Genomic DNA, 57281 nt, shown 5'->3' with positions numbered 1-57281 from the left:
ACCGTCGGCGAGAACCAGGATGGCTGGGGTGTGTGCTGTCATAGTCATTATTCCTTGTGATCGTGTATCCGTGCCGTTAGCTGGACTGAGTGGTGGAGTCGAAGGACACACGTCTGCGCAGCAGAGTGGCGTGTACTCGAGTATTCAGGGTCATGCCCTCGTAAGGGGTGTTTTCCGCCGTGGAGGCCAAGTCCTCACCGACGACCTCCCACTCAGAATCCTCAGTAACCAGGATGGGGTTGCCCGGCTCGCCCACAGCGATCGGGCGGCCGTGGTCTGCCCGGCGGGTGATTTCAGCGGGGCGCTCGCTCATCACCTTGGCCACGAAACGCCAGTCCGCCAGGCCGGGGCGGACAAAGAGGTCGGCGATGATGGCAAGGGAAGTCTCCAGGCCAAGCATTCCGGGCTTGGCGTGATCAATTGCGACGACGTCGATCGTTCCGTCGAGAAGCGCCTGACGCAGTGCCAGAGTGTCGGACTCCTCGCGCAGCGGGGGGTTGACGCGGTAGACGCCGTCGAAGGTCTCCAGCTTGGAGTCGGTGAGGATGAGGTGGTGCGGGGTGACTTCCGCGGTGACGTTGATCCCCTGCTTCTTGCCCCACTCGATTGGTCATCGCGGTACAGGGTGATGTCGAGGGAACCAACGGGGATCTTGACCCCGGAAAACTCCTCGATCTTGTGGCTCAGTCGATGAGCTAAAAGCACTCCCCCGGAGGGAATGCCGAGAAGCACAACGCGCTGTGTGGGCTTAGTGTCCACCGCGGTCTTCTCGATGATCTGGTGCGCGATTCGCGCGACCGTGCGTGCCACATCGTCTGGCCCCAGCAATTGGGTAGACGTAACACGCACACCGTCGTCGTTCATCGTGACCTCCTTCCCCGCCTCTCTGTGCGGTCCTTAAAGGTGTCTCGATACTTAAACTTAAGTGTCAGCAGGTCAGTGTAGCAGCTCTTCGCCGGCCACGTCAGCGCTTCAACCCAACTAGGGTGGCGCTATGGCACTGACAACTAGGCACCTCGTTCCAGCTGACCTAGCCCGCGTGTGGGAATGGCACACCCGAGACGGTGCGCTCACGCGCCTGACTCCCCCGTTTTTGCCCATGAAGCCAATCCGCCAGGCGGAGTCGCTCAAGGATGGCGTCACGGAGTTTTCCCTGCCCGGCGGGTTGACCTGGGTTGCCCGCCACCTCCCGGAGGACTACGAGGAGCAGGTGCGTTTTGCCGACACCTGCGAGAACGCTCCTCTGCGCCAGATCACCGAGTGGACGCACACGCACACCTTTATCTCGCACGGAGACCAGACCGAGATCGTGGACCACGTGGACACCCGCGCGCCTGCCGGGCTGATCACACCGGCGTTTGCCTACCGCCAACGCCAGCTCATCAATGACCTCGCGTTCCTGAACCGGGTGGCGGGGCTAAATACCTCCGCCCTGACTATCGCGGTCACAGGCGCTGGCGGAACGGTGGGACGCAAGCTGTGCGCTCAGCTGCGCACTGCAGGCCACACCGTCATCGAACTCACCCGTTCCAACCCTGGCAAGGGCCAGCGCCTGTGGGACCCCGAGGATCCCGCACACGACCTGCTCGACGGCGTGGATGTCCTGGTTCACCTGGCCGGCGAGCCCATCTTCGGCCGCTTCAACGACGAGCACAAGGCCAAGATCTACTCCTCGCGCATCGGACCCACCCGCCGCCTGGCCCAGCTGGTCGGCCGCGTCGACTCCGTCAAGGCCATGGTCAGCGCATCGGCCATCGGGTTTTACGGGGCGGATCGCGGGGACGAGCTACTCACCGAGTCCTCGCCACGCGGCGACGGCTTCCTCGCCGACGTGGTCACCGAGTGGGAAGGCGCCACCCAGGCGGCCGTGGAGGCAGGCAAGCGCGTGGTCACCGTGCGCACCGGGCTCGTGCTTGCCGGCGACGGCGGCCTGTTGCCGCTCTTCCGCGCCCTCGTTTCCACCGGCTTGGGCGGCCCGCTCGGCGATGGCCAGGGCTGGATGTCCTGGATCTCCAGCGACGACCTCGGCGACATCTACACCACCGCCGTCCTCGACGACTCCTTGTCCGGCCCCGTCAACGCCGTCGCCCCGAACCCCGTGCGCAACGCCGAATTCACCAGCGCCGTGGGCACCCAGCTGCACAGGCCCACCAAGCTACCCGTGCCCTCATTCGGGCCCGCCATTCTGCTCGGCCAAGAAGGCGCCAAGGAGCTCGCCCTGGCCAATCAGAAGGTGGATGCAGGCGTATTGTCCCGCCGCGGGCACACTTTCAGATACTCGCTTATCGACGATTGCCTTGCCCACGAATTGGGCAAAGAACAGCTCATGGATTCTGACCAATAGACGAGCAAGTAGGCTGAATTACCTCAACGCCAAAAGCCCGGCCACGTTGTGGACGCCGGGCAGAAAGGGGCCCCGAAACGATGACCTCTCCACAGGGCGAGCACAGCCCGCCACCGGATACTGACGTCGAGCCGGTCACCCTCGATAGGGTCTGCGACATCCTGCTCAACGACGGTATCGAGTACAGCACCGAGGAGGTCGAGGACACCTCGGGGAACCCCCGCACCGTTGTGCGTACCGGCTACCAGAATGCGGCAATCGCCTTCGCGCTCGAAGAGGAACGCCTGGTATGCGATTCCCTATGGCGTGGGCAAGTCCCACTGGATAGCGCCGCTCCATTGATGGCTGCGGTGAACCAGTGGAACGAGACTCAGTTCACCCCGACCCTGCGATTCTTTGAACAGCAAGGCTCCCACCTGGTGGTCAGCGCCTACCGCCAGATTCGCAGCGCGGAGGGCCTTAGCCGAAACCAGCTGGGCGCCTTTAGCTTAAGCTCCCTGGAGGCAACCGCAGCAGCGTTCTCCTTCATCGAAGAGCAGTTCCCCGCGCTGGTTTCGTGGAGGTACACCCCGTGATTTCTCAAGTAACCATCGACCGGGTCGTCAGCGCAATGAAGGCGCACGGGATCGAGCTGACCATCCACGAGGAGGCGCCCTCGGCGAGCGCCAATCTCAACGGCTTTCCCGTGACCATCGCGTGTATTGGTTCGGTGGTCATCGTGCGCACCGACTCGCTCACGGACACGCCCACCTCTGCCGGAGACGCGCGCCTCTACCTGGCGGCCAATCACCTCAACGGCATCCAGATGGAGGCCTCGGTGGCGATTGTGGACCTAGCCGAAACGTTGGTCGTGCGCACCGAGCACGAGATCTTCTGCGCCGCGGGAATGACCGATGAGCAGCTGTCCGCTGCGCTGAAAACCGCCGTTGACGGCGTCTTGGGCCTGCAAGACGCCATGGTTGTCACGGCCGAAGAGATGGGCAAACTCGCGTCGTCGACAAGCGAGAATTAGCGACAGTTAATCCATCGACTCCAGCGTGGCGAGCTCGGCCTTCGGGTCAAAGTCTGGCGTGGGGTACTGCGGGTCGATGGTGCGCAGGGCATCGACGACGAGGTGCTTGACCACCGCACGCGCGTAGTCCTTATTGTCGCCCGGGATGCAATACCAGGGCGCGGTTTCGGTGGAGGTGCGCTCCAAAGCGATCTGGTAAGCGTCCATGTACTCGTCCCACTCGGCGCGCGCATTGAGGTCGGAGGGGTCGAACTTCCAGAGCTTCTCCGGGTTCTGAAGGCGATCGCGCAGGTTCTCCTTCTGGAAGTCCTTGGAGATATGCAGCATCACCTTGATCAACATGATGTTACGTTCGGCCAGCTGTTGCTCAAACTCGACGATGGCGCCGTAGCGACGCTCGATCTCTTCTGCCGGAGCGAGAGCGTCGACCTTTTGCACCAGGACGTCCTCGTAGTGCGAACGGTCGAAGCAGACCACCTCGCCCGGCTTGGGCAGGGCACGCTCGACGCGCCAAAGGAAGTCGTGGGCTGCCTCCTCCTCGGTGGGGCGGCCGAAAGGCTGGACTCGGTAGCCGAGCGGGCTCATCGGATCCAGCAGGCGCTTGATCAGACCGCCCTTACCCGAGGTGTCCATCCCCTGAGCGATGATGAGCAGGGAATTTTGCTTCTCAGCGTGGAGCTTCTCCTGCAGCACACCAATTTCTTCATCGTGTTGGACGAGTTCCTTCTTCAGATCCTTGTCGCTACCGGAGAAACCTGGCGTTGCGGTGGGGTCGACGTCGGAAAGGCGAAACCCGTCGCCAACACGAAAGCGACGGGCATCTTCGATTCTGATTTTTGAGGACATGCGTCCCTAGTCTACTGATTCCTCAGTATCCTCTTCGTCGATGTCCGGAACCACGTTCATCGGGTTATCCGCGGACTGCGCCTGAGCGATGTCATCCAAAACAGCGTGAATGTACGGCGCTGCCGCGTGAGTGGAGTATTGAGTAGCAATTTCCACGCCATCGACCACGCTGATCGGCGCGTCGACCTCTGGGTTATAGGTAATCTCCCAGGCCATGACGCGCAGAATTGCGCGATCGACGGCAGGAAGTCGCGTGAGCTCCCAATCCTCAGAGAGGTAGCGGGCAATGGTCTCATCGAGCTCGTCGAGACGCTCAGCCGTACCCCGCACGAGTTCACGGGTGTAGTCAGCGACGGGGGCGACCGCGTTATCGATGTTGCGTGCCAGCTCCACACGCTCGTCCACGATCGCTACCGGATCCTCATCACGGGCCTCAGCCTCGAAGATGATGTCTACAGCACGGCGCCGAGCCTTGTACCTCGACCCGTGACGGCGGTAGTTGATTTCGCTTGTGCTCACAGTTGGGCGTTCTACTCTTTCCCGATCGGAATTACTGGGATACGCGGGACAGGTACTCGCCCGTGCGGGTGTCAACCTTGACCACGTTGCCGGTCTCCATGAACAGCGGAACCTGAATCTCCGCACCGGTCTCCAGGGTGGCAGGCTTGGTGCCGCCGGAGGAACGGTCACCCTGCAGACCAGGCTCAGTGTGAGAGATGGCCAGGTCCACGGAGATCGGCAGCTCGGCGAAGAGTGCCTCGCCCTCGTGGAAGGAGACCTGAACGCGCATGTTCTCCAGGAGGAACGCTGCGGCGTCGCCGAACTTGTCGGCCGGCAGCTCGAACTGCTCGAAGGTCTTATCGTCCATGACCACGTAGGAGGTGCCGTCGTTGTACAGGTAGGTCATGTCACGGCGATCGACCGTAGCGGTCTCAACCTTCACACCCGCGTTCCACGTCTTGTCCACGGTCTTGCCGGAGACAACGTCCTTGAGCTTGGTGCGCACAAAGGCCGGACCCTTGCCCGGCTTGACGTGCTGGAACTCGATGATCTGCTGCAGCTTGCCATCGACCTTAAGCACAAGACCGTTTTTGAAGTCAGCGGTGGTTGCCACGAAGACACTCCTTGTTAATGGTGGGCGTAAAACGAGGCTAGTCTACACGATGAGCAGGTCTTTACTGACTGGGGTGATCACTCGGGGATCCCCGGACGTAATGACCAATGTGTCCTCGATGCGCACTCCGCCTACATCAGGGATGTAAATACCCGGTTCAATGGTCAAAGTCATGCCCTCGCGCAGTGTTCCCTCAGCTCCCCGGGCGGCAAATGGCGCCTCGTGAACATCAAGCCCGATGCCGTGACCGGTGGAGTGCGTGAAGTACTCGCCAAACCCCGCCTCTGCAATGATGTCGCGGCAAGTCGCATCGACCTCCGCCAAAGACATACCCGCCCGAGCTGCCTCCACGCCGGCTAGCTGAGCGCGCAGCACAGTCTCGTAGATCTTTCGCTCGGTCTCACCGACCTTCCCAACGATGACGGTGCGGGTCATGTCGGAGTTGTATCCCGCGCTATGCGCACCGAAATCAATGGTGACCAGATCACCCTCGACGATCTCACGGTCGCTCGCCGAGTGGTGGGGTTTCGCGGAATTGGGGCCGGAGGCCACGATGGTGTCAAAGCTCACACGCTCGGATCCATTCAGGCGCATGCGGTACTCAAGATCGGCTGCAACCTCGCGTTCGGTGCGGCCTGCGCGGATGCCGTTGTCTGCTACGAGCGCTTCAAAGGCATCGACCGCGATGGCGGCAACCCGTTCGAGCTCAGCCAATTCCTGTTCGTCCTTGACCTCGCGGATGGGCTCGATCAGCTTCTCTACGGGCACGAGAGTCACGTTCTCACCGGCGACGGACTTGAGGTTGTCGAACTCTGCCAGGCTCAGGTGAGACGCCTCGACGCCAACGCGAGCGGTGTCCTCCACGCGCTTGAGCAGGGCAGCAGCCGACGGCCGATCGATGATGGCCTCGATGTCCGGTACTTCCTGAGCAATCTGCGTGGTGTAGCGACCATCAGTGCAAATCTGAGCCGACCGATCCTTACCGATCAGAAGGGCGGCATTGGAACCGCTAAATCCGGAGAAGTATCGAATGTTCTCCAGATGCGTCAGGAGCAGATAATCCAGGCGCTGGGCAGCAATCTCGTTGCCCAAGCGACGTCGACGGTCCTCAAATCGAGTATCAGCAAAAGTCATGGCTCTCATAGTAGTGAGGGCCAAAACCACTGTGGTTATTTTTGAGTCACCACGAATTCCACGGCTGCTTGGTAACCAAAGATCCCCAGTCCGGCAATAACTCCTCGGGCGATGGGCGACAGGTACGAGTGCGCGCGGAAAGCCTCCCGGGCGTGCACATTGGATATGTGCACTTCAACAAACCCTGCACCCTCTGCCACCTCGGCCAAGGCATCACGCAACGCCACCGACGTGTGGGTAAACCCCCCGGGGTTGATCACCACCGGCCAACCCCTATCGGCTGCACGGTGCACCGCGTCGATGAGCTCACCCTCGTGGTTCGACTGCACACACTCCACGTCCCAGCCATGCGCAGCTGCTGTGGCTTCACAGAGCTTTTCGACGTCGTGCAAACTCGTCGTGCCATAGATCTCCGGCTGCCGCTTTCCCAAGCGATTGAGGTTGGGCCCATTGAGGATCATTACGGTTGGCATCGCGCTATTCCTTTCTCGCGGACACGAGCGCATCGTAGGCACTGCGCAGTTCATCCACGGTCGCATCTTCGATGCGGCAAGTACGGCCCACGTGCTGATCCAGTGCCACGAACCGAATCTGGGAGCCGCGATTCTTCTTGTCCCGGCTCATGCCCGCACGTAGCTCCTCGAAGGATCCGTCCTGATAGGTCGTGGGAAGCCCAATGGATTCCAGGATGCTGCGATGCCTGGCTACCAAGTCTTCGTCGATAAGCCCCCTGATCCGGGAAAGCTCCGCAATGAAGATCATGCCCACAGCCACAGCGTCACCGTGGCGCCAGCGATAGGCCTCTTGGCGCTCGACCGCATGCCCAAACGTGTGCCCGTAGTTCAAAATCTCGCGGAGACCAGACTCCTTGAGGTCGGCGGCCACGACGCTGGCCTTGACTTTGATGGAGCGCTCGACAAGCGAGGAGATGGTGCCCAGATCCTCCAGGCATGCCTCCGGGTGAGACTCGTATGTTTCTAGAATCGACTCGTCTGCAATGAATCCCGTCTTGATCACTTCCGCCGAACCCGCGATCAAGTCGCGGCGGGGAAGAGTAGCCAGGTAGTCGACGTCGATGAACACGCCGGCCGGCTCATGGAAAGCCCCCACCAGATTCTTGCCGGCTGCCGTGTTGATTCCTGTCTTTCCCCCCACCGCGGCATCCACCATTGCCAGCAAAGTGGTGGGCACGTGCAGTACCTTGATTCCCCGCATCCAGGACGCAGCTACAAAACCCGCAACATCAGTAGCGGCGCCGCCGCCGAGAGACACGATGAGGTCACGGCGACCGACAGCCCATTCCCCTAGCTGATCCCAGAGCCTTCCCGCTACCTCCAAGGTCTTGCCGTCCTCCCCATCGGCAGTGGCGGCGAGGTGAACCTTCGGGCATACCCGAGAAATCGCCGTTGCCAAATCCTCAGCCTGCTTCGACAGCGCCGGCTGGTGAATGATCACCGTTTGGGCGGGAGCAAGCTCAGACACCCGGCGAGCGACGTCGTCGCCAAGTTGCTGACCAATAGTCACGGTGTAGGGTTGCGGGCCGTTTACTGCCACGGTGGTGGTCATAGCTGGGTGTCCTTTGCCTATCTGTGGGAAATGGTCAGGCGGAATAGGTTGGTGCTACAGGGACTCGAGGAAGTTGAGAATGTCAGCAACCAAACCCGCAGGTGGCTTCCGGTCGCTCACGACCCGGAAATCCGCGACCTCGCGATAAAATTCCTCGCGCTCCTGGAGTATCTGGCGGTAGCGGTCGTAGGGGTCCGCGGCCTGCAGAACCGGTCGAGAGTCATTTCCGCTGGTGCGTCGCACCCCCTCCTCGACGGTGATATCGATCCACACCACAGTCTGGTCTGCCAGTAACTCCCGTACAGCTGGGGTCACCACTGCTCCCCCGCCGAGGCTTACCACGCCGTGGGTGTTGAGTGCCTCAGCGACCTTCTTCGCTTCGAGCCGGCGAAAGTCAGGCTCCCCAAGGGATTCAAACACCTCTCCACAAGGGATCCCCCGTTCTTCTTCGATCAGGGCATCGGAATCCACCAGGGGAACATTCAACGCGCGGGACAGGCGCCTGCCGATCGTGGATTTCCCGGCGCCGGGTGGCCCCACCAGTACGACCTTTGGCTTCGTACCACAGGCAGGAGCCGGTGCATTTTCCAAAGTTTCCGTCATGGCCTCCATCACTCTCCGAAGCTCAAGCGCTGCTCGACATATTGAGAATACGCCTGAACATTTCGCCGGGTTTCTTCCAGAGAATCTCCACCAAACTTTTCCAAAGCCGCGCGGGCCAGAACCAGTGCCACCATGGCCTCAGCCACGACGCCGGCGGCCGGCACAGCGCACACATCAGAGCGCTGGTGGATACCCGTTGCCGGCTTCCCGCTCGCCATATCCACGGTCTTGAGGGCCCGCGGAACAGTCGAAATGGGCTTCATCGCCGCGCGAACTCGCAGCTGCTGGCCATTGGTCATTCCGCCTTCCAGGCCACCGGCGCGGTTGGACAAGCGCTGCAATTTGCCGTCTTCGCGCACCATCTCATCATGCGCTTCAGATCCACGGCGACGTGCTTCCTCAAAACCGTCACCGATCTCCACGCCCTTGATGGCCTGAATCCCCATGAGTGCTGCCGCTAGCTGGGCATCCAGCCGATCATCACCGGAGATGTGCGAGCCCAGGCCAATCGGGAGTCCATCGACAACAACCTCGACGATCCCGCCGAGTGTGTCACCGGCCTTCTTGGCCGCCTCAATCTCGGTGATCATCGACTCACCCGCTGCGGTATCGAACGCCCGGGTAGGGTGGGCGTCGATACGCTCCAGATCCGCTGCACTGGGGGCCGGCCCCTCATAGGGCTGCGATGCCCCGATAGAAACGACGTGGGAGATGACCTCTACCCCGAACAGCTCCCGCAGGATCGAACGTGCCACGGTTCCAGCGGCGACGCGCGCGGCGGTTTCGCGGGCGGACGAGCGCTCGAGGATCGGACGAGCCTCCTCATGGCTGTACTTGACCATGCCGGCAAAGTCGGCATGTCCAGGCCGGGGACGCGTGAGCTTGGCGCCTCGGCCGGACTCCATGGCCTTCACGACCTCGGGATCGTCCATGTTTAAGGGATCGGCCGACATGATGGTGGTCCACTTGGGCCATTCCGTGTTGCCGATCATGATGGCGACCGGACTGCCGATAGTCTTGCCATGACGCACGCCGCCCACCAGCGTCAGCTCATCAGCTTCGAACTTCATGCGAGCACCGCGTCCATACCCGAGGCGACGGCGGGCGAGCTGGAACGCGATGTCTTCACGCGTAACGGGCACCCCCGCGGGGACATGTTCGATCATGGCCACGAGTGCTTGACCGTGAGATTCACCGGCAGTAGTCCAACGAAGCATAAGTGCAGTATCGCACGAGCCAATGTCCCTGCCGGCATTGCGTGGCAAGATAATTTCATTGTCGCCACGCCTGCAATGAGTGGGTTTAACTCAACCCGCTGACATCCAGCTGGATTCCGGCCTCGTTAGCTACGGCGGGAAGAGAGTTCTCAACAATCTTCAGCGAGTCATCGGGGTCCAGGGCAAAGATCACCGAGCCCGGCACCGTATTGCCCGCTGCGCGAGGCCCATCCAGGATTTCGTAGGAGACTTTCACGGACGTCTCATCGATCTGCTGGACGTCGAGAACCCGCTCCTGCATTAGTGGTGGCGGAGAATTGATGGGTCGGCCTTGGTGGAAAAACACCACGCCCTGGCGCTGAGAATTGCCCGAACCGCTCCCACCGGCAATTACCGACCAGCTGAGGTCCGCGCACGGTAGGAAGTGCTCATCCACGACGCTAAAGGTAAAATCGATGCCCTCCGCCTGATAGATCGGCAGTGCGGGTACCTCAAGCAGTGGATTACTGGCGGATGTTGCGCACTCCCCTGGTCCTTGTGCGCGCTGGCTTGAGGGTAAGGGCTCACTGGCTGAGGCCGGAGTACTTACTGGCTTGGCGCCAGACGTCGTTGACTCCACCGCGCTCTCTTCTGGGACCGGAGTCAGCTCAACAGCAGGCCTCGAGGACGTTGTGCACCCTGCCGTTGCCAGGCATGCGAGGACAGTTACTCCAACCAAGCCGCAATTTCTCGCCTTCATAACGCACATTCTTTCAGGAATGCACGTTCCAGAGCATGACAATTGCAGTGGCCAGAAGCATAGATGGGCCGTGGGGCCCATGCCCTTTGTGTAGCAAAAGGCCTAGGCTAGTTACGCTGGCCAGCACAATTGCCCCTAGAACGGCCCACATGCCACCGATCGCGCTCATTAGAGCGCCCAGGGATACGGAAAGCTTCAAGTCACCCCCGCCAATGCCGTCAAGGGTCAACCCGACTACGAGGTAGAGAACTGGCCAGACCAATGACCACAGCAAAGTAGGCACATCCCACAACCCGAGGCAGACTACCGAGGCAATTGCCGGCGGCAAGGTCAGGCCGTTGGGCAGCCGCTTAAAGGTAGCGTCGAATAGCGCTAGGTAAATGGCCCAGATGGAAAGAATGATCAGCCCCATGGGCCGAGACTTTAGGAAAGGGCGTCGTGCAAGGCGGCGAACATTTCCACACGCGGTGCCTGGTGGCCAGTAAACCACTCGAATTGTGGAAAGGCCTGGTGCGCGAGCATCACGTGTCCACCGACTGTGCTAAGGCCTCGCTGCTGTGCTGCTTGAATCAGAGGGGTTGGCCAGGGATCGTAAATCACGTCCAGGACCGCGGTGCGTGCGAGCTGATCCGCGTGCTGCTTCGCCGCGGACGCCGGGACAGTGGAAATAAGCACACACGCCGACTCGGTGAGCTCAGCCAGGTCTGCCGCAAAGTCTTCGAAGTGAAGGGTCACACCGAGTTCCCCAGCCAACTCCTCAAACTCCGCGGAGCGATCGGAACGATTGATGACCACGATGTCGCGAACCCCCCGCTGGGCCAGGGCCCACACGGCCGGCCGAGCGGTTCCGCCTGCGCCTACCACCACGGCGTGCCCGTGCCACTCGGTATCCAGCTGACCAAGAGCGCCTTCCACACCGAGGCAGTCCGTGTTGTCAGCAAGCCACCCCTCGTCCTGGCGCACCAGGGTGTTGGCGCTGCCGATAATACGGGCTCGGTCGGTGGCGCGGGCGGCAAAGTCCAACGCCTCGAACTTACCGGGCATGGTGACAGAGAATCCGCGAAAGCTTTCATCGGCCTGTTCAACGGTTCGTGCCAGGCTGCCGGCGGGAGTGTCGATGCGTACATATTCCCAGTTTCTCCACCCCAGCGCACGGTAACCGGCGTTATGCAAAACGGGCGAAAGGGAATGCGCAATCGGTGAGCCGAGGACGGCAGCCCGCCGGGTGATCTGTGCGTTCATTAGCGCTGCGAGTCGAGGACGCCGGATTCTTGCGACTTTTTGACGTCCTCTAGGTGCTGCTCGAACGTGTCGTTGAACACCGTGGTGCCGTCCTTATCGACGGTCACGAAGAAGAGCCAGTTGCCCTCCGCAGGGTTCTCCATAGCCTGGATGGCCTCATCGCTAGGAGCTGCGATGGGAGTTTCCGGCAGACCGTCCTGCGCGTAGGTGTTCCACGGGGTCTTCTGAGCCCGGTCCTCATCAGTCGTTGCGACCTCGGTCTCCTCGAGCCCGTAGTTCACGGTCGAATCAAACTCGAGACGCATCGGGGCCTTCAGGCGGTTAAGAATGACACGCGCCACCTTGTCGAACTCTCCCGCCGGGGCCTCACGCTCCACCAGAGAGGCGGCCGTCAGCAGCTCATACGGAGTCAAATTCATGGCCTGGGCACGTTCCACGATTCCGGTGTCGTTGTAGCGCTTGGTCGTGCGCGAAACCAGATCCGTCAGGATCTCCTGCGCATCCATCGAGGGATCGACCACGTACTGTCCGGGGGCAATCAAGCCTTCCAGCCGCTTGGGATCATCACCGCGGCTGCGCACCGCGTCCAGCGCCCATTCCGGAGCGCCCAGGTCCGCTGGGTCGGTGGTTGCGGCTACGCGCTGCAGATCCTCCGCCTGAACACAGGAGTTCTCGTCTCCTCCTGAGCAAGACACGCTGGAGATCTGGGAATAGATTCCCGGACGCGTCTGTCCTCCAACCACGTGGACATCCATCAGTGTGGCGCCACCATGCACGTCCAGCATCTCGACGCGGGACGCCGGATCCGTCAGGGCCTCCACTGCGGTCGCAGCGCTCATCTTCTGCTCAAGCCGATAGAAACCTGGCTGCACGGCACTGGCCTTGGGGTTATTGGCCGCGGCTGTTTGGAAGGCCGAATCCGTGGCCACGATGTCACGCTCTTCCAGCTCCGGGCCCAGCTGGGATAGAGCGGTTCCCTCCGGAATTTCCACTAGCTCCTGCGTTCCGTTGCCTGTTCCCTTGTAGTCACCGTTTGCCACAGAATCGCCTCCTGCCAACCGCACCCCGATGTAGGCAATGGTGCCGATGAGCAGAACGAGAGAAGCAACGAGAACCGCAAGCCCCCGCTGACGCCGCTTGACATACACCGGGTCCATCCGACGCCCTGCAAAACCGCGAGAGTGCTGGTTCCGGGGTGCTCGGTACGGCCGGGGACGATGTGAGTTGCTCATCGTGTGCGATGGTCCTTTGTAATTGGTTACTAGGTCTCGGTCGCGCAGAGCGCGTTAGGGATTGTGCTTGTCGACGACCCGTTGTCGTCCATCGAGCCACGCCTGCAATATCTCCACCGCCGCAGCTTGGTCAATGACCTTTCGACCAGCTTTTTCGCTCACACCAGATGCGCGCAAGGCGGCGGTCGCAGAAACAGTAGTCAGCCGCTCGTCAGCCATGCGCACTGGACAAGGAGATCCTGCACGCTTCAAACGACGCTGAACACGGAAAGCAATCTCTCGCGCGTGCTTCACGCTCTGCGATCCGTGTCCTTGCAGGGTCCGAGGCAAGCCGACAACGACTTCGACGACCCCGTATTCCTGTATGAGCTCAAGAATCCGATCGACGTCTGAGCCGTCAGGCCCTCGGAATCCAGAGTCGCGGGCGATGGTTTCCACCGGTGTTGCCATGACTGCCGAGGAGTCAGATACCGCAACCCCGATACGCACCGTGCCCACGTCAACGCCCAGACGACGCCCGGGTCCGGGGTCGTTTACTCCGGGAGTATCTGGTGTTGGCTGAGTAGGCACGAGGGGGTGGTCATCCTTCCTTTTGATCACAGTCCGCCGGTGAGATACGACATGCGATACACAACCGGGAAGTACCGGCTGTGACCTCTTTGTTACCTTACAGGCTCGCCAGGGTGTCGCGCACCGCCGCAATGCCCGTGTCGATGCCAGCAGCATCCGAGCCGGATCCCTGCGCCATATCGGGCTTACCGCCGCCACGGCCTCCCACGTAGGAACCGAAGGTACCCACCAGGTCACCGGACTTCACGCCCTCAGAAACAGCTTGGTGCGTTGCGGCAACCACGAACGGCACCTTCGAGCCGTCCTTGCCCACCAGGACGATCACGGCCTTGCGGTCGTTCATTCGGCCACGGATGTCGCTAGCCAGGGAGCGCAGATCCTTGGCGCCGACACCGTCGAGAGTGACGGCCACGAGCTCGAATGATCCAATTTGCTCGGCATTGCCGACGAGCTCCGCCGTGCGGTTGGTCAGTTGCGCCTGTCTCAACTGAGAAATTTCCTTCTCCGCTGCCTTCAGGCGCTCGGTCAGCGCTGCAATGCGATCCGGGATTTCGTCGCTCTTAGCCTTGAGGCTCGAAGCCACGCCACTGACCAGGGCGGCTTCCTTGGAGTAGAAGCGGAACGCATCCAGACCGGAGTAGGCCTCGATACGACGCGCGCCGGAACCAACCGAAGACTCGCCCAGTACGGCCACCGGGCCGATCTGTGCGGAGCTCGACACGTGCGTACCACCACAAAGCTCCATGGAGAACGGGCCCCCGATCTCGACAACGCGAACGTTATCGCCGTAGTTCTCTCCGAACAGAGCCATAGCGCCCATTGCGCGGGCCTTCTCTAGAGAGGTTTCGGTTGTGTTGACTGCCCAGTCGTTGTCTACAGCCTCGTTGGTGATCGCAGCGATCTCCGCCAGCTGAGCCTCGGTGAGCTGATCGGTGTAGTTGAAGTCGAAGCGCAGGTATCCGGGGCGGTTCAGAGAGCCTGCCTGCACAGCCGTGGGGCCCAGCACCTGGCGCAGAGCTGCGTGGATCAAGTGCGTGGCGCTGTGCGCCTGGCGAGCGCCATGGCGCCAAGCATGGTCAACCTCAGCGGTGACCTTGTTTCCCAGCTCGAGGCCACCAGATACCACGGTTCCCTTGTGCAGCGAGACGCGCTTGCCCACCTTCTGCACATCCTCGATCTCGACGATCGTATCGCCTGCGACGAGACGGCCACGGTCGCCCATCTGGCCACCGGACTCCGCGTACATCGGGGTGGCGTCCAGGATGACCTCCACCTGTTCGCCGGCCTGCACCGAGGTCACAGACTCCCCGCCTGCTACCAGGCCGATGACGGTGGACTCACCTGTAAGGTCGGTGTATCCGAAGAACTCGGTGGGGTGCTCGTCTACCCAGCCGCGGTAGATGGACTCGTCAACATGGCCGTGCTTCTTGGCCTTGTTGTCAGCCTTCGCGCGGGCCCGCTGGGCTTCCATCTCTGCATTAAAGGCATCCATGTCCACCTCGAGGCCGGCCTCGCGGGCCATCTCCAAAGTGAGGTCGATCGGGAAGCCGTAGGTGTCATGCAGTTCGAAGGCACGGGAACCGTCGACAAGCGTCGTCCCCGATTCCTTTGCTCCGGACGCCACGCGATCGAACAGTTCGGTGCCGGACTCCAGCGTCTTCAAGAAGGCACGCTCCTCGGCGACCGCCACGCGGACAATGCGCTCGCGGTTGTCTGCGATCTCCGGGAAGGACGGAGTCATCGAGTCCATGATGGAGTTCATCAGGCGCTCGAGGGTCGCACCCTGTGCACCGAGCAGGCGTGCGGAACGAATAATGCGACGCAACAGACGACGAAGGATGTAACCGCGGCCCTCGTTGGACGGGGTGACGCCATCGAGAATCAGCATCATGCCGGTGCGCGAGTGGTCGGCGATCACACGGAAGCGGACATCGGCTTCCTGGCCCTGGCCGTACTGAGCACCGGTTACAGCCTCAGCCGCGTCGATGACCGGACGCAGCAGGTCGGTTTCATAAACGTTGTCCACGCCCTGCAAAATGCATGCGACTCGCTCGATGCCCAAGCCGGTATCGATGTTCTTCTGTGGCAGTTCGCCGACAAGGTCGAAGTTGCCCTTCTTGTCGCCCGGGCCACGCTCGAACTCCATGAAGACCAGGTTCCAGATCTCCATGTAGCGGTTATCGTCGGCGGCCGGGCCTCCCTCAGCACCGTACTCGGGGCCGCGGTCATAATAGATCTCGGAGCACGGACCACACGGGCCGGGAATGCCCATGGACCAGTAGTTATCCTCCATACCCATGCGTTGGATGCGCTCTGCAGGAACTCCGATCTTGTTTTCCCAGATATCTGCAGCCTCGTCGTCGTCGAGGTAAACAGTTACCCACAGTCGCTCAGGCTCCAGGCCCAGTCCACCGTCGTCGACCGAGTTGGTCAACAGCGTCCAGGCGTGGGTAATAGCGCCTTCCTTGAAGTACTGGCCGAAAGAGAAGTTGCCGGCCATCTGGAAGAAGGTGTTGTGACGAGTGGTCACGCCCACTTCCTCGATATCGAGGGTGCGCACACACTTCTGGATCGAGGTCGCGGTACCCGACTCGAAGGGCGGGGTCTGCTGTCCCAGGAAGTAGGGCTTGAACGGCACCATTCCGGCGTTGACGAAGAGCAACGTGGGATCGTCAAGAATCAACGACGCGCTGGGCACCGGGGTGTGACCTGCCCGAACAAAGTGTTGGGTGAAACGTTCCCGGATGTCATGAGTCTGCACTGAGAATCGATCCTTTTCCTAATAACTAGCTTTTTGATAGGTGCTTGTGGTCCCGTGTCTTAGACGCCATTACTCTACCCCTGCCCCCGGACAATCCTGCGCAGCCGTCCCAGGTAATCCTTGATCCGGCCTTCTGCGCCATGCCCCGTGGGTTCGTAGTAGACGCGGTCCTCTAACTCTGCGGGTAGATACTGCTGGGTTAACACCCCACGCGGATCGTCGTGCGGGTACTGATACCCCACGGCGTTCCCCATGGCCTTAGCGCCCTCGTAGTGACCATCTCGGAGATGCGCTGGCACCGTGCCGATCTTGCCCGCATGAACGTCCTGCTGTGCACGGGTGATCGCCTGAATCACTGAGGCGGACTTAGGCGCAGTGGCCAGGTGGATCGTTGCTTGGGCAAGAGTCAGTCGGCCCTCCGGCATACCGATCAGCTGCACCGCTTGGGCAGCAGCTACTGCCGTTTGCAATGCAGTCGGATCAGCCATCCCAATGTCCTCGGACGCATGAATGACCAACCGCCGCGCAATGAATCGGGGATCCTCCCCTGCCTCAATCATGCGTGCCAGGTAATGCAGAGCGGCGTCGACGTCGCTACCGCGAATCGACTTAATAAAGGCGCTTACGACGTCGTAGTGCTGATCGCCATCGCGGTCATACCGTACGACTGCGCGGGCGACGTTCTCCCGGATCGTATCCAGGGTGATGTCTTGGCCTGGAGCAACCGCCTCGGCAGCAGACTCCAAGTAAGTCAGGGAACGCCGTGCATCCCCGCCGGCAAGATTGACCAGCTGGTCCAGGGCCTCCTCGGTGATGCCGACCTTTCCTGCGAGCCCGCGCTCATCCTCCAAGGCCCGAGTAATCACCGTTTTCAGTTCCTCTGGCGACAAGGACTCCAGTTTGAGCAACAAGGAGCGAGACAGCAGCGGAGAAACCACCGAAAACGACGGGTTCTCGGTGGTAGCTGCGACAAGCATGACCGTTCGGTTCTCCACTGCTCCCAAGAGGGCGTCCTGCTGAGTCTTGGAAAACCGGTGGACCTCGTCAATAAACAGTACGGTTCGCTGCCCCTGTATGAGGTCTCTGCGGGCCTGGTCAATGACTTCTCGAACCTGCTTAACGCCCGAATTCAGAGCAGATAGAGCAACGAAGTTCTGTCCCATAGAGGCCGCTATGAGCGAGGCAATCGTGGTCTTTCCAGTCCCCGGCGGACCGTAGAGAATGATGGACGCTTCCCCGGAGCCCTCAATGAGGCGTCGAAGTGGAGTGCCTGGACCCAACAGATGTTGCTGGCCAGAGACTTCATCTAGGGTGCGCGGGCGCATCCGGGCAGCCAGGGGTGCAGAGGCGGACACCGCAAAAAACGCGGTGCCGCGATCTCCGGCACTTGTGCCCTCCGGAGACGAGGATTGCTCAAACAGTGCGTCCTGGGACATAGCTTTCAGGCTAGCGGTGCGGGGTATGCACGCGTGCAGCCACCTGGCGGGCAAACTCCGCCACGACGGCATGTTCCGGCTCGCCACCGTGTGAGGCGAAGCGCTCTAGAGCTTCGAACGTCTCGTAGATATCTTGACGGATGAAGGTCTCCTCGCGGTTAAAAGCCGACCCCTTAGCGGGTTCCAGCAAGCGTGGTTTTACCGAGACCTCACCATCGAACTCAACGTCTTCGCTCGTGCTTTGCTGAGAGGCAACCAGCGCGGTAGCTAAGGACCCGTAGTGCATCATCGCCACGCACGACATGGCCCAGCCTACGAGGGCAGTGAGCACACTGGCATGCAGGTGCTCTTCGTCGACGGCACGTGGCCACACGTGCTGAGTCTCATTGGTCCACGCCCGCAGAAACACCTGCACATCCTCGTCATCGATACGGGCACCGCCTACGTACTGCGGAAACCCCCCGATAACGCAGGCCAGGTCGAAGGCGACGTCGCGGAAACCGGCCCATTCGTAATCCAGGAAGTCCATCCGCTCAGACACCACGACATTGTCTGGCGACAGGTCGAAAGGCGTGAAAGCCAGAAAACGAGTGGACTTGAGCCGGGCCACCGCATCTGCAACCAGACTCTTGACCTCCACTGGCACGTCCACACCGGCATCACTAATGAGCTGCAATCCCAAAGCGATGGCCGGCCCGAGGCTGCGGTCACGCACGTCGTGGCTCTGCGCGGCCTCCGGATGCGACTTGATCATGCGAGCCAAGAGGCTATTAAACCCCTTTTCCTTGCCTGCGGTTGCTGCATGCATACGACCCAACGCCAGCCCAAGATGGCGTAGGTGAACGCGTCGTGAAGCCTCACCTTCCGACTCCAACAACTCCGACAACGTCGAGTGATCCCCCACATCGGACAGGACAATGAGTCGCTTCTCGACGTCCTGTGCCAACAAATAAGGCCCCGGCCGCGTCTCGTCTGCCATCGCAGTAGTGAACTGATAGGCAGCGATCTCCCTGATCAACGCAGCGACATCGAGCGCGTCCTCTGACTCCGGAATGTGCTTGATCACCACAGTCCGTTCCGTCAGAAACGGCTGTGCCGGGACTTTGGCACGCAACACAATCGCGTTGCCGGAACCGCGCAGTTGCTGCACGTCAGTGAGGCGTTGAGCTCCGCCAAACCGCCGGGTGAGCAGCTCCTGGGCATGGGAGACGATTTCGTCGTGATCAAGCACGGGCGTCAAGTGGTCCTCGCGGTCTCGACAGTTCTTTTCGCAGCCTAGGACTCGTTCTTCGGAGCCGGCTTCTCCGCCTTTTCTGCCTTCTTCGGCTTGGCGTCGATTCCGGTTTCGCGACGCTGAGCAGCAGTAATCGGCGCAGGTGCGTCGGTCAGCGGGTCGACTCCGCCACCGGACTTGGGGAACGCGATGACGTCACGGATGGATTCGAATCCACCCAGCAGGGACACGATGCGGTCCCAACCGAAAGCGATGCCGCCGTGCGGAGGCGCACCGAATGCGAAAGCGTCGAGCAGGAAGCCAAACTTCTCCTGGGCTTCCTCAGCCGTAATGCCCATGACGTCAAAAACGCGTTCCTGCACGTCGCGCTCGTGGATACGGATGGATCCACCGCCAATTTCGTTGCCGTTGCAGACGATGTCGTAAGCATAAGACAGCGCCTCGCCCGGGTTCTGGTCGAAGGAATCCTTCCACTCCGGGGTGGGCGAGGTGAATGCGTGGTGAACAGCGGTCCAGGCAGAGTGCCCCAGAGCCACGTCACCAGAGGCAGTGGCGTCGGCGGCGGGCTCGAACATCGGAGCGTCGACAACCCAGGTGAAGGCCCAGTCGCCGTCCTTGATCAGGCCGAGCTTCGAAGCGATCTCGCCACGGGCTGCGCCCAGGAGAGCACGCGAGCTCTTCGCGTCACCAGCGGCGAAGAAGATGCAGTCACCCGGCTTAGCGCCCACGTGCTCGGCAATGCCGGCCCGCTCCTGCTCAGTGATGTTCTTAGCGACGGGTCCGGAGAGCTCTCCGTCCTCGCCCACGAGAATGTAGGCAAGCCCCTTTGCACCGCGCTGCTTGGCCCAGTCCTGCCAGGCGTCCAGCTGGCGGCGCGGCTGGGACGCACCGCCCTCCATGACAACCGCACCGACGTAGTCGTTCTGGAACACGCGGAAGGTGGTGTCCTGGAAGAAGTCCTTGCACTCGACGATTTCGATGCCGAAGCGCAGATCCGGCTTGTCCGAACCATAACGCTTCATGGCCTCGGCATAGGTCATGCGCGGAATCGGCGTGGAGATCTCGTAGCCGATCAGCTTCCACAGCTCAACGAGGATCTCCTCCGCGAGCGCAATGATGTCTTCCTGGTCAGCGAAGCTCATCTCAATGTCCAGCTGGGTGAACTCCGGCTGACGATCAGCACGGAAGTCCTCATCTCGGTAGCAGCGAGCGATCTGGTAGTAACGCTCCATGCCGGCAACCATCAGCAGCTGCTTGAACAGCTGCGGGGACTGCGGCAGTGCATAGAAGCTACCGGGCTTGAGGCGAGCCGGTACCAGGAAGTCGCGGGCACCCTCAGGAGTTGCGCGGGTCAGCGTGGGGGTCTCGATCTCGGTGAACTCGTGCTGATCCAATACTGCACGGGCAGCCCGGTTTGCCGCAGAGCGCAGACGCAGTGCCTTGGCCTGCTTATCGCGGCGAATATCCAGGTAACGGTACTTCAGACGGGTCTCTTCACCGACCTCGTTAGAAGATCCATCCTCAACCTGGAACGGCAGCGCTGCGGAGGTGTTGAGCACATCCAGCTCGGTGACGTTGACCTCGATCTCACCGGACGGGAGGTTTGGGTTCTCAGAGCCCTCCGGGCGCGGCTCTACGACGCCCGTCACCTTCACGCAGTACTCGCTGCGCAGGTCGTGGGCGCGCTCTGCGACCTCGGAGTCGCGGAACACTACCTGGGCGTAGCCCGAACGATCACGCAGATCAATGAAGATCACGCCTCCGTGGTCACGGCGGCGTGCCACCCATCCGGTAAGAGTGACGGTTTGGCCAGCGGTATCTTTGCGGAGTTCTCCCGCGAGGTGGGTACGCAGCACGGTAGTGTGACGTCCTTCCTTGGTCGTGTGCGGTGGGCACGTAGATCCGAAAATCTTGCCTTCTCGCTGAAGTCACACGAGGTGCAAGCCGGGGCTACTTTAGAGGTCTTTAGACTACTACGCTCTCCCGGCGCTCGGGACTACCTGGTGCCGGGAGATGCACTAAATGGTCAATTCTGGGTGCAGATCCTTGTGCATGATTACCCGGTGGTACCAGGCGGCGATTGCTGACACCACCCAGCTGATCACCAACACGCATGCTAGGAAGACAATTCCCTGCCACACGCGCGGATCTTGGCTCAGGTCCGATCCCACGATCATGTGCCGGAAGATGTTGACGGTGTGCGCGATCGGATCCATCGGGTGAATCGCCTGCAGGAACTTCGGCTGCGTTTCGACGGGATATAGTCCGCCCGAAGCCACGAGCTGCAACGCCATAATTGCCATACACACCACTCGACCAGCGCTCGCGCCCAACGCCGCATTGATCGCCTGCGTCATTGCAACAAAGACGGCCGAGGCTCCCATAAGGGCAACCAGCAACCCGACCGGGTGTACCGGATGAAAGCCGATGATGGTCATCAACACCACCCACACAGTGACGGCTTGGGCCTGCCCCACTAAAAGGCCTGGCAAGTAATGCGCGGCCACCATGCGTGCCGGGGTAAGGCCCGAATCGATAACTCGGCGGCGGGTGGGGTGCAGAACCATGAACATAGTGGTTGCACCAACGAAAAGTGCCAGCGAGAAGAAGAAGGGGCCGAGTCCCTCGCCGAATCGCTGGAGGCCGTCGCGCACCAGGACTCGTTCCACCGGCTGAGCAGCAGCGTGCGCTGCGGCCTTTTCTCTATCTCCTTCGAAGTTCGGAACGCTGCCGCGTTTCTCGTTGAGTTTGAGGCTCAACTCCCCTGCCCCGGAGTCGAGGTCCACTAGTCCGCTACGCAGTGCCGACGTTCCCACTGTGAGCTGCTGAGACCCGGCCACCAGCTGGCTGGTTCCATCGGCCAACCGCTGGCTTCCCAGCATCAACTGGTGTGAACCGTCTTCCAAGCGAACTAGGCCGGCGGCCAGCTCCGCTGCTCCAGCCGCGGCCCTATCTACTCCAGAGCGGTATGGGGCATTCGGGTCGCCGAGTTGCCGGGCAATCTCGGCCGCTCCCGCATTCAGTTGGTTGAGCTGGTCGGTGATCTGGCCGCCGGTGGCATTGCGCACGTCCTGCACAGCCTTGTCCACTTGGTCTGCTTCCGCATTCAGGCCAGCCTGACGCAGCATGGTGGAAACGTTGATCAGAGGGGCCAATGCTTGCTCTCGTGCTGCTGCCGCGTCATTCACCGGGCGAACAAGAGTATTCACGCCCCCGCTGACGCGACCAGCCCCGTCGCCCAAGCGGTCGGTGGCGGCTTGGAGCTGCGCCAAGCCGTCGGCAAGCGATTGCGCTCCATCCTGAGCGGAGGCGGTGCCTTCATGCAGCCTTTGCGCGCCATCAGCCAACTGATGGGCGCCATTGTCTGCCTGGGAAACTCCGTCTTCTAGCTTGCGAGCACCGTCGTCGAGACGCGCGCCCCCATCGCGGGCCTGGTGAGTACCATCGGCCAATTTTCCGGCGCCGTCTCCTGCGCGGTTGAGCCCCTCACCAATAGTGCTAAACCCAACCAGCAGCCGGTCCGCGATCTTCTCACCCACCTGGACGTCGACTGCATCCACCAGGACCTGAGTGGCCTGGTTGCCAAGCACGGTAGCGATCATGCCGTTGGCATTATTCATTGCCACGTTCATGGTGGCAGAGCGCGGGTGGTCGTCGTTAAGGCTGACGGTTGCCGCCGAGAAATCACGGGGCAGCTCAATGACGACGTAGTAATCGCCTTGTTCCAACCCTCTCCGCGCTTCTTGCGCAGAAACCTCGGTGACCTTTAACTGATCGTTGTCTACGATGCGCTGAGCAACCTGATCTCCGGCGTCGACGTGCTTGCCGTCGGGCCCTTGCGCGCCTTCATCGGAGTTCACCAGCGCGATGGGCAGGTTATTGATGTGCCCCACTGGATCGAGATAAGACCAGGTGAATAGACCACCGAAGATCAGCGGAAGCAGAATCACCACCGCCAGGCTGAGCGGAGGCAAGGTGCCTCGCAGAAAGCGCTTCAGCTCCGAACCCGGGTACAAGATGTTCATTGGCTATACCTCCACAACGTGGTCGGCCAAGTGGGCGTAGTGGCTGTTGACTCCAAAGGCCATCACCGGTAGGGATCGGCTCACCTTTTGCAGGTCTCTCAGAAAATCCTCGACCAAGTCCAGCGATCGCAGCTGATCGATGTCATCGACAACCAGGAAGGCTGCCTTTGGGCGTGCAATCAGCCCCAGAAGGACGCGCAACCGGAGCCTTTGTGCTGGCGGCAAATCTCCCACCAACTCTGTTTGATCCAGTTCTAACCCCAGTGGTTCCAACCACGGACGCACCAATGAGGACGCAGTGATGTCTCGCGGAGCTATCCGGTACCACGGCTGAGCCCAGGCGACTTGCTCCCGCACGACAGTGCGGACAGTGACCAGGCGCTCCAATGAGTCAATCTCCCTGGCGCCCGCCAAGGCTGCACAACGAAAGAGGTTACGAGTGCGCGGGTTTCCGTCCAGGGCAATAGAACCGCTGACGGGACGACGCCTTCCTGCGAGCGTCATCGCCAAGGCGGTTTGGCCCTGTTCACGCTGCCCCAGTATCAGGTTCAACCCCTCGGAAAGTTCACAGTTGAGGGGGGAGGCCACGGGATGGGCTACAAGCTCGTGAGCCCGCAAAGTGATTGTCATGTTCCAGCTTTGCTATCCGGCAATAGGGATTTTTATGCGGGCTCACTATACGCCCGGACATTTGTACTGCATACCCGCCACACGGCAGCTGCTCATGGTTAGATCAGAGGCATGACTTTTAAGAACGATGCGCCAGTTGGTGGGCGCGCTACTCGCGGCGGCTCCGGGGCCATGATCGGTGCAGGTGGCGGCATTGGCGGCCTGTTACTCGTCGGCCTTTTCCTTCTCCTCGGAGGCAATCCCAGCGACCTCGATCAGGTGACAGGCGGTCAGCAGCCCGGTCAGGGCGCACCGGAATCCACGCTCGCAGAGTGCAAGACGATCGAAGACGCCAACAACAACCCCGAGTGCCGCGTTGACGCTACAGCACAGTCCGTGGACAAAGTGTGGATGGAACAACTCCCGCAGCAGGCTGGCATCGAGTACACCAAGCCAGGCATTAAGGTTTTTTCCTCCGCCACCACGTCTGGTTGCGGCCGGGCCTCCGGAGCTACCGGCCCGTTCTACTGCCCGCAGGATGAATCGGCTTACTTCGACGTCTCCTTCTTCCAGCAGCTGGAAAAGCTTGGTGGTTCAGATGCCCCGCTGGCCCAGATGTATATCGTCGCCCATGAGATGGGCCACCACATTCAGAATCTCGAGGGAACCCTGGGCCTGAGCAACTACAACGATCCGGGTGAGGATTCGGCGGCAGTGGCCATTGAGCTGCAGGCGGACTGCTATGCCGGTTTCTGGGCCCACTACGCAGACAAGGGAGAACACGCCTCCCTTGAGACCATCACCAAGGAGCAGCTGGCAACCGCCATCGACACCGCCCGCGCGGTTGGTGACGACAACATCCAGGAGCGTACTCAGGGTGAGGTCAATCCCGACCAGTTCACCCACGGTTCCTCCGAGGAGCGCCAGCAGGCCTTCCTCAACGGGTACAACAGCGGAAAGATGTCGCAGTGCGACACGCTTGATCGCGGCGTCTACAAGTCCTAAGCCCCAGACCTTTTTGGCCGGGGCTCGGCCTTTAACCTTTTTGTTGACACGTCACCATCAACTGCTACACTAGCCTCATGCAGTTTGGAATCTTTAGCATCGGCGACGTCACTACCGACCCCACCACCGGCAAAACACCCACTGAAGCGGAGCGCATCCAGTCCATGACTGCGATTGCACTAAAGGCCGAAGAGGTTGGCCTCGATGTCTTTGCCACCGGCGAGCATCACAATCCGCCATTCGTACCTTCCTCCCCCACCACCCACCTCGGCTACATCGCTGCACAGACGAAAAACCTGCAGCTTTCCACAGCGACGACGCTGATTACCACCAACGATCCTCTGAAGATCGCCGAAGACTTCGCCTTCCTGCAGCACCTCTCTGGCGGGCGCGTCGACCTGATGATGGGACGCGGCAACACCGGACCGGTATACCCATGGTTTGGCAAAGATATTCGCCAGGGAATCCCCCTTGCCATCGAGAACTACCACCTGCTTCGCCGCCTATGGCGCGAGCGCGTAGTCAATTGGGAGGGTAAGTTCCGTACTCCATTGACCGGGTACTCCTCTACCCCATTCCCCCTCGACGAGGTCCCGCCCTTCGTATGGCACGGCTCCATCCGCTCCGTACAGATCGCAGAACAGGCCGCCTTCTACGGCGACGGGTTCTTCCACAACAACATCTTCTGGAACAAGGAGCACACCGCCAAGATGGTGGGTATCTACCGTCGCCGCTTCGAGCAATACGGCCACGGTCGTGCGGATCAAGCGATCGTCGGCCTAGGCGGGCAGTTCTATGTAGCCGAGACGGAGGAACAGGCTAAGCGCGAGTTCCGTCCCTACTTCGATAACGCACCGGTGTACGGCCACGGACCAAGCCTGGAAGAGTTCACCGAGATGACTCCGCTAACTGTCGGCACCGTGGAGCAAGTCATTGAGCGCACGATGCAGTTCGCGGATTGGGTCGGCGATTACCAGCGGCAGCTCTTCCTCATCGACCACGCCGGTCTCCCCCTCGAGACGGTTCTCAACCAGATCGAAATCCTTGGCACCCAGATCGTCCCTGAACTGCGCCGCCGCATGGAGGCTCGTCGTCCCGAGCACGTGCCCTCAGATCCGCCCACTCACGCGAGCCTGTCAGCAGACCGCTCCCACCCGCATTTCCAGGTCTCTCCTGGCAGCGATTCGCAAGCCTAAGACTTTTCAAGGAGCAGCATGACGCGTCAGTTAGTAGTCATATCGGCAGGTCTCTCGGTTCCCTCCACCACTCGACAGATAGCCGACCGCATCGCGGAGTCAGTCACCACCGCCGTCACTGCCCGGGGTGAATCGCTCGACGTGAGAGTCATCGAGGTACGCGAACTTGCCAACGACCTTGCCCAGGCCTTTTCCACCGGTATCTCCTCCGCCAAGCTCGACGAGGTGAAGCGGCACATTTCGGCAGCTGATGGGCTTATTGCCGTCACCCCGGTGTTCAAGGCAAGCTACACCGGCCTGTTCAAGATGCTTATCGACGTCCTCGACCAGGACGCCCTCAACGACATGCCAGTGCTCATAGCCGCGACTGCTGGAACGGCCCGCCATTCGCTGGTGACCGAACACGCCCTCCGGCCGCTGTTTAGCTACATGCACGCCGTGGTGGTGCCAACCTCCGTATTCGCAGCCACCGATGACTTCGGCGCAGCAGAAGGTAGCGACATCGTCGAGCGTATCCGACGCGCCGCCGGGGAACTCGCGTCCCTGATGGTCAATTCAGCGGGGTATGCCCCTGGATTCGGGGGTGCAACGGTGGGTGCTCACCGTACAAGAACTGCTGGTGTTGATCCTGATGAGAACATCACGCCGTTTACGGAGTTATTAAAAGAGTTCGGCGGTTAAATCGTCGTTACACTGGTGGCGATTGCGCGCAGGAACGCCTGCGCCACGACTTTTCAGAGCCCCCCAACGTGAGTGAGGTGTAGTCAGCCCATGACCATCAGTGCAGTTGACCTATTCAGCGTGGGCATTGGTCCGTCGTCCTCGCACACCGTCGGACCCATGCGAGCTTCCGAAGCATTCATCGAATCGCTGCCTCACAAGCCCGCCACCGTGCGTATTGAGCTGCGCGGGTCTCTGGCCGCCACCGGCCGCGGCCACGGCACTGACCGCGCAGCCATTCTCGGTCTCGTCGGTTGGACACCCACCACCGTTACCGCTGACATCGAGCCAACGCTGGGAACGCAGATACCGGCATCCGGCAACATATCCGGGCCAACAGGCGAGGTGGCTTATCTCGTCGTGTTTGATCCCACTCCCGTCCCTGAGCACCCCAACTGCCTCATCTTCAGTGCCTGGGATGAAAACGATCAGGTCTTAGCGGAAAACCAGGAGTACTTCTCCGTTGGTGGCGGCTTCATTCTCTCGCGCGCAGAACTCGAGGCCACAGAGGAGGACCCATCAGGTGACGCGCCGGCCGGCATGGCCGCGGCCGCACAGGTGGACGACGACGTGCCTTATCCGTTTTCCACGTGGGAGCAGCTCGAGGCACTGACTCATTCCACCGGATTGTCCATCGCTGACATCATGCTGGCGAATGAGAAGGCGATTCACGACGATGCAGCCGTGGCCACCGATCACCTTGACCTGGTATGGGAAGCCATGCAGGACTGCGTGAGCGCTGGCCTAGCTAGCGACGGCATTTTGCCCGGTGGCTTGGAGGTCAAGCGCCGAGCACCCGATTTGCTCGACCGCTTGAAAAACCGTGGTAGCGAGTCCGAGAGTGATGGGCTGCGTGCTATGGACTGGATCAATCTCTACGCGCTCGCCGTCAACGAGGAAAACGCTGCTGGTGGTCGCGTAGTCACAGCCCCCACCAATGGCGCGGCCGGAATCATTCCCGCGGTCATGCACTACTGCCGTGACTTTATCTCGGGCTTCGACAACGAGAAGGCACGAGAGTTTCTCCTCAATGCGGCAGCAGTTGGCATCATCATCAAGGAAAACGCCTCGATTTCAGGTGCCGAGGTCGGCTGCCAGGGAGAAGTCGGCTCGGCGTCGTCCATGGCAGCCGCTGGAATGTGCGCTGTTCTCGGGGGCAATCCTGCCCAGGTTGCCAATGCCGCCGAAATCGCCCTCGAGCACAATCTCGGGCTTACCTGCGATCCGGTCGGCGGCCTCGTGCAAATCCCTTGCATCGAGCGCAACGCCATCGGCGGTGTGAAGGCCGTCAACGCGGCACGCTTGGCGATGCACGGGGACGGACAGCATCGAGTGACGCTAGACGACGTCGTCCAGACCATGGCCGATACCGGCCGCGATATGCTCACCAAATACAAGGAGACCTCAACCGGTGGTCTGGCAACGCGCCTGGGGCTGCCGGTTGCGCTGACGGAGTGTTAACCGTCTGAACATCAAAGAACCGCCCTACCCCGGAGGCACGAGCCGAGGAGTAGGGCGGCTTTGTGGGTGTTTTACAGACGCGAGCGCAGGTGTGCGCTCAGCTCGGTCAGCGCAACCGACTCTTGAGACTTGTGCGCGAGGTCCTTAACGGCAACCGTCGACTCCTCCAGCTCGCGGTCGCCCAGGACCAGAGCAAAGCGAGCACCCGCGCGGTCTGCACCCTTCATGGCTCCCTTCAATCCCCGGTCGCCATACGCCATATCCGCGCTAATTCCCTGCGAGCGCAGGTCGTTGATGAGCAGAGCCATCTGGGCTTTGGCTGCAGCGCCCATGGCAACGCCGTACACCGCCACGCGTGCATCCGAGGCGGGGAAAGTAACCCCCTCCGCCTCGAGCGCCAATACGGTGCGGTCGACGCCTAGGCCGTACCCAATTCCGGAGAGGTCCTGGCCTCCCAGCTGCGCCATGAGACCGTCGTAACGCCCGCCGCCACCGATGCCGGACTGCGCGCCCAGGCCGTCGTGTACGAACTCGAAGGTCGTCTTGGTGTAGTAGTCCAGGCCGCGGACCATTCGCGGGTTGATTTCAAAGGGCACGCCCATGTCGGTGAGCAAGCCGGTCACGGTTTCAAAGTGGTCGCGGCACTCTGCGGAGAGGTGGTCGAGCATGAGCGGAGCGTCGCTGGTCATCTCACGCACTTCCTCGCGCTTGTCGTCCAACACGCGCAGCGGGTTGATCTCTGCGCGACGCCGGGTTTCCTCATCAAGCGGAAGGTCGAACAGGAAGTCCTGCAGCTTCTGGCGGTACGCCGGGCGGCAGGTGTTATCGCCCAAGCTTGTGAGCTCCAGACGGAAGCCGCTGAGGCCAACGGCGCGGTAGCTGCGATCTGCCAAGGCGATGACCTCTGCGTCCAGGGCCGGGTCGTCGATGCCGATGGCCTCGATACCCACCTGTTGCAGCTGACGGTAACGTCCGGCCTGCGGACGCTCATAGCGGAAGAAGGGGCCGGCATAGTTCAGCTTGACGGGAAGCTGACCGCGATCGAGATTGTGCTCAATCACCGAGCGCATCACCCCGGCCGTGCCCTCGGGGCGCAGAGTCACCGAACGATCGCCGCGGTCAGCGAAGGTGTACATCTCCTTGCTCACGACGTCCGTAGACTCGCCCACTCCCCGTGCAAAAAGCGCCGTGTCCTCGAACACGGGCAGCTCGATGTGCTGGAATCCCGCCAGGCGCGCCTGATGCACAAACTCATCCCGCACGGCCACAAAAGTGGTCGATGCGGGCGGAGCGTAGTCGGGAACGCCCTTGGGGGCGCTGAGAGCTTTCACCTTTTGCTTGTCAGTCACCCGACCTAGTCTACCGATTAGGCAAGTGCCAGCAGGAATGGGTTGGTGCGACGCTCGGCACGCATCGAGGTTGTAGGGCCGTGGCCCGGTGCGACCGCCAAGGCGTCGTTAAGCGGGAGTACGACCGTGCGCAGGGTCTGTTCCATCACCATGGGATCTGAACCGGGCAAATCCGTGCGCCCAATGGCTCCTTTAAACAGGACGTCGCCTGCGAACACGATCTTGTCACCGATTAGCAAGACCGACCCCGGGGAATGTCCCGGGGCATGCGCCACATCGAATGCGATGCCGGCCCACTCGACACGCTCCCCGTCGTGGAGATACCGCACATCGTGGGGATAGTCCATGCTGTCGGATGCAAAAAGCTGACGGGTTTTATCGCTCATGCCTATCCCCTGGTGCAACATGGGTTCGTCGTCCGGGTGGATATAGACCGGGCAGCCGTGATCCTTAGCTAGGCATGCAGCATCTCGAGTGTGGTCAATGTGTCCATGCGTAAGCACAACCGCCACCAGGCTCAGCTGGTGCTGGTTCAACGTTTCATTGACCGTGTCGGCCGCGTGCATGCCGGGGTCAATGACGATTGCCGCGTGGGAGGCCTCGTCGACAACGAGGTAGCAATTGGTGCGAAATGGCCCCGCGGCAAATCCGAACAGCTGCATGGAATGGCTGCCTAGCTCAGCGCCTTCTCAGCGGCCTCGTAGTTCGGCTCGTGGGTGATTTCATCAACCAGCTCGGTGTACACAACGTTGTGCTCGGCGTCCGTTACCACCACAGCGCGCGCGAGAAGCCCCTGCAGCGGGGAGTCCTCGAGGGTGACGCCGAAGTCTTCACCGAAGGTAGAGCGGAATGCGGAGGCGGCCTTCGCGTTGTCAATGCCCTGGTCCTCGAAGAAGCGGGACTGCGCGAACGGAAGATCCTTGGAGATGCACAGCACGACGGTGTCCGCGTGCTCCTTCACCAAAGAGTCGAATGCGCGCACGGAATTCGCACACACCCCAGTATCGAGGGAGGGGAAGATGTTGAGTACCAAGCGCTTGCCGGCAAAGTCCTCCGGCTTGACTGCGTTGAGATCAGCCCCTACGAGCTCAAAAGCGGGAAGTGCGCTGCCCTGTACGGGAAGCTCCCCAACGGTGGTTGCATTCTGTCCAGAAAAAGTTACCTGTGCCATGCAGCCCACCCTAGCGACGCGCGCCACTGCGCGCAGAGGCCTGGCTGCAGCCGCACTACCTCCCGCATGACGGTGCGCCCCACCGGCATACGTGGGTCAGAGTCCCTCTAGACTGTGGTTCACATTCCCGCACAACTCAGCAATCGTCACCCTTTGCTGGAACGACGATTGCAACTAGACCGAAAAGGAAGTGGAAGCAGTGACCACCAACAAGGAGCGCGGCGACGCTGCACTGGACAAGCTCAACAGTGAGCTCAAGGCCCGGGAGCGCAAGCAGAAGCGCCGCCCGGCCGCGATCGCTGGCGCCTCGGCAGTTGCCCTGCTTGCCATTGCGGGTGGCATCACCTTTGTGGCAACGCGGGATGGCAATGAGGCAACGACGGCACAGGACTCCTCCACGGCTGCTTCCACCTCTGCAGATAACTCGCAGTACGAGCCAATCGCGTTGAAGCGCAATCAGCCACTTCCCGAGACCGTAACCTGCACCTACGAAAAGTCCGGGGAGGACGCTAACGGGGCGACTGTTCCACCTAGCGAGAACGTCGCAGCAACCGGTACTACCACCGTCACCCTCAAGACCAACCAGGGTGAGATCCCGATGGAGCTCGATCGTTCTGTATCCCCGTGCACGGTCAACGCCATTGAGCACCTGGCCAAGGAGGGGTACTACAACAACACCAATTGCCACCGCATCACCACCGAAGGCATTTACGTGCTGCAGTGTGGCGACCCCACGGGTACTGGTTCCGGCGGCCCGGGGTTCTCGTTCGCTAATGAGTACCCCACCGATGAGACCCCGCAGGAGCAGCTGAGTTCACCGCGTCTCTACGAGCGCGGCACGATCGCCATGGCAAACTCCGGCCCGGATACCAACGGTTCGCAGTTCTTCCTGAACTACCAGGATTCCCCGCTACCTCCGGCATACACCTACTTTGGCACGATCACCGAGGAGGGTCTGAAGACGCTCGATGGGATTGCTGATAAGGGTGTCAGTGGCGGCGCCTCCGATGGTCAACCGGCCGAACAGGTCATTATCGAGACCGCCGAGGTCGCGTAAGGCTAAACCTCGTGTGGTGCGGCGAGTCTTTGGTTGGCATAGTTTCTGCAAATGCATATCATTGCCGATAAAGGGAAGACAGAGCTTCCCGTATCCTCCTATTTCTGACACAAGGACGTTATCCGCATGATTTCTGTTCGCACCCGCCTGGTGGCTGCTACCGCCGCCCTCACCCTGGCTGCAGGAGCCGGCGTCTCCTCTGCAGCTACGGCCGCCCCGACCACTCCGCTGGGGGGAAACACCACGACGACGCAGACCACCGGGGTATCCCAGAGCGAGACTTCCTCGTTTACCGATCTGTCTTCGACCGAAACCGAGCGCAACGTCAAGTCTTTTGCCTCGATCGTCAACGAGATCCTCAAGACTCTGACTTCGCTGAACAACTTCGTCGAAAAGGTCTCCAAGTAGGATCCGATCACAGGAAAAGCACCCTAGTTTTCTAGGGTGCTTTTGCTTATCGACGCTGCTCTGCGCCGCTGGAAGCCTTAGAACTGACCCATAAAGTCCTGGATCATCTTCTGAATGGTGGCGAACACCTCGCCATTAGCGATTCCGCTCAGTCCCACTGCTGCGGCAACGCCCAGCACCGCGGCGATGATGGCCGGGACGATAAATCCTGCCACCGAGCTGCCGTTTGCGGTTGGCGCGTCGGTCCCCGGCACGTCTCCCGGCACGTCGGTTTCTGCCCCGTCAGCGGTGGAGTTGATGGGAACCACGATCTCCGTGCCAGCGTCCGTGGTGATCACAAACTCTTCGGCTCCCTCCGGAACCGTGAGGGTAACCTCTGCACGCCCCTGCTCACCAAGTCCGGCGTCAGCATCCGTCACTGCGTTGTCGATTGCCGCGGTTTCGGTGACATCTCCAGCTTTGACCGTGACCGTGTTGGCCTTCGGCTCACCCTCGCTGGAGTAGTTCAGGGAGCTCAGCTGCAGCGTCACTGGCTTGCCTGCCACCACGTTCTCGTTGCCGGCAATGCCGATCTCAGCCTGGCCATTGCGTCCCTCGGGCTTGCCTTCGGCCTGGAGGTAGTTAGCGAATGCACTCAGATCGAGAACACCAACGTCTGAGTAGTTGCGCACGTCCGCCTCGTCGATGAAGCCGTCTCCGCCCTCAAAGAGGAAAGAGGATGCCGCAACTGTGTAATCAGCGGCCGGATCCAGCGGCTCTCCGTTGATCATGACCTGCCCGATGCGCTGTCCCTGCGGCTTGGTCGGATCGTAGGAGTAGGAGACGTTGTTGGACACGCCCATCGACAGGCGCTGGCGCTCCTCGGAGGGGTCCTTCCACTGGTTTTCCAGGGCGTCGATAAGCGCCTGGCCGGAAAGGGTGGCGTAGGCGAGGTTGTTTCCAAAGGGCTGGATCGTGGCGGCGTCGGCGTAGGTCACCGCGCCAGCCGGCATATCAGCGCGCACGCCGCCGGCATTCATGATGCCCACATCGATGGTGCCTTCACCCATCTGCTCGTCCATGGCCCAGCGCGCGGCCTCGGCGAGCAAGTTGTTCAGGGTGGACTCAGTTCCGCGGTTACTGCCGGACCTTTCGCCTGGGTTAGAGCCACGGAAGTAGCCCTCCTGCGTGGTGGTGAGGACCTCCTTACCCTTCTCCTCGGCGAAGGCCTCGGCATCGGCCACGATGCTGGCTACCTCCGCATTTGGTGTGACGTTGAGCGATGCCAGGCTGGTGTAGTCGTACTGCTCGATTTGGGAATCCAGCACCTCACCGGTGGAGGGGTTAAAGGTCAGCTCCAGCTCGCTGAGTACCTTGCCGTACTCGTGTCCCTGCGCCAGGTTGTCGTTGAGGTGGCGCAGGTGGCTGTCTCCACCGAAAGCTGCGTCGACGTACTCGTTGAATGCGCTGTGCGTGACGATGTCCTCGTGCTGGAGCACCACCACGATATCGGCTTCGCCGGACTCCTTCAGCCGCTTGGCCTCCTCATTGGCGGCGGCCACCGGATCGGTGAAGGTCAGGCCCGCAATTCCAGCCGGGGACACCTTCTGCGGAGTCTTGTCCGTGGTCGTACCCACAAAGGCGATATCCACGCCCTGCTCGGAGACGATGTGGGACTTCTCCAGCAGCGTGGAGCCGTCCTCCTTAATCACGTTGGCAGAAAGAACCGGATGATCCAGGGCCGGAGCGATACGTCCAGTGAGATCGGCCGCACCCGCATCGAACTCGTGGTTGCCGGCCGCCGCGGCGTCGATGTCCATAGCGTTGAGGGCCTTGAGTGTGGGCTCGTCCTTCTGGATGGAAGAGACGAAGACGGATCCACCCACGTCGTCTCCGGAGGTCGTGCGCAGGGCGAGGTCGTTATCTGCAGCCACGGCCTCCATAAGGCCGGCAAGGTAGGCTGCGCCCATTTCTGTATTCGCATCGGGTTCCTTGCCTTCTTTCAGGGAGCGTGCGCCATCACTGAGGTGACCGTGGAAGTCAGTGAAGTTGGTGATGGAGATGCTGATCGGCTCTGCGGGCGCCTCCTGGGCCTGCGCGATAACACCTGTAAACACCACGGAAGTTGCTGTGAAACCCGCAATGGTCAGGCGACCATAACGACGGAAAGTGCTCATTGAGGGCAGCTCCTGAAGTATTGAAAGAACGGTGAAAATTCTCTTAAGAATTACCGCATTCAGGTCGTCGGCGGGCTCTTATCTCCCGATCAATCCAGGGGTTTTGACAGGCAGAAACGAAGAATTCATCTGCCCGCCACCTTTGGGGGCTAGGCAGTGACGCGGTACACGTCAAAGACTCCCTCGGCGGAGCGCAGCACCGACATCAGGGTGCCCAACTGCTTGGTATCCGCCACGGTGACGGTAAGGCGAATGGTGGCCACATTGTCTGCAGCAGCCTGAGCTTGCAGCGCCGTTACGGCAACCTTGTCTTCCCGCAGCACCCGGGTGAGGTCGAAGAGCAGCGATGGATGGTCCAAAGCCTCGATCTGCAGGGTTGCAGCAAAGCCCTCCGACTTCGCTGCCGAACCTGCCCACTCCACGTGAATGAGCCGCTGCGGCTCCTCCTTCAGCTTGGCCGCATTTGTGCAGTCAGCACGGTGAACCGAGACTCCCCCGCCGCGGGTGACAAAGCCAAAGATCTCATCACCGGGCACCGGCTGGCAGCACTTGGCCATCTTGGCCAAAACATCAGCGCTGCCTTCGACCAGCACTCCACCTTCGGCAGTGCGCGCCCGCTCGTCGATGATGTGGTTTACGGGTGTGCGATCCGCCAGAGTCTCTACGGCCTCGTCCTCGTCGCCAAACATGGCAATGAGCCGATTGACCACGTGTTGAGCCGACACATGACCGGCGCCAATCGCCGTATACAGAGCATCTACGTCCGGGTAGTGCAGCTGCGTGGTCACTTGCCGCATGTACTCAGCCGTGAACAGGCGATGCAGCGGCAAGCCTCCACGCTGGACCTCTGCGGCAAGCGCGTCGCGGCCCATCTCGAGGTGCTCTTCTCGACGTTCCTTGGCAAACCACTGACGAATCTTTGCCTTCGCTCGCGGCGAGACTACGAATTCCTGCCAGTCCCGAGAGGGCCCAGCAGTGTCGTCTTTCGAGGTAAAGATCTCGACCCGGTCACCGGACTTCAGGGCAGACTCCAGTGCCACCAGCTTGCCGTTGACCTTGGCTCCGATGCAGCGGTGCCCAACCTCGGTGTGCACTGCGTAGGCAAAGTCCACTGGGGTGGAACCTGCCGGCAGATTCACCACGTCACCCTTGGGTGTGAAGGCGAAAATCTGCTGGCTCGCCAAATCGAATCGCAGGGAGTCCAGGAACTCGTTGGGGTCGGCGGCCTCCTTCTGCCAATCGAGCAGCTGACGCATCCACGCCATGTGCTCGACCTCGGCCTGGTCGCCCTTGTGGCTTCCCTTGGTCTCCTTGTAGCGCCAGTGCGCTGCCACGCCGAACTCAGCGTTGTAGTGCATCTCGTGGGTACGCACCTGCACCTCGAGCGGGCGACCACCCGGAGACATCACCGTGGTGTGCAGCGACTGGTAGACCCCGAAGCGGGGGTTAGAGATGTAGTCCTTGAAACGGCCCGGAAGCGCCGCGTACAGGGAGTGCACCACACCGATTGCTGCATAGCAGTCGTTCACACTATCGACCAGGATGCGCAGCCCCACCAGATCAAAGATCTCGTCGAACTCGTGGCCGCGCACACGCATCTTCTGATAGATCGACCAGTAGTGCTTGGGCCGGCCCTGAACCTCGGCAGCAATACCGTTACTGCGTAGCGCTGTACCCAGCTGAGTTCTGATCTCGGCCAGGGCGCGGTCGCGAGACGGTGCGCGCTCTGCCACCAGGCGAACGACCTCGTCGTACTTCTTGGGGTAGAGAATCGCAAAGGAGAGGTCCTCTAACTCCCACTTCACGCTGGCCATCCCTAGACGGTGCGCCAACGGGGCGATCACCTCGAGCGTTTGGCGAGCCTTCTTGGCCTGCTTCTCCGGTGGCAGGAAGCGCATCGTCCGCATGTTGTGCAGGCGATCCGCCACCTTGATCACCAGCACGCGGGGATCAGTGGCCATGGCGACGATCATCTTGCGGATCGTCTCGGCCTCCGCAGCTGCCCCGAGTGCTACCTTGTCCAGCTTGGTCACACCGTCGACAAGCCGCGCGACCTCCGGGCCGTACTCCGCCTCTACATCCGCCAGCTGGTAGTCCGTGTCCTCGACGGTGTCGTGCAAGAGCGCGGCCACCAGTGTCGTGGTGTCCATGCCTATCTCGGCGCAGATCGTTGCTACCGCTAGCGGGTGGGTGATGTAGGGTTCGCCGGATTTGCGCATCACTCCCTCGTGAAGCTTCTCCGCGGTGTCATAGGCACGTGAGAGAACCTCAGCGTCTGCCTTCGGGTGAAACTTCCGGTGAATAGACAGCAGGGGATCCAGCACCGGGTTGCTACGTACCCGGCCGACTCCCGTGAGTGAGCGTGCCAGGCGCGCGGACATCCCGCGCATCCCGTTCGTCGAGCGCCGGGGAGTCTTGTCACTGCTGGTAGCCATAGCTGTCTACGCTTCCTTAAGAGTCTTGGTTGATCACCACGAGAGGCGCCTTGCTGAGCTTCTCCCGGCCCCCCAGGCCCGCCACCTCGAGCACCACCACGTATCCGGTGACTTCTGCACCACAGGATTCGAGCAGCTGCGTAGCCGCCAGCAGTGTGCCACCGGTGGCAAGCACGTCGTCGACCAGAACGATCTTTTTGCCTTGCAGGTCCTGTCCCTCTGCGGGGATTTCAAGTGCCGCCGTGCCGTACTCAAGCGTGTATTCCTGGGTATGCACGGGCGGGGGAAGCTTGCCCTTCTTGCGAATCGCCAGGATGCCCACACCGAGGTCGTAGGCAACCGCGGATCCAAGAAGGAATCCGCGGGCATCCAGACCGCCAATCATGTCTGCCCCGAGCTTGCGGCAGGCTTCCGACAGGCTGGAGACGACGGTGTGGAAGGCCTGGGCATCCGCCAATACCGGGGTCAGATCCTCGAAGAGGATTCCCTCTTCGGGAAAGTCCTTGACCAGGCGAATCTTATCCGCGATTGCCTCACTGGCGTTGTTGTACCGCGTTGTCATCGCTTGTCTTCCTCTCCTTGGATCTCGTGCCAGCGGTCCATATTCCAACCGATACCGGTGGCACCCGTGTATTCCACTACGTTACCTACCTCACGATGACGCACGAACGCCCTGGGCTCAGCCGCAAGCGGAATTGCCGGTAGTTGCTTCCACTGCTCTTCTTCATCCGCCCTTAACTCGTTGAGTTTGGTGATGTCTGGCGCACTCGCAGGGTAAAAGGTCATGGGGTCGATGGCGGTGAGAAAAGCATCGATGGTCGACTCGCCGGTAACCGGATCACCGAAACCAGCCATCGTGGCCCCTTCTTGCGATGCATCCACCACGGTGATCCCGGCAGGCTCGCAAGAAACGCGAATGGCCTCGACCATCGCGGCCTTGCGCTCATCGGGTCCGGCATAACCGATGCGCACGTGGGCGCCTGTCGCCTGGGAAGCGCGCGCAATGTCCGGGTTGCTATGCGCAGCCGCAATGTCCTCCAGCAATCGACCGATCGGGTTAGCATGATCGATCGTATGAAAAGCGACCGGATCGACCTTTACCCCAGAACGCTCCGTGGATACGCGGGCGACCGCTGCCCGGTCCACACAGGCGCTTAGCGATTCCCTGGCCCAGGGGTCGGAATAGGTGCCGGTCGGCGACATCACCAAAGACTCCGTGCGAATACCTGCGACCGACTCGATGGCGAACGGATTTGCCTGGTCGTCTCGGTTAACCCACGACGGCGTAGCGGTAGCCGCTTCGGCAACCTTGAGCGCACCGCTTGCTGCCAGGGCAGCGCTATCGGCCTGGCGCGGCCACACGATCAACTTCTCCAGTTCCGCAGGGTCCCCGTTGTACTCCGGGTTCCTGCGCAAAGCGACCTCCCCCTGCTCTCCGACGTGATCAATCACGAAAGGACCGGCGCTGACCTGCAAGGCTGGATCGAAATTGGCGAGGTCGAAGCCGGTGTTCCAAGCCTCTGCCACGGGCTGCAACACGCTGTAGTCGGAAACGTTCAGGGCAGCATGCAGGCCGGCCTCATCCGTTCCCGCCTTGGCGGCTAGTGCGTGTGCCGGCAAGACCGTTCCCGGGGTAAACAACTCACGCCAACGCGAGCCCTTATTCTCCTGGAACGTGACGGTGAATTCCTTGGAGTCGAGAGCACAATCTAGCGAGGCGATCTCACTCATCAGTGGTTGGTTGGAACGGAAAATGTCCGTGTGGACGCTCGCCATATAGGACAATTGGAAATCCACGCAGGTGATCGGGTTTCCATCGGAATATCGTGCCTCAGGCGCAATCGTGTACTTCAATGTCGGCACCGGCGCTTCCACCTGCTCGGCAGTGGCCAAGTCCGTGTTCGGGATCATCTGCCCTGCAGGGCCGTGCACGAAGGGGCCTGGGTACAGCCGCGCCGACAGCACTTCCGCGTTCACGCTCTTGCCCGTAACGCTGGCGGCGTTAGTGGTCACCAACGGTGCGTTGACCTGGTAACCGAAGTAACTCTCGTTCTTCGGCTCCTTCTTCTCTCGCGCTCCGTCACCACTAGAACAGGCCACGAGTGCAGATGCGCAGGTGGCCGCAAGTGCGACGGACGCGCTTACCCGGCGAAAACGCCGTCCTGCCTTAGCCACGGTTCGGCCGCCATGTTGCGCCGGTGTTACCAGGACTCAACGGGGTAGCCACTGTGCGCTTCGGCTTGTCCTGCTCGGCGTCGTCTGCATCGTGGCTGGGGTTGTCCGTGTCGGTTTCACCGCGTCGATAAGCCGCCACCTGTGCGTTGTGCCGGCGGTATTCCTTACGACGATTGACCAGCGATACCAGGATCGGAGTAGCTAGGAAGAGCGAGGAGAATACACCCTCCACCACGCCGATGAGCTGAATCAGCGCCAGGTCGCGCAGGGTGCCGATGCCCATAAGCCATACCGCGACCACAAACAACGCAATGATGGGAAGCGCAGAGATGATCGTGGTAGAGATCGAACGCATCACCGTCTGGTTCACCGCGAGGTTAGCCTGCTCCGCGTAGGTAGCCCGGCGTGACTGCAAAATTCCGGCGGTGTTTTCCTTGACCTTGTCAAACACGATCACGGTGTCATAGATGGAAAACGTCAAAACCGTGAGCAGGCCGATCACCACGGCGGGTGACACCTCCAGTCCGAACAGCGCATACGTGCCCGCGATGACAATGCCATCGACGACGAGGGCCGCCAGCGCCGCGATGGCCATCTCCTTTTCCAAGCGCACGGCGACGTAAATGCCGGCTAGTACCATGAACACCACCATGGACAGAATCATCCGCTCGGTGATGGTCGAGCCCCAGGACTCGGAAACCGTGGAAACACCGATGTCGTTGACTGTCTCAGCACCCTTACCGTGCGCTTCTGCGATGGCGGTACGGGCCGCTTCAGCCTGGTCTTCGCTCAGGTGCTCGGACTGCAGCTCAAGCGTGCGCGAGTCGCCGCTGCCCACGATCTGTGCCATATCCGGCTCGACACCAGTGGCCTCCTGGAAGGTATCGGAAACCTCTTCGGCCACCAGGTCTCCAGCCGGCATGGATACCTTGGTTCCGCCCTCGAAATCGATATTGAGGTCGAAACCACGAAAGAGCATGGCGGCGATGGAGATCAACACCAGAATGCCGGTGACGATGTAAAAAAGCTTGGTGCGACCGATGAAGTCGAAACCACCCTCGCCGGTGTAGAACCGGTCAATGTACTTCCCGCTACGAGTCTCGCGCGAGGTCGTTGAAACGGAGCTGCTCATGGTTACTTCTCCTCGCTCAAGTTCTCGGCGCTCGCCGCGGTGGAGCCGGCACCGGCGCCTGCATTGCGATGTTCCGGTTGTGCTTCTCGACGATCCCGGTTCGACCGAGCTAGTTCAAACATCGACCCCATCCCGTTGACTGCAGGCTTGGCCCAGAAGCGACGCCGGGAGGCCAGCAGAGCCAGCGGAGCGGTGACGAGGAAGGTAACCAGCAGGTCAAAAACGGTGGTCAAACCGAGGGTAAAGGCGAAGCCCTTGACCTCACCTACTGCCAGGAAGTACACCACCACGGCACCGATAAGGGTGACCATGTTGCCGGTGACAATCGTTTGCTTGGCGCGGTCCCAACCGCGATGGGTGGCGGAGCGGAAGGTGCGCCCCTCGCGAACCTCGTCCTTGATGCGCTCGTAGAACACTACGAAGGAGTCGGCGGTCGTGCCCAGACCAATGACCAAGCCAGCCACTCCTGCCAAATCCAGCGAGTAGCCAATCCAGCGGCCCAGAAGGACGAGCATGCCGTAGACCAGGACTCCGGATGCGACCAAGGTAAACAGCGAGATCAGGCCGAACAGGCGGTAGTAAGCGAACACAAAGATGGCCACGAGTGCCAGGCCCACCAAGCCAGCGATGAGTCCAGCCTTCAAAGCCGCCGCACCCAAGGAGGGCGGGATGGTCTGCGTGGTACCGCCCGGCTCGCCGTTCTCGCCGGCGAAGGAGAGCGGCAGTGCGCCATAGCGCAGGTTATTGGCAAGCGTGGTTGCCTCCTCCTGCGTGAAGTCGCCAGTGATCGACGTAGCTGAACCAAACGGGGTGGCCGACTGGATCACAGGCGCAGAGATCACCTGGGAGTCCAGCGTGATGGCAACCTGCTGCTGCAGGTACTGAGAGGTCAGGTCAGCCCAGGTAGCAGATCCGTTGGATTCGCCGTCCGTCTTGAAGGAGAAGTTGATCTCCATCTGACCAGTTTGCGGGTTCAGGCCTCCGGTAATCGGGCGCTCACCGTCGATCTGCTCACCGGTCAGGCGCGGACCATTCGGATCAGACACACCGTTGAGTAGCGGCGCGGGCTCCAGCAAGAGAACCTGGCCAGCATTGGGGTCACACGTGACCAGCTGACGAGCCGGGTCGTCGGTTCCGGCGAGCGGGTCCACTCGGTCCGGGGTGCACTGCATAAGTGCACTAGCCGCGGCCAAAGTCGTGGGGTCCTCAGACTGACGGTCCTGGCGGAGCATGTCGATGACCTCATCGCGCCGCTTTCCAGCTTCAATCGAGTTCGCCGGCTCCGGATCGGGCTGGGCATCCGCCGTGAGCGGCTCCGGGTTCGAAGTGCCCTGAGTCTGATTGATCAGGTCGTTGAGTCGATCGAGCGAAGCCTGTGCTTCCTCGGGCGTGATCACCCCAGCCCTGATCCAACGGTTGGCCATGTCCTCGGCTTTGCTCCCGAGGGTAAGGACGTCCGGGTTACCCGGTTGCGCCACCGGACGGAACAGCAGCTGCGAGGTTTGTCCAACGGACTGTGCCTGGCTGGCGTCCTCACCAGGCACGGTAATCACCAGAGTGTTGCCGTCGGCGACAACGTCTGCACCGCTGACACCCATACCGTTAACGCGGTTTTCCAGGATCGTTCGAGCCTGGTCAAGCTGCTCCTGGGTCGGCTCCTCCCCTTGCGGTACCAGGGTGATGCGGGTGCCACCTTGGAGGTCAATTCCCAACTCCGGGGTTGCCTTGCGGTCGCCGGTGAAAAACACCAATCCATAGACCACAGCTACGAGGAGGGCGAAGAGTGCCAGGGCTCGCTTGGGCCAGCCCCGAGATGGGCTTCCCGCACGGGATTTGCGGCCGGTATTCCGGCGATTTTCAACAGACAATGTCTTTAAGGATCTTTCGTATCTGGAAAACAGCTGCGGCGCGGGCTCTACCGCGCCACTGAAAAGCCACTGAGTCGACGATCATCCTAAAACATCGCACTCAGCGGTATGACATTACAGCTCGTCGCGCTCCACTCGGTGGAAGTTTCCCTCAGTGATAGTCGGCGCAGACGGCTCAGCCTTCTTCAGGATTGCGGCACGTTCGATCTCGACAACTAAGCCTGGAGCAATTTCCATTCCCAGCACTGCCCCGTCCACGTTGGTCAGCGTGCCATGAAACCCAGCACCGGTGACGACGCGATCTCCTACTGCCACGGTGCGCTGGACCTCGTCGACGCGTGCCTGGTGCGCACGCTGCTTGCGCATCATCAGGAAGCTCGGGATAAAGAACAGCAGGATCAGGCCAAGAAAGATCAAAGATTGCATAAGGCCCAGTGTGCCAGACGCCTACCTCACTGACCGGCGCAGGGCTAAGATCCGATCGCCCCTTCGGGAGGTTCCAGACCGAGATGGCGCCAGGCGGCGCTCGTCGCCACGCGCCCCCGGCCCGTGCGAGATACCAAGCCGGCTCGAACGAGGTAGGGCTCGCACACTTCCTCCACCGTGGAGGGCTCCTCGCCCACTGCAATAGCCAAGGTGCTCACACCCACAGGCCCACCTCCGTGTCCGCGAATGAGCGCATCGAGCACCGCCCGGTCGAGCCGGTCTAGTCCGAGCTCGTCTACGTCGAACACCTCCAGGGCACCTTGCGCGGCGCGAACGGTGACGCGGCCGTCGGAATGCACATCCGCGTAATCGCGCACACGGCGCAGAAGGCGGTTGGCGATGCGCGGTGTGCCGCGGGAGCGCGACGCGATCTCCACCGCAGCGTCGCTATCTATATCCACTCCGAGAATTCCCGCAGCGCGTGTGACCACCTGCGTGAGGTCCTCGACATCGTAAAACTCCATTTGCGCGGTAAACCCAAAGCGGTCGCGCAGGGGGCCGGTCAGCATTCCGGCGCGGGTGGTGGCACCCACCAGAGTAAAGGGAGGAATATCCAAGGGAATCGACGTAGCTCCTGGGCCCTTGCCCACGATCACGTCGATGCGGAAATCCTCCATCGCCATGTAGAGCATTTCTTCGGCTGGCCGAGCGATGCGGTGGATCTCGTCGATGAAGAGGACGTCGCCCTCCATGATGTTGGAAAGCATCGCGGCCAGATCGCCTGCGCGCTCCAGAGCCGGACCGGAGGTCATTCGGAGTGACGTGCCCAATTCCTGCGCCACGATCATCGCCATCGTGGTCTTACCCAAGCCAGGTGGGCCAGACAGCAGAATGTGGTCCGGGGTCACCGAACGCTGGCGAGCACCGCTGAGGACAAGGTCGAGTTGCCGGCGTACCTTCGGTTGGCCGATGAACTCATGGATCGACTTGGGACGAAGAGACTTTTCTACATCGTGCTCGCCACGCTGGGCATGTGGCTCGACGCTGGACTCCGGCCCCCGTGCGGGGGCTGACTCTGGCAGCTTGAACTCAGTACGTTCAATGTCGCTCATCGACTCATTCCCCTTACTCTTTAGGCCTTACCCAGCTGCGTCAGCGCGGCCTTCAGGACGATGTTGACCGGAGATTCCGGGTGCTCGGCGAGCACCTGGGTAACCACGGGCTCAGCTTGCCGCTCGCTGAATCCTAGGCCCACCAATGCATCCACCACCTGGCCTGCCACAGCGGGATTCGGATTCGTGGCAGCGACCGAGGATGTGGGCTGAGGCGCGAATTCTGCGACCTTGTCCTTAAGCTCCATGGCAATGCGTTCGGCGACCTTCTTGCCAATCCCCGGCACGGATTGCAGTCGCTTTGTATCCCCTGCGCTGATTGCCTGGGCCAGCTCCTCAGGGGACAACGTACCCACGGTAGCCAGAGCGAGTTTGGGGCCCAGCCCAGTAACGGACTGGAGGAGCAGGAAGAATCGGCGCTCCTCGCCCGTCGCAAAGCCGTACAACGTCATCGCGTCTTCTTTGACTGCCAGGTGGGTAAGCACAAATGCTTCCTCTCCCCTGCGCAGCTGCCCCAGTGTCCGCGGCGTTGCCAGAATGAGGTAACCCACACCATTGCAGTCGATGACTGCGTTGCCCGGTGCAATGTCGAGGACGGTGCCGTGAAGAGAAGCGATCATGGTCTAAACCTCACTCAGTGATGCGCTGAAGAAACGAAGTTTGTCGTGTGTCCCGCTGCCCCCAGTTGCGAGGCACGCGCGATAAGCGGTGCTCGCCAGCAGTGGCATACCGCCAAAGCGAGAGCATCAGCGGCGTCTGCGGGTTTTGGTGGCTCGGCAAGTCCGAGGATGCGGGTAATCATGGACGTCATCTGCTTCTTATCGGCGCGGCCGTTGCCCGAAACAGCCTTTTTCACTTCACTCGGGGTGTAGTGATACACCGGGACGCCGCGCTCGGCGGCAGCCAGCATGATGACCCCAACAGCGTGCGCCGTGTGAATGACGGTGGAGACAGTCCCCCGCTCGAACAGGCGCTCGATGGCCATGACGTCCGGGCGGTAGTCATCCATCCACTCGCCCACCGAGCGCGAGATCCTCAAGAGTCGCTCGGTAAGTTCGGCATCGCTTGGCGTGCGCACCACACCGACGGCCACCGGCACAACTGCGCGCCCGCGCCCCGCCTGCACCACGCTGAGCCCACAGCGAGTCAGGCCTGGGTCGACCCCCATTACGCGCATGCCTTCTAGATTCACGTGCGCAACTGTACCGGATTAACGCACATGTTTTCGACTCGACGTTGTCGAGCTGCAGCTCTTAGGCCTCGAGCTCGGCGAGGACCTCGTCGGAAAGCTCCATATTGGTGTACACATCCTGCACATCGTCGGACTCTTCGAGAGCGTCGATGAGCTTCATAACCTTCTTGGCGTCTGCCGCCTCCAGCGGCACGTTCACCGATGCGCGGAAGTCCTGGCCAGAGTCCTCGACCTCGTAGCCAGCCTCCTCCAGGGCGGTGCGCACTGCAGGGACGTCGCTGGACTGGCAGGTCACCTCGAAGAACTCACCCTGTTCCGTGACCTCCTCTGCTCCAGCATCCAGAACGGCCATGAGCACGTCATCCTCGGTGAGCTCGCCCTTGGGCACGAGAGCGTAACCCACGCGGGTGAACATGTAAGCGACGGAGCCGGACTCGCCGAGGTTGCCGCCGTTCTTGTTCATGGCGGTGCGCACCTCGCTGGCAGCGCGGTTACGGTTATCCGAGAGACACTCAATCAGCATCGCTACGCCGTTGGGGCCATAACCCTCGTAGGTGATGGATTCCCAGTTAGCTCCGCCAGCCTCTTCACCGGCTCCGCGTTTGCGGGCGCGCTCGATGTTGTCGTTGGGAACGGAGGCCTTCTTGGCCTTCTTAATCATGTCATCGAGAGTGGGGTTACCGGCCGGGTCGCCACCGCCGGTGCGAGCAGCCACCTCGATGTTCTTAATCATCTTGGCCCACTCTTTGCTGCGCTTAGCATCGTTCGCAGCCTTCTTGTGCTTCGTGGTCGCCCACTTTGAGTGTCCGGACATTACGCTCCCTTCGTCGGCGGCTTCGCTTTAATCGCAGGTCATTATATACCGAGCAGAATTGCGGTCCGCGCCCGGTCAACCACCCGCCTAGTGCCGAGTAAGGCCGCGTTGCGTTACCTCTGCCACCAGACGACCATCCGACGTGAAGAATGACCCATGCGTCAAGGCCCTTCCCTCCGCAGCATGAGGGGAATCCGTGTGGAAGAGCAGCCACTCGTCCACACGGAAATCGTCGAGAAACTGCAGCGAATGGTCCAGAGACGCCATAGCCACCTCTGCCGCTGGATGGCCCTCGAGCGCGGTATGCAGCAGAGTCATGTCCGACATGTACGCCAGGAGGACCGCATGAGAAGCCAGATCGTCTTGCTGCAACGGGGCATGCTTCATCCAAACGCCTCCGGGAACCATGCGGAGATCAAAATCCTCCCACTCCTGAAGAAAAGCGCGTGACGACGGCGGATCCTTGGGAAGTGGTTGCTCAGGCCCCGCCAATTCAGGCATAGACCGGCTATGCCGTGGACCGGACTCGTCTCGGCGGTGAAAGGCCGCAGCACCGATAAAAACTGTCTTGCCTTCCTGGACACCCCTCACGCTGCGATGCGATACCGAACGCCCGTCACGCACTCGTTCGACGTAGTATTCGACGGCGCTTGACGACGCCCCAGGCGCCACGAAATAGCTATGAAACGACAATGGCACCTGTTCCTGCGACACGGTCTGCGCCATGCTCGCGAGCGCTTGCCCTAACAGGTGACCACCGAAGGTCCGCGGAATCTCGGAATTAGAAGGCGGGCCGCAAAACGTATCCCCTGCCTGAGGTTCGGTCATGAGCTGCTCAAGAACGTCGTGCACGGTCGCCCACCTTACCGATCGCCGCCAACCCTTAGGATGGTTTTCATGTCACCAAAATCCCTCCACCGCCTAGCGGCGGGACTCGAAATGACGACCTGGACCCTGCTTATCCTCGCGATGGTAGCCAAGTACTCCGGCCTAACTGAGGCACTTGTGCCCATCGCAGGGCCCATTCACGGCTTCGGATTCCTATGCTTTGTTGTACTGACGATTGTGCTGTGGGTTAACAACCGCTGGTCCCCCGGAGTCGGGCTGATCGGACTCATTGTGTCGGTCATCCCCTTCGGCGCGCTGCCGTTTACTTACTGGGTGGATAAGAAGGGACTGCTCGACGGTCCGTGGCGATTTGCGGACAGGAGCGAGACGCCTCGCTCTATTCCCGATCACGCTCTGGCCCAGCTCGTACGTCACCCCATCCGCACGATTACCCTCATCCTCGTCGGTGTGATCATTGTTTTCTCGGTACTTCTAGCAATGGGGCCCCCATACGACCCGAACGCTATCTAACGATTCGCTACTTATACCGACTTATACTTCTTTATCCGCGAACTCGGGCAACGGCGCCGTGCCAGCCAGACGCAGCACCCGCACTGGCCAGGCCAGGTGCAAAGCCCGCGCGTCAGCCACAGCCTCGTTGTAGAAGCGCCTGGCCAAGTCGACTCGCACTTGGGCAGAGGCAATTTGCGGGCAAACCTCGCCCTTGAGCCAGGGCGCTAGCTCTGCTTCTGCTTCCCACCTCTTTCCCATGGCACCGTGAACAAGCGGGACCGACTCCGCCCTCGCCCCAGCCGCCGCTGCTGCCGGCTCTAGTGCCGCAATCACCGCTGCCCTTCTATCCAGCGCGGCTTCGAGCGCCGCCAGCGTCGAGTCCACACGAATGTGCAAAGTGTGCAGCCGCTGGGCGGTTCCATACGCCCAGCCAGCAATCAGTATCACGGCTGCCAAGCAGGCGATGATGAGTACGTTCATGCGCCCCTCCCCGCTGCCACCGTCTCGTACACCGCCAGGATCTGCTGAGATACCCGCTCCCAGTCGTAAATCTGGCTCCGAAGTTGACCTGCTTCGATGAGGCGCTTCCGGTAGGCGGAATCGTCGATAAGCATCCTGAGCCCCTGAGCCAGATCAGCAGAGTCCGCGTTGCGAAAGATGTGGCCCGCCGGCTGCGCTGACTCGCTGGCACAAACCGCGCGAAACGCCTCCAGGTCCGAGGCCAGCACCGCGCACCCGGCGGCCATGGCCTCAACCAGAATGATGCCAAAGGATTCGCCCCCGAGGTTGGGAGCGACGAAGATGTCGCTGGCACCGAGCACATGGGCCTTCTGCGCGTCGGTGACCTTTCCCAGGTACTCGATGTCCACGCCCGGGATGCTTTCGCGACGTTTCCCTGCACCCATCACGCTGACGTTGACACGCCGATCCAGCAGGCGCAGCGCTTCGAGCAGGACACTCAACCCCTTGCGTGGCTCATCCAGACGCCCCAAAAAGGCAATGCGTACCGGCCCGTTGGTGTCGTGCCGCGCGGCAGAAAAAGTTCGGGTGTCCACGCCGTTAGGAATGAGAAGCGGGTCGCCACCCATCTGCTCGACCTGCCATCGCCGGGCCATCTCGGAAACAGCAATTCCGGCCTGAATCTTGTCCAACCGCGGAGACAAGAACGGTCGTGCGAGCTTCAGCGCCCACGATTGACTGCTTGAGGCGTGATACGTGGCCACAAACGGCCCGTCGCTCACTCCGAGTGCGAGCATCGACAGGCTCGGCGCGTTCGGTTCATGAAGGTGGACGACATCGAAGTGGCCCTTCCTTAGGAACTTATCGACGGCTCGCCGAGCCGCGAAACTCAGGCTCACCCGAGCGACCGATCCGTTATAGGCGATCGCACGAGCGGGCCCAGTCAGCGTGACCCAATCAGGCTGCGCCGCCGTGTTGACGCCCGGCCCTAAGACCTCGACCTCATGGCCCTGGGCACGTAAAACCATGGCTAAGTCAAGTATGTGGGCTTGAACTCCGCCGGGTTCGTCGAAGGAATACGGGCATACGACTCCGATTCGCACGAGTTACCTGCTGCGACGCCGTCGAGTAAAGTCAGCCGGCCATAGCCTCTGCAACATGTGCCAGTCCTGCGGATGCCGCGAGATGTTGGCAGCGAACAGATCAGCGATCCGCTGCGTCGTATTCTCCACCGTGTCCACCTCAACGGCCGGCGAGCAGGACAGCCCCCACCCTCCGTCGTCAGTGTAGAAGGAGTGAACAACGTGGAGAGCTGCACCTGTCTGACGAGCCAGCTTGGCCGGTCCCGCGGGCATGGTGGTGCGCTCGCCAAAGAACTCCACCTCTACTCCACGGCCGCTGAGGTCTCGCTCGCCCAGCAGACACACCACGCCACCGGCTTCTAACCGCGCGCGCAAGGTGTCAAAGGGCGGTGTCTCCGAACCGGTGAGAGCGATAACCTCAAAGCCCAGGCTGGTTCGAAACTTCACGAACTCCTCAAACAGGGCCTCCGGCTTAACCCGCTCGGCCACCGTGGTGAACGTGGAGTAATTGTGTACCAGCCACATTCCGGCCATGTCCCAGTTGCCGGAATGCGGCAGCGCCAGAACGACGCCCTTTCCTGCATCGACAGATCGTTGGAAATACTCCCTGCCTTCGATGCCCGCGTCTAGGCGCGCATGCAGATCCGGGTCATCTGCGATGGTGGGCAGCCGGAAGGCCTCTAGCCAGTACCGCGCGTAAGAGCGCACGGACTGCTTGACTAGTTCGCGAGTGACGTTTTGTGGACCCACGACGCGTGAGAGGTTGCGTCGCAGTATCTCCATCCCGCGGCCCTGGTCGCTGACGTAGTCTGCTCCGGCTCGAAACAACACAGCCGAAAGGGCTTCGGGCAGCTTAGCCACGCCGCGCCATCCGAGGACGTATCCTGCCGCCGCGAACTCACCCTGCTTAAGCAGCCCTACGATGCTCGTCATGTTTGGCTAGCTCCTGCCGGCGCAGCGATGTGGGCACCTGCTTGAGGCGAAGTTGCTGCCATGTGAAGGCGCTGGCAAACCGTGAACACGCTGCCCACGGCCAGGGCCCAGATGGCCACCTCGATAGCCCAGGACACACCTAGTCCCTCTAGCCCCACGCCGGTTAGGCCGAGGATGAGGCGCTCTGGCCGCTCGATCAGACCTCCGACCATGCGCAATCCAGAGGCCTCTCCCCTGGCCTTGACGTAGCTGATGACCTGCGAAGACACCAACACCACCAAAGCTGCCGCGACCGACACCTGATGAGCGTGGTCGACGTACACCAGCCACCAGACAATCGCGGAAAATAGCGCGCCATCCGTAATCCGGTCGCATGTGGCATCCAAGGTGGCGCCAAATGTGGTTCCTCCACCCCGCAGGCGAGCCATTGTCCCATCGACCATGTCAAAGGCGGCGAAGAGAGCAGACACAACTGCAGCAGCGAAAAGATGTCCGGTGGGTATGAGCACCACGGCGGTTGCCACGGTGAGTGCAGCACCGACCACGGTGACGGTATTAGGGCTTAATCCCAACCGGTTTAAGCCCTTGGCCACCGGTTCCACAACGACGCTGGCAGGCTTCCTGCCGTGCACACTGAGCATTAGTGCTCATCCTCCGCAGTCACCTCACGCCAGGCCTGCGCGAGCGCCGCCCGAGTTTCTTCGAGCAGTGCGGGCATGACCTTGGTGCCTGAGATCACGGTCATGAAGTTCGAATCCCCAGGCCACCGCGGGACGACGTGCAGATGCAGGTGATCTGTGACCGAACCGCCCGCGCTTCGCCCGAGGTTGAAACCCACGTTGATAGCCTCCGGCCGGGAAACCCTCTTCAGCGCGCGCACCGCGATTTGAGCGAAGTGCATGAGCTCGTTGGCTTCCTCGGTGCTCAAGTCCTCCAGCAACGAGGTCTTGCGGTATGGCACAACCATGAGGTGACCCGCGTTGTACGGGTACAGATTGAGCAACGCAAACACGGTGCGGCCGCGTGCAATGATCAGTCCCTCTTCGTCGCTTAGCGACGGGGCCGTGACAAAGGGGTCGCTTCCCCGGTTGGCCGTGATATAGCGCGAGCGGTGTGGAGCCCAGATGCGCTCGAGGCGATCCGGGGCTTCCGCAGGCCCATTAGCTGCGTCGCTGTTCAATGGCCTGCTCGCTCGGCTGCTCGTTCACGCGGTCTCCAATCCAGGAGGCAATGAGTTCGACGGCCTCGGCCACCGGAACGCCATTGACCTGGGATCCGTCGAGGAAGCGGAAGCTCACCGCGTCGGCTTCCACGTCACGCGCGCCTGCCAACAACATGAAGGGAACCTTGCCAGTGGTGTGGTTGCGGATCTTCTTTTGCATGCGATCGTCCGAGTTGTCCACCTCGGCACGGACGCCGCGCTGACGCAGCTGCTGCGCAATGCTCTCCAGGTGCGGAGCGAACTCATCCGCGACCGGGATCCCCATGACCTGATGCGGCGCCAGCCAGGCCGGGAAAGCACCTGCGTAGTGCTCGACCAGCACGCCGAAGAACCGCTCGATGGAACCGAACAGCGCGCGGTGGATCATGATCGGGCGCTTCTTCGAGCCGTCGCTAGCCGTGTACTCCAGATCGAAGCGCTCCGGCAGGTTGAAGTCGAGCTGGACCGTGGACATCTGCCAGGTACGGCCAATCGCGTCACGCGCCTGCACCGAAATCTTCGGGCCGTAGAAGGCGGCGCCGGCCGGGTCCGGAACGAGCTCCAAACCGGAGCCCTCTGCAACAGAACGCAGGATCTCGGTGGAACGCTCCCAAACGTCATCGTCGCCGATGTACTTGTCCGGATCCTTGGTAGACAGCTCCAGGTAGAAGTCGTCGAGGCCGTAGTCCTTCAGCAGGGAGAGGATGAACTGCAGCACGCTGGTCAGCTCTTCCTCGAGCTGCTCCTCGGTGCAGTAGATGTGGGCGTCGTCCTGCGTAAATCCGCGCGCACGGGTCAGGCCGTGGATCACACCGGACTTTTCGTAGCGGTACACCGTGCCAAACTCAAACAGACGCAGGGGCAGCTCACGGTAGGAGCGGCCACGCGAGGCGAAGATGAGGTTGTGCATCGGGCAGTTCATCGGCTTGGCGTAGTAGTCCTGCGCCTGCTTGGTCACCTGCCCCTCCTCGTTGGTCTCTCCATCGAGCTGCATCGGGGGGAACATGCCATCGGCGTACCAATCGAGGTGGCCGGACTTCTTAAACAGATCGCCCTTGGTTATGTGCGGCGTGTTCACAAAGGAGTAGCCAGCCTCCACGTGGCGGCGGCGCGAATGGTTCTCCATCTCCATACGGATGATCCCGCCATTGGGATGGAACACCGGGAAGCCGGAACCGATCTCATCCGGGAAAGAGAACAGGTCAAGCTCGGTGCCCAAGCGACGGTGATCGCGCTTTTCTGCCTCCGCCAGCATGTGCTGGTATTCCTCGAGCTTCTCCTTGGACTCCCACGCGGTGCCGTAAATACGCTGCAGTCCCGCCTTGGACTGATCGCCGCGCCAGTAGGCCGCAGACGAACGGGTCAGCGTGAAGGCCGGAATGTAGCGCGTGGTGGGCACGTGCGGGCCGCGGCAGAGATCGTGCCAGACGACCTCACCGGTACGCGGGTTGATGTTGTCGTAGTGGGTCAGGTCTCCCGCCCCCACCTCGGTAGCCTCGTCAGAATCTGGATCGACGGCTCCCTTGTCCTGAATGAGCTCGAGCTTGAATGGCTCGCTCTTCAAGTCCTCAGCCGCCTGTTCGGCGGACTCGTAGGTCCCACGCACGAACTTCTGGCCCGACTTGATGATCTTCTTCATCGCCTTTTCCAAGACCTTGAGGTCTTCTGGCGTGAAGGGCTCTTCAACCTGGAAGTCGTAGTAGAAGCCGTTCTCGATCGCCGGGCCAATGCCCAGCTTGGTGCCCGGGAATTCCTGCTGCACAGCCTGCGCCAACACGTGTGCGCAGGAGTGGCGGATGACGGAGCGACCTTCTTCAGTCGACGCGGGGACGGGGGTGAATTCACCGTCCTGCTCCGGAACAAAGGACAGGTCCTTGAGCTCTCCGGAGGAGTCCTTGACGCAGACAATGGCGTCAGGGCCCTTGTTGGGCAGCTCCAGGTCTCGCATTGTGGCTCCGACGGCCTGGCCGGCGGGAACGTTAAACGGTGCGATGACCACTGCTGGGGCGTCGACTTCAGACATGGGTGTGCGCTCCTTCAATTGCGCTCGGGTTTTCTTGGCGACATACCCGGCCGCCAAGACTGTCTTGAGCCAAGACAGAACGCCAGCAATCCTAGCGCGCTTAGGCTTCAAGCAAACGCTGACCCCAGTAAGTGTCGCCCGCGTCCTTACTGGTCCCCGGCGGCACGAAGTACACCGCCGAGCCCACGTGTGTGACCCAGGTATTCATCGCGTCCGAAGCGTCCAAGCGCTTCTGAATGGCGGCAAATTGCGCCAACGGATCTTTCTGGTAGCACACAAAAACCAGCCCGGAATCGTTGATCCCCTGGTCAAAGTTGTAGGCGCGTCGCAAGAGGCGCTGCTCTGGATGCCCCTCTGCAGGCCGAGCCAGGGCAGCGTGCGAGTTGCGGTCGACCTTCGGGAGTCCGTACTTATCGACGGCCCTGACATCCACATCGTCAAACTCTTGGCCACCACTGAGCGGAGCCCCGTCGCTGAGCTTGCGCCCTAGCGCTACCTCGCGGGAATTTCTATCCAGCGTCTCCCAGGAATCCAGGTTCATGGCGATGCGTCGCATCACCATGGCGCTTCCCCCGGTCATCCATTCCGGCCCCTTATCAATCCACACCTGCTCGTCGAACTTTTCCGGCGTGCGCGGGTTGACGGTTCCGTCAAGCTGACCGAAAAGGTTGCGTGGCGTAGACGACTTCGCATCTGGAGTGAGGAAACCTCGCTGAGTCCACTTCGGAGACACATACGTGGTGGCTGAGCGGACTACATGGCGCGCTACAAAGGCAGCCGTAGTCGGGTTATTGCTGCACACCTGGAGCACGATGTCAGTCTGGCCGTAGGCGGGGTCCAACTGATCCCGAGAAAAGTGCGGCAAGCCCTCTTTCAACCACCCGGGCGCGAGGTGCTCCTTCCCCGCGACGGCAAAAAAGCCTGGTCCGAACCCACACGTCACTGTGAGCCCGGCCGGATTCTCGGCCATCTCCGGCTCGAGGCTTCCCGGAGGGTTCTCACCCTGGGTGAGCGAGCGTGCATCCTGAGTCCACACCCGCATCAGCCTTGGCAAGTCCTCGGCCTGGACCTCGGGTTTCAGGTCAAAGCCCAGGAGGACGAGGTGATGCTGGGCAGGCGTGGCTATTCCCGCCTGATGAGTGCCGTCGAAGGGCTCTTTCAGCTGACGATCGCGCTCCTCGCCGGGGACAGGCCGGGCTGACGTTGCCGGGGAGGTATTCGCTCGCGCCGTTACCTGGGAGGCTGAGGCCAGAGCTGCCGCAGCGGCTGCACCGTGGAGAAACTGCCTCCGGGAAGGAAGTGAACTCATGGCGATGTTACCTAGTGCCCCTCGTGACCCTCGTGACCTGCGTGATCGCCATGACCCTCGTGGCCCTCGTGACCTTCGGAGCCGTATTCCTCATCGCCTGCGCCGATAGCGCGGACCGCGAAATCACCCAGGTCGACGGTGGAACCGTCGTCAAGCGTGACAGAAACTTCAACGGTGTCGCCAGCCTTGATCTCCTCCGGGTAACCCATGATCATGAAGTGTGCTCCGCCCGGCTCCAGATCAATGGACTCACCGGCCGGGATGACCAGCGGGGTGGTCATCTTCTGCATCTTGCCGTTGACGGTCTCATGGATCTCGTTGATGGGAGCGTTCAGGCTCGTGGTAAAGCCGGTGATGACCACGTCCTTGTCGGATGGGTTGTGCAGGTTGCCAAAGATGGCGGTCATGTCGGAATCTGCGCCCTTCTCGCGGACGACGCCATCGTGAGCGTGGAAACCGTTTCCTGCGTGCTCGTGCTCATGGTTATGCGCTGTCTCCTGGGCGCTGGTGGCGGTTGTAGACGGAGCGGCAGACGTGCTGGAGTTCTCGTTAGAGGGAGAGCAGGCTGCTGCGGTGAAAGCGAGAGCGGCAGCGGCGGTAAGGGCGAGAGCGCGGTTGTGCAAAGCCATGGGGTTTCTTCTTTCTGTTTGTGAAGGTGAGCGCAAGAAGTAGCTGATCTACTTCGCTCGAGAATTGCGGGAACGCATGATTGCCGCGACGGCTGCGGCAGCAACTGCCAGAACTGCGCCGATGGCGATTATCCAGGTCAGTCCAGCACTGCGCTCAGTCTCAGCGGATTCTTGCTTTGCAGCGTCCTCGTTCTTGGCTGATTCAGTGGTGGCGCTTTCTGCCGAGACTGTAAAAGTGGACGTCCCCTGTGTCGCGTGCCCATCCGAGGACGTGATCCGGTAGCCGATCGTGTAATCGCCAGGACCGGGGTTGGTGCCCTCTGGAACATCGAGGCTCAAGACGCGACCATCGATGGTTGGCTCGCCAGAAAAGACAACTTCTTGGGTGTCGGTATTGGTAACGGCAAAGGTGTTAAAGCCATCGCGTGGTTGGGCGGAGAACTCCAACGAGATCTCTTCCGGGAAGGCACCTACCGTCGACCCATCCTTCGGGTTGGCCGAGGTAACAACGTCATGAGCAGAAGCCAACGGTGCGCTCAAGGTCGCGGCTAGTGCTGCACCGACCGTGGCAATTCCCAGCCTTCGCAAGCGAGCAGGAGACGTCATGATCTGTAGAGATCCTTTCCTTTAACAGCGGAACAGGCAGTCTGCGAATGCACGTGAGTTTCATTCACAGCCATCGCCTAAGAGTAGTCGGCTCCCCCAAGAAAAAAGTTCCTGGCAACCTCCCTGCAACCTCCCGGCAATGTCCACCGCATACGCTCCGGCACCGCTGACCGCTTCGTGCCTGCCTATCAGTTAAGGACTGCCACAATGCCTTATCCGCTTAACCGACGTCAGTTTCTCACCGGCCTAGGCGCAGGTGGCATAGCCGGACTAGGAAGCCTGGCGCTCCCCGGAACTGCAGCAGGACAATCGTCGTTGCCTGGATCTTCCTCGCGCTTTTTCGGCGGACTTCTCCCCGACCGCCCCTCTATCACCCATGGGGTGGCATCAGGAGATGTCACCACCTCCAGCGCGTTAGTGTGGACGCGCGCCGATCGCCCCTCACGCATGATTGTGGAGACATGCTCTGATGCCTCCTTCCGCAACGTACGGCGTTACACCTCTGAGGCAGCTCTCACACCAGAGTCAGGCTTTACTGGCAAGCTCCGTCTCGCCGGCCTTAATCCCGGCGAGGTGCACTACCGGGTACAGGCGGAGGATCTCTACTCCGGCGCTCTATCTGAGCCGACCTACGGGTTCTTGCGCATCCCAGGCGAGCGCCGCAACATCCGCTTCCATTGGAGCGCGGACGTGGCTGGGCAAGGCTACGGCATCAACCCGGAGATGGGTGGAATGATTGGCTGGCGCACCATGGCCGAGCGCAATCCCGACTTCTTTCTTCACAGTGGCGATACCATCTATGCCGACAATCCCATCAAGGAAGAGGTCACCTTGCCGGATGGGAAGATCTGGAAGAACGTGGTTACCGAGGAGGTGTCTCGCGTAGCCCAATCATTGGAGGACTACCGCGGGCGCTATGCCTACAACCTTTTGGATGAGAACTACCGGGACTTCAATGCACGCGTTCCGCAGATTGTGCAGTGGGACGATCACGAGACCGTGAACAATTGGTATCCCAATGAGGTTCTTGACCTAGACGAATACCGGGTCAAGGACGTCAACACCCTGGCCGATTGGTCCCATCAGGCATTCCACGAGTGGCAGCCAACAGACCCCACGCTCCCGGTGGATGGACGCATCTACCGCAAGCTCAGCCACGGCCCACTCCTGGACATCTTCGTCCTGGACATGCGCTCCTACAAGGACGACAACACCCTCAACCACAAGGGAACACAGGCCGACGGTCGCATTCTGGGCGCTGCTCAGGAGCAGTGGCTGATCCAATCCCTGCAACAGTCCACCGCAACATGGAAGATTGTGGCTAATGATCTACCGCTGGGGATCGTGGTGCCGGATGGCGACCACCAAGAAGGTGTGTCCAACGGCTCAGACGGAGTTCCCGTGGGGCGCGAGGCAGAAATTGCCCGGGTGCTCCAGGCCATCCGGGAAGTCCCGAACGTCGTATGGCTGACCGCGGACGTGCACTATTGCGCAGCCCACCACTACGACCCCTCCCGCGCGCAGTTCCAGGACTTCGCTCCATTCTGGGAGTTCGTCGCCGGTCCTCTCAATGCAGGCGCATTTGGCCCCAACAAGATGGATGGCACCTTTGGCCCAGAGGTGGTCTTCAGCCACGCCGGGGCAACCAACGAGTCGCCGCTCGGTGACAGTCAGCACTTCGGCGAGGTGGACATCGACGCCGAATCCCGTGAGCTCACCGTACGACTGATCACCACCCGGGGTGCGGTGCTGTTTGAGAAGTCCTTGTCGGCAAGCTGACTGCTCTCACTCATCGCAGACAACCGAAAGCCCCGACCTCGAGAGGGCGGGGCTTTGCTGTGGTGGTCCCTACTGGGTTCGAACCAGTGACCTCTTCGGTGTGAACGAAGCGCTCTTCCGCTGAGCTAAGGGACCTCAAGTTGCGCGCCAGCGCGCTGGCTGCGTTCAAAAAGTTACACCACCAGCATTCAGAAAACCTAATCCGCTGGTCGCTTGGTTCTTACAATTACACGGATGGGATTTAAATCCCCACAACTTACGCACCGGTTCGCCCAAAGTTAGGCCCATCAACCACGGGATTTGTCCCGCCACGGCGATCCAGGCTATTGTTACTTCTCGATCGAGCGGCCGGAAAGGTCGTGACATCGATGCGGATGTAGCGCAGTTGGTAGCGCATCACCTTGCCAAGGTGAGGGTCGCGAGTTCGAGTCTCGTCATCCGCTCTCATTTCACCGGGCCTGGTTGAAATGTTTAAGCGCGTTTAGCTCAGCGGGAGAGCGCTTCCCTGACACGGAAGAGGTCACTGGTTCAATCCCAGTATCGCGCACCAGGTATCTT

55 protein-coding genes, 3 tRNA genes and 2 pseudogenes (1 of these 60 running past the window's edge) are annotated in these 57281 nt (G+C 61.2%); 13 read left to right on the top strand and 47 right to left on the bottom strand.

Annotated elements, in window-relative coordinates; genetic code table 11:
• The 3 genes and pseudogenes from carA to FHE74_RS10765 all read right to left on the bottom strand — a co-directional run.
• Positions 1–48, bottom strand: the beginning of a protein-coding gene (carA, locus tag FHE74_RS05465) for a glutamine-hydrolyzing carbamoyl-phosphate synthase small subunit (protein ID WP_139465499.1). It extends 1104 nt beyond the left edge of the window; the window shows 48 of its 1152 coding nt (coding positions 1–48); it begins with the start codon at positions 46–48; its stop codon lies beyond the left edge, outside the window.
• Between the two features lie 28 nt (positions 49–76).
• Positions 77–607, bottom strand: a pseudogene (locus tag FHE74_RS10770) (amidohydrolase family protein); the annotation flags it as partial.
• A gap of 2 nt (positions 608–609) precedes the next feature.
• Positions 610–864: pseudogene (locus FHE74_RS10765) on the bottom strand (bifunctional pyr operon transcriptional regulator/uracil phosphoribosyltransferase PyrR); the annotation flags it as partial.
• A gap of 130 nt (positions 865–994) precedes the next feature.
• On the opposite strand from FHE74_RS10765, the gene FHE74_RS05450 reads away from it, so the two are divergent.
• The 3 genes from FHE74_RS05450 to FHE74_RS05440 all read left to right on the top strand — a co-directional run bounded on the left by FHE74_RS05450 (position 995) and on the right by FHE74_RS05440 (position 3356).
• Entirely contained in the window at positions 995–2344 is a 1350-nt protein-coding gene (locus FHE74_RS05450) for a TIGR01777 family oxidoreductase (RefSeq protein ID WP_139465496.1), read from the top strand.
• An 80-nt stretch (positions 2345–2424) separates the two neighbouring features.
• Positions 2425–2919, top strand: coding sequence for a YbjN domain-containing protein (locus tag FHE74_RS05445; RefSeq protein WP_139465495.1), 495 nt, complete (start codon positions 2425–2427; stop codon positions 2917–2919).
• Complete coding sequence (locus tag FHE74_RS05440; RefSeq protein WP_180339690.1) at positions 2916–3356, top strand: hypothetical protein; 441 nt, start codon at positions 2916–2918, stop codon at positions 3354–3356. Before FHE74_RS05445 ends, FHE74_RS05440 begins: the two co-directional genes overlap by 4 nt.
• A 6-nt stretch (positions 3357–3362) precedes the next feature.
• Here the strand turns inward: FHE74_RS05440 and FHE74_RS05435 are convergent, their stop codons facing one another.
• From FHE74_RS05435 to FHE74_RS05345, 19 genes are all read right to left on the bottom strand, one after another.
• Entirely contained in the window at positions 3363–4202 is an 840-nt protein-coding gene (locus tag FHE74_RS05435) for a PPK2 family polyphosphate kinase (RefSeq protein WP_139465493.1), read from the bottom strand.
• 6 nt (positions 4203–4208) lie between these two features.
• On the bottom strand, positions 4209–4721 hold the full coding sequence (gene nusB, locus FHE74_RS05430) for a transcription antitermination factor NusB (RefSeq protein WP_139465492.1): 513 nt from the start codon (positions 4719–4721) through the stop codon (positions 4209–4211).
• Positions 4722–4752: 31 nt separating this feature from the next.
• Positions 4753–5316 (bottom strand): elongation factor P, encoded by a 564-nt coding sequence (gene efp, locus FHE74_RS05425; protein WP_139465491.1) that lies wholly within the window; start codon positions 5314–5316, stop codon positions 4753–4755.
• 42 nt (positions 5317–5358) lie between these two features.
• Complete coding sequence (locus tag FHE74_RS05420) at positions 5359–6450, bottom strand: M24 family metallopeptidase (protein ID WP_139465490.1); 1092 nt, start codon at positions 6448–6450, stop codon at positions 5359–5361.
• A 35-nt stretch (positions 6451–6485) separates the two neighbouring features.
• Positions 6486–6923, bottom strand: a complete 438-nt coding sequence (aroQ, locus tag FHE74_RS05415; protein WP_246049197.1) for a type II 3-dehydroquinate dehydratase — start codon at positions 6921–6923, stop codon at positions 6486–6488.
• A gap of 4 nt (positions 6924–6927) precedes the next feature.
• Entirely contained in the window at positions 6928–8016 is a 1089-nt protein-coding gene (aroB, locus tag FHE74_RS05410) for a 3-dehydroquinate synthase (RefSeq protein WP_139465489.1), read from the bottom strand.
• 54 nt (positions 8017–8070) lie between these two features.
• On the bottom strand, positions 8071–8619 hold the full coding sequence (locus FHE74_RS05405; protein WP_139465488.1) for a shikimate kinase: 549 nt from the start codon (positions 8617–8619) through the stop codon (positions 8071–8073).
• A gap of 8 nt (positions 8620–8627) precedes the next feature.
• Positions 8628–9836 (bottom strand): chorismate synthase, encoded by a 1209-nt coding sequence (gene aroC, locus FHE74_RS05400; protein ID WP_139465487.1) that lies wholly within the window; start codon positions 9834–9836, stop codon positions 8628–8630.
• 85 nt (positions 9837–9921) lie between these two features.
• Positions 9922–10272, bottom strand: coding sequence for an LppP/LprE family lipoprotein (locus FHE74_RS10650; RefSeq protein ID WP_180339689.1), 351 nt, complete (start codon positions 10270–10272; stop codon positions 9922–9924).
• 316 nt (positions 10273–10588) lie between these two features.
• Positions 10589–10987 (bottom strand): prepilin peptidase, encoded by a 399-nt coding sequence (locus FHE74_RS05390; RefSeq protein WP_139465485.1) that lies wholly within the window; start codon positions 10985–10987, stop codon positions 10589–10591.
• An 11-nt stretch (positions 10988–10998) separates the two neighbouring features.
• Complete coding sequence (locus FHE74_RS05385) at positions 10999–11817, bottom strand: shikimate dehydrogenase (RefSeq protein WP_139465484.1); 819 nt, start codon at positions 11815–11817, stop codon at positions 10999–11001.
• The gene (gene mltG, locus FHE74_RS05380; RefSeq protein WP_139465512.1) at positions 11817–12974 is read right to left on the bottom strand and encodes an endolytic transglycosylase MltG; all 1158 of its coding nucleotides are present in this window, start codon (positions 12972–12974) and stop codon (positions 11817–11819) included. Before mltG ends, FHE74_RS05385 begins: the two co-directional genes overlap by 1 nt.
• Before the next feature lie 129 nt (positions 12975–13103).
• Complete coding sequence (gene ruvX, locus FHE74_RS05375; protein WP_246049196.1) at positions 13104–13619, bottom strand: Holliday junction resolvase RuvX; 516 nt, start codon at positions 13617–13619, stop codon at positions 13104–13106.
• 97 nt (positions 13620–13716) lie between these two features.
• A complete protein-coding gene (gene alaS / locus FHE74_RS05370) occupies positions 13717–16380 on the bottom strand; it encodes an alanine--tRNA ligase (protein ID WP_139465482.1) in 2664 nt (887 codons plus the stop codon).
• A 74-nt stretch (positions 16381–16454) separates the two neighbouring features.
• Positions 16455–17816, bottom strand: coding sequence for a replication-associated recombination protein A (locus tag FHE74_RS05365; protein ID WP_139465481.1), 1362 nt, complete (start codon positions 17814–17816; stop codon positions 16455–16457).
• A 10-nt stretch (positions 17817–17826) separates the two neighbouring features.
• Positions 17827–19047, bottom strand: a complete 1221-nt coding sequence (locus FHE74_RS05360) for a phosphotransferase family protein (RefSeq protein WP_139465480.1) — start codon at positions 19045–19047, stop codon at positions 17827–17829.
• Between the two features lie 44 nt (positions 19048–19091).
• The gene (aspS, locus tag FHE74_RS05355) at positions 19092–20906 is read right to left on the bottom strand and encodes an aspartate--tRNA ligase (protein ID WP_139465479.1); all 1815 of its coding nucleotides are present in this window, start codon (positions 20904–20906) and stop codon (positions 19092–19094) included.
• Between the two features lie 162 nt (positions 20907–21068).
• Entirely contained in the window at positions 21069–23075 is a 2007-nt protein-coding gene (locus FHE74_RS05350; RefSeq protein WP_139465478.1) for a YhgE/Pip family protein, read from the bottom strand.
• Positions 23076–23078: 3 nt separating this feature from the next.
• Positions 23079–23705, bottom strand: a complete 627-nt coding sequence (locus FHE74_RS05345; protein WP_139465477.1) for a hypothetical protein — start codon at positions 23703–23705, stop codon at positions 23079–23081.
• A 111-nt stretch (positions 23706–23816) separates the two neighbouring features.
• Between FHE74_RS05345 and ypfJ the strand changes: the two genes are divergently transcribed.
• The 4 genes from ypfJ to FHE74_RS05325 all read left to right on the top strand — a co-directional run bounded on the left by ypfJ (position 23817) and on the right by FHE74_RS05325 (position 28066).
• The gene (ypfJ, locus tag FHE74_RS05340) at positions 23817–24689 is read left to right on the top strand and encodes a KPN_02809 family neutral zinc metallopeptidase (protein ID WP_139465476.1); all 873 of its coding nucleotides are present in this window, start codon (positions 23817–23819) and stop codon (positions 24687–24689) included.
• A gap of 77 nt (positions 24690–24766) precedes the next feature.
• Positions 24767–25885 carry an LLM class flavin-dependent oxidoreductase gene (locus FHE74_RS05335; RefSeq protein ID WP_139465475.1) on the top strand — a complete coding sequence of 373 codons (1119 nt, stop codon included), beginning with the start codon at positions 24767–24769 and terminating at the stop codon, positions 25883–25885.
• A gap of 18 nt (positions 25886–25903) precedes the next feature.
• A complete protein-coding gene (locus FHE74_RS05330; protein ID WP_139465474.1) occupies positions 25904–26566 on the top strand; it encodes an FMN reductase in 663 nt (220 codons plus the stop codon).
• 90 nt (positions 26567–26656) lie between these two features.
• Complete coding sequence (locus FHE74_RS05325) at positions 26657–28066, top strand: L-serine ammonia-lyase (RefSeq protein WP_139465473.1); 1410 nt, start codon at positions 26657–26659, stop codon at positions 28064–28066.
• Positions 28067–28137: 71 nt separating this feature from the next.
• Here the strand turns inward: FHE74_RS05325 and hisS are convergent, their stop codons facing one another.
• The 3 genes from hisS to tpx are packed head-to-tail and all read right to left on the bottom strand — an operon-like array spanning position 28138 to position 30586.
• Positions 28138–29415 carry a histidine--tRNA ligase gene (hisS, locus tag FHE74_RS05320; protein ID WP_139465472.1) on the bottom strand — a complete coding sequence of 426 codons (1278 nt, stop codon included), beginning with the start codon at positions 29413–29415 and terminating at the stop codon, positions 28138–28140.
• 17 nt (positions 29416–29432) lie between these two features.
• Positions 29433–30077: an MBL fold metallo-hydrolase gene (locus tag FHE74_RS05315; RefSeq protein ID WP_139465471.1), complete on the bottom strand. Its 645-nt coding sequence runs from the start codon at positions 30075–30077 to the stop codon at positions 29433–29435.
• A gap of 11 nt (positions 30078–30088) precedes the next feature.
• Complete coding sequence (tpx, locus tag FHE74_RS05310; RefSeq protein WP_139465470.1) at positions 30089–30586, bottom strand: thiol peroxidase; 498 nt, start codon at positions 30584–30586, stop codon at positions 30089–30091.
• A 199-nt stretch (positions 30587–30785) separates the two neighbouring features.
• On the opposite strand from tpx, the gene FHE74_RS05305 reads away from it, so the two are divergent.
• Together FHE74_RS05305 and FHE74_RS05300 are read left to right on the top strand one after the other, a co-directional pair.
• Positions 30786–31643: a peptidylprolyl isomerase gene (locus FHE74_RS05305; RefSeq protein WP_139465469.1), complete on the top strand. Its 858-nt coding sequence runs from the start codon at positions 30786–30788 to the stop codon at positions 31641–31643.
• Between the two features lie 126 nt (positions 31644–31769).
• Positions 31770–32051, top strand: coding sequence for a hypothetical protein (locus FHE74_RS05300; RefSeq protein ID WP_139465468.1), 282 nt, complete (start codon positions 31770–31772; stop codon positions 32049–32051).
• A gap of 77 nt (positions 32052–32128) precedes the next feature.
• On the opposite strand, the gene FHE74_RS05295 is transcribed toward FHE74_RS05300, so the two are convergent.
• The 12 genes from FHE74_RS05295 to FHE74_RS10855 form a co-directional block, all read right to left on the bottom strand.
• Entirely contained in the window at positions 32129–34207 is a 2079-nt protein-coding gene (locus tag FHE74_RS05295; protein WP_139465467.1) for a bifunctional metallophosphatase/5'-nucleotidase, read from the bottom strand.
• Between the two features lie 149 nt (positions 34208–34356).
• Positions 34357–36642: a RelA/SpoT family protein gene (locus FHE74_RS05290; protein WP_139465466.1), complete on the bottom strand. Its 2286-nt coding sequence runs from the start codon at positions 36640–36642 to the stop codon at positions 34357–34359.
• Positions 36643–36658: 16 nt separating this feature from the next.
• Positions 36659–37204 carry an adenine phosphoribosyltransferase gene (locus FHE74_RS05285; protein WP_139465465.1) on the bottom strand — a complete coding sequence of 182 codons (546 nt, stop codon included), beginning with the start codon at positions 37202–37204 and terminating at the stop codon, positions 36659–36661.
• Entirely contained in the window at positions 37201–38817 is a 1617-nt protein-coding gene (locus FHE74_RS05280; RefSeq protein ID WP_246049195.1) for an ABC transporter substrate-binding protein, read from the bottom strand. Before FHE74_RS05280 ends, FHE74_RS05285 begins: the two co-directional genes overlap by 4 nt.
• Positions 38810–39949 carry a protein translocase subunit SecF gene (gene secF / locus FHE74_RS05275; RefSeq protein WP_139465464.1) on the bottom strand — a complete coding sequence of 380 codons (1140 nt, stop codon included), beginning with the start codon at positions 39947–39949 and terminating at the stop codon, positions 38810–38812. Before secF ends, FHE74_RS05280 begins: the two co-directional genes overlap by 8 nt.
• Before the next feature lie 2 nt (positions 39950–39951).
• Positions 39952–41817 carry a protein translocase subunit SecD gene (gene secD / locus FHE74_RS05270; RefSeq protein WP_139465463.1) on the bottom strand — a complete coding sequence of 622 codons (1866 nt, stop codon included), beginning with the start codon at positions 41815–41817 and terminating at the stop codon, positions 39952–39954.
• Between the two features lie 114 nt (positions 41818–41931).
• Positions 41932–42243: a preprotein translocase subunit YajC gene (yajC, locus tag FHE74_RS05265; protein ID WP_139465462.1), complete on the bottom strand. Its 312-nt coding sequence runs from the start codon at positions 42241–42243 to the stop codon at positions 41932–41934.
• A 44-nt stretch (positions 42244–42287) separates the two neighbouring features.
• A complete protein-coding gene (ruvB, locus tag FHE74_RS05260; protein WP_139465461.1) occupies positions 42288–43355 on the bottom strand; it encodes a Holliday junction branch migration DNA helicase RuvB in 1068 nt (355 codons plus the stop codon).
• A gap of 20 nt (positions 43356–43375) precedes the next feature.
• Entirely contained in the window at positions 43376–43975 is a 600-nt protein-coding gene (gene ruvA / locus FHE74_RS05255; RefSeq protein ID WP_139465460.1) for a Holliday junction branch migration protein RuvA, read from the bottom strand.
• A gap of 14 nt (positions 43976–43989) precedes the next feature.
• Complete coding sequence (gene ruvC, locus FHE74_RS05250; protein WP_139465459.1) at positions 43990–44547, bottom strand: crossover junction endodeoxyribonuclease RuvC; 558 nt, start codon at positions 44545–44547, stop codon at positions 43990–43992.
• Between the two features lie 61 nt (positions 44548–44608).
• Entirely contained in the window at positions 44609–45361 is a 753-nt protein-coding gene (locus FHE74_RS05245) for a YebC/PmpR family DNA-binding transcriptional regulator (RefSeq protein ID WP_139465458.1), read from the bottom strand.
• Between the two features lie 87 nt (positions 45362–45448).
• Positions 45449–46189, bottom strand: a complete 741-nt coding sequence (locus tag FHE74_RS10855; protein WP_281279396.1) for an acyl-CoA thioesterase — start codon at positions 46187–46189, stop codon at positions 45449–45451.
• A gap of 69 nt (positions 46190–46258) precedes the next feature.
• Between FHE74_RS10855 and FHE74_RS05235 the strand changes: the two genes are divergently transcribed.
• Positions 46259–46720 carry a DUF3817 domain-containing protein gene (locus FHE74_RS05235; RefSeq protein ID WP_139465456.1) on the top strand — a complete coding sequence of 154 codons (462 nt, stop codon included), beginning with the start codon at positions 46259–46261 and terminating at the stop codon, positions 46718–46720.
• 21 nt (positions 46721–46741) lie between these two features.
• On the opposite strand, the gene FHE74_RS05230 is transcribed toward FHE74_RS05235, so the two are convergent.
• From FHE74_RS05230 to FHE74_RS05190, 9 genes are all read right to left on the bottom strand, one after another.
• Complete coding sequence (locus FHE74_RS05230; RefSeq protein ID WP_139465455.1) at positions 46742–47182, bottom strand: hypothetical protein; 441 nt, start codon at positions 47180–47182, stop codon at positions 46742–46744.
• A complete protein-coding gene (locus tag FHE74_RS05225) occupies positions 47179–48264 on the bottom strand; it encodes a glycosyltransferase family 4 protein (protein ID WP_139465454.1) in 1086 nt (361 codons plus the stop codon). The genes FHE74_RS05230 and FHE74_RS05225 overlap by 4 nt, the downstream gene beginning before the upstream one ends.
• Before the next feature lie 3 nt (positions 48265–48267).
• Positions 48268–49176: a phosphatidylinositol mannoside acyltransferase gene (locus FHE74_RS05220; protein WP_180339688.1), complete on the bottom strand. Its 909-nt coding sequence runs from the start codon at positions 49174–49176 to the stop codon at positions 48268–48270.
• Positions 49173–49817: a phosphatidylinositol phosphate synthase gene (gene pgsA / locus FHE74_RS05215; protein WP_139465453.1), complete on the bottom strand. Its 645-nt coding sequence runs from the start codon at positions 49815–49817 to the stop codon at positions 49173–49175. Before pgsA ends, FHE74_RS05220 begins: the two co-directional genes overlap by 4 nt.
• Positions 49817–50356: an HIT family protein gene (locus FHE74_RS05210; protein WP_139465452.1), complete on the bottom strand. Its 540-nt coding sequence runs from the start codon at positions 50354–50356 to the stop codon at positions 49817–49819. The genes pgsA and FHE74_RS05210 overlap by 1 nt, the downstream gene beginning before the upstream one ends.
• Positions 50337–52400, bottom strand: a complete 2064-nt coding sequence (thrS, locus tag FHE74_RS05205; protein WP_139465451.1) for a threonine--tRNA ligase — start codon at positions 52398–52400, stop codon at positions 50337–50339. Before thrS ends, FHE74_RS05210 begins: the two co-directional genes overlap by 20 nt.
• Before the next feature lie 100 nt (positions 52401–52500).
• Positions 52501–53709 (bottom strand): Dyp-type peroxidase, encoded by a 1209-nt coding sequence (locus FHE74_RS05200; protein ID WP_139465450.1) that lies wholly within the window; start codon positions 53707–53709, stop codon positions 52501–52503.
• Between the two features lie 11 nt (positions 53710–53720).
• Positions 53721–54338: a copper chaperone PCu(A)C gene (locus FHE74_RS05195; protein ID WP_180339687.1), complete on the bottom strand. Its 618-nt coding sequence runs from the start codon at positions 54336–54338 to the stop codon at positions 53721–53723.
• Positions 54339–54386: 48 nt separating this feature from the next.
• Positions 54387–54944: a copper resistance CopC family protein gene (locus FHE74_RS05190; protein WP_139465449.1), complete on the bottom strand. Its 558-nt coding sequence runs from the start codon at positions 54942–54944 to the stop codon at positions 54387–54389.
• Between the two features lie 207 nt (positions 54945–55151).
• Between FHE74_RS05190 and FHE74_RS05185 the strand changes: the two genes are divergently transcribed.
• On the top strand, positions 55152–56723 hold the full coding sequence (locus FHE74_RS05185; RefSeq protein WP_139465448.1) for an alkaline phosphatase D family protein: 1572 nt from the start codon (positions 55152–55154) through the stop codon (positions 56721–56723).
• 60 nt (positions 56724–56783) lie between these two features.
• On the opposite strand, the gene FHE74_RS05180 is transcribed toward FHE74_RS05185, so the two are convergent.
• A tRNA-Val gene (locus FHE74_RS05180) sits at positions 56784–56858 on the bottom strand.
• Between the two features lie 235 nt (positions 56859–57093).
• On the opposite strand from FHE74_RS05180, the gene FHE74_RS05175 reads away from it, so the two are divergent.
• Both FHE74_RS05175 and FHE74_RS05170 read left to right on the top strand, forming a co-directional pair.
• Positions 57094–57166 (top strand) — tRNA-Gly (locus FHE74_RS05175).
• 32 nt (positions 57167–57198) lie between these two features.
• Positions 57199–57273: transfer RNA gene (locus FHE74_RS05170), tRNA-Val, on the top strand.
• Positions 57274–57281: the final 8 nt, after the last annotated feature.

The sequence above is a fragment of the Corynebacterium tapiri genome, assembly GCF_006334925.1.
Lineage (GTDB): Bacteria > Actinomycetota > Actinomycetes > Mycobacteriales > Mycobacteriaceae > Corynebacterium > Corynebacterium tapiri.
This window is presented reverse-complemented; position numbering and strand designations above follow the sequence as displayed.

Coding starts and splice junctions, on each gene's coding strand:
- tpx (WP_139465470.1), bottom strand. CDS start 30,586: ATGGCACAGGTAACTTTTTCTGGACAGAATGCAACCACCGTTGGGGAG.
- FHE74_RS05230 (WP_139465455.1), bottom strand. CDS start 47,182: ATGAACGTACTCATCATCGCCTGCTTGGCAGCCGTGATACTGATTGCT.
- FHE74_RS05195 (WP_180339687.1), bottom strand. CDS start 54,338: ATGGCTTTGCACAACCGCGCTCTCGCCCTTACCGCCGCTGCCGCTCTC.
- FHE74_RS05235 (WP_139465456.1), top strand. CDS start 46,259: ATGTCACCAAAATCCCTCCACCGCCTAGCGGCGGGACTCGAAATGACG.
- FHE74_RS05290 (WP_139465466.1), bottom strand. CDS start 36,642: ATGGCTACCAGCAGTGACAAGACTCCCCGGCGCTCGACGAACGGGATG.
- FHE74_RS05190 (WP_139465449.1), bottom strand. CDS start 54,944: ATGACGTCTCCTGCTCGCTTGCGAAGGCTGGGAATTGCCACGGTCGGT.
- aroC (WP_139465487.1), bottom strand. CDS start 9,836: ATGCTTCGTTGGACTACTGCCGGTGAATCTCACGGTCAAGCACTCGTG.
- FHE74_RS05385 (WP_139465484.1), bottom strand. CDS start 11,817: ATGAACGCACAGATCACCCGGCGGGCTGCCGTCCTCGGCTCACCGATT.
- FHE74_RS05330 (WP_139465474.1), top strand. CDS start 25,904: ATGACGCGTCAGTTAGTAGTCATATCGGCAGGTCTCTCGGTTCCCTCC.
- FHE74_RS05220 (WP_180339688.1), bottom strand. CDS start 49,176: ATGACGAGCATCGTAGGGCTGCTTAAGCAGGGTGAGTTCGCGGCGGCA.
- FHE74_RS05450 (WP_139465496.1), top strand. CDS start 995: ATGGCACTGACAACTAGGCACCTCGTTCCAGCTGACCTAGCCCGCGTG.
- FHE74_RS05350 (WP_139465478.1), bottom strand. CDS start 23,075: ATGAACATCTTGTACCCGGGTTCGGAGCTGAAGCGCTTTCTGCGAGGC.
- FHE74_RS05405 (WP_139465488.1), bottom strand. CDS start 8,619: ATGACGGAAACTTTGGAAAATGCACCGGCTCCTGCCTGTGGTACGAAG.
- FHE74_RS05325 (WP_139465473.1), top strand. CDS start 26,657: ATGACCATCAGTGCAGTTGACCTATTCAGCGTGGGCATTGGTCCGTCG.
- FHE74_RS10855 (WP_281279396.1), bottom strand. CDS start 46,189: ATGACCGAACCTCAGGCAGGGGATACGTTTTGCGGCCCGCCTTCTAAT.
- FHE74_RS05315 (WP_139465471.1), bottom strand. CDS start 30,077: ATGCAGCTGTTCGGATTTGCCGCGGGGCCATTTCGCACCAATTGCTAC.
- FHE74_RS05445 (WP_139465495.1), top strand. CDS start 2,425: ATGACCTCTCCACAGGGCGAGCACAGCCCGCCACCGGATACTGACGTC.
- FHE74_RS05435 (WP_139465493.1), bottom strand. CDS start 4,202: ATGTCCTCAAAAATCAGAATCGAAGATGCCCGTCGCTTTCGTGTTGGC.
- aroB (WP_139465489.1), bottom strand. CDS start 8,016: ATGACCACCACCGTGGCAGTAAACGGCCCGCAACCCTACACCGTGACT.
- secF (WP_139465464.1), bottom strand. CDS start 39,949: ATGAGCAGCTCCGTTTCAACGACCTCGCGCGAGACTCGTAGCGGGAAG.
- FHE74_RS05345 (WP_139465477.1), bottom strand. CDS start 23,705: ATGACAATCACTTTGCGGGCTCACGAGCTTGTAGCCCATCCCGTGGCC.
- yajC (WP_139465462.1), bottom strand. CDS start 42,243: ATGCAATCTTTGATCTTTCTTGGCCTGATCCTGCTGTTCTTTATCCCG.
- FHE74_RS05365 (WP_139465481.1), bottom strand. CDS start 17,816: ATGTCCCAGGACGCACTGTTTGAGCAATCCTCGTCTCCGGAGGGCACA.
- ypfJ (WP_139465476.1), top strand. CDS start 23,817: ATGACTTTTAAGAACGATGCGCCAGTTGGTGGGCGCGCTACTCGCGGC.
- FHE74_RS05185 (WP_139465448.1), top strand. CDS start 55,152: ATGCCTTATCCGCTTAACCGACGTCAGTTTCTCACCGGCCTAGGCGCA.
- pgsA (WP_139465453.1), bottom strand. CDS start 49,817: ATGCTCAGTGTGCACGGCAGGAAGCCTGCCAGCGTCGTTGTGGAACCG.
- FHE74_RS05285 (WP_139465465.1), bottom strand. CDS start 37,204: ATGACAACGCGGTACAACAACGCCAGTGAGGCAATCGCGGATAAGATT.
- aroQ (WP_246049197.1), bottom strand. CDS start 6,923: ATGCCAACCGTAATGATCCTCAATGGGCCCAACCTCAATCGCTTGGGA.
- ruvB (WP_139465461.1), bottom strand. CDS start 43,355: ATGAGCGACATTGAACGTACTGAGTTCAAGCTGCCAGAGTCAGCCCCC.
- FHE74_RS05420 (WP_139465490.1), bottom strand. CDS start 6,450: ATGACTTTTGCTGATACTCGATTTGAGGACCGTCGACGTCGCTTGGGC.
- ruvA (WP_139465460.1), bottom strand. CDS start 43,975: ATGATCGCTTCTCTTCACGGCACCGTCCTCGACATTGCACCGGGCAAC.
- FHE74_RS05200 (WP_139465450.1), bottom strand. CDS start 53,709: ATGAGTTCACTTCCTTCCCGGAGGCAGTTTCTCCACGGTGCAGCCGCT.
- FHE74_RS05300 (WP_139465468.1), top strand. CDS start 31,770: ATGATTTCTGTTCGCACCCGCCTGGTGGCTGCTACCGCCGCCCTCACC.
- FHE74_RS05245 (WP_139465458.1), bottom strand. CDS start 45,361: ATGTCCGGACACTCAAAGTGGGCGACCACGAAGCACAAGAAGGCTGCG.
- FHE74_RS05295 (WP_139465467.1), bottom strand. CDS start 34,207: ATGAGCACTTTCCGTCGTTATGGTCGCCTGACCATTGCGGGTTTCACA.
- thrS (WP_139465451.1), bottom strand. CDS start 52,400: ATGTCTGAAGTCGACGCCCCAGCAGTGGTCATCGCACCGTTTAACGTT.
- FHE74_RS05335 (WP_139465475.1), top strand. CDS start 24,767: ATGCAGTTTGGAATCTTTAGCATCGGCGACGTCACTACCGACCCCACC.
- mltG (WP_139465512.1), bottom strand. CDS start 12,974: ATGGACCCGGTGTATGTCAAGCGGCGTCAGCGGGGGCTTGCGGTTCTC.
- FHE74_RS05390 (WP_139465485.1), bottom strand. CDS start 10,987: ATGGGGCTGATCATTCTTTCCATCTGGGCCATTTACCTAGCGCTATTC.